General features: G+C 56.6%; 58 protein-coding genes (2 of these 58 running past the window's edge). 23 read left to right on the plus strand and 35 right to left on the minus strand.

Annotation, left to right across the window (positions count from 1 at the left end):
• The 9 genes from ACWWD9_RS09445 to ACWWD9_RS09485 form a co-directional block, all read right to left on the minus strand.
• Positions 1-715: the 5' portion of an ABC transporter permease subunit gene (locus ACWWD9_RS09445; protein ID WP_455866887.1), read on the minus strand. Its footprint begins 248 nt before the window's first position; only the first 715 of its 963 coding nucleotides appear in the window; its start codon is at positions 713-715; its stop codon lies off the left edge, out of view.
• Between the two features lie 31 nt (positions 716-746).
• Entirely contained in the window at positions 747-1,697 is a 951-nt protein-coding gene (locus tag ACWWD9_RS09450; protein WP_049757276.1) for an ABC transporter substrate-binding protein, read from the minus strand.
• A gap of 323 nt (positions 1,698-2,020) precedes the next feature.
• Positions 2,021-2,611 carry an RcnB family protein gene (locus ACWWD9_RS09455; RefSeq protein ID WP_455866888.1) on the minus strand — a complete coding sequence of 197 codons (591 nt, stop codon included), beginning with the start codon at positions 2,609-2,611 and terminating at the stop codon, positions 2,021-2,023.
• A 435-nt stretch (positions 2,612-3,046) separates the two neighbouring features.
• Positions 3,047-3,826: a 3'-5' exonuclease gene (locus tag ACWWD9_RS09460; protein WP_455866889.1), complete on the minus strand. Its 780-nt coding sequence runs from the start codon at positions 3,824-3,826 to the stop codon at positions 3,047-3,049.
• A gap of 96 nt (positions 3,827-3,922) precedes the next feature.
• Entirely contained in the window at positions 3,923-4,342 is a 420-nt protein-coding gene (locus ACWWD9_RS09465; RefSeq protein WP_455866890.1) for a YdbL family protein, read from the minus strand.
• A gap of 10 nt (positions 4,343-4,352) precedes the next feature.
• Positions 4,353-4,547, minus strand: a complete 195-nt coding sequence (locus tag ACWWD9_RS09470; RefSeq protein WP_455866891.1) for a hypothetical protein — start codon at positions 4,545-4,547, stop codon at positions 4,353-4,355.
• A gap of 13 nt (positions 4,548-4,560) precedes the next feature.
• On the minus strand, positions 4,561-6,423 hold the full coding sequence (locus tag ACWWD9_RS09475; protein ID WP_455866892.1) for a hypothetical protein: 1,863 nt from the start codon (positions 6,421-6,423) through the stop codon (positions 4,561-4,563).
• A gap of 12 nt (positions 6,424-6,435) precedes the next feature.
• Entirely contained in the window at positions 6,436-7,323 is an 888-nt protein-coding gene (gene cysM, locus ACWWD9_RS09480) for a cysteine synthase CysM (protein WP_013441768.1), read from the minus strand.
• Positions 7,324-7,334: 11 nt separating this feature from the next.
• Positions 7,335-7,835, minus strand: a complete 501-nt coding sequence (locus ACWWD9_RS09485) for a disulfide bond formation protein B (protein ID WP_015829722.1) — start codon at positions 7,833-7,835, stop codon at positions 7,335-7,337.
• 60 nt (positions 7,836-7,895) lie between these two features.
• Here ACWWD9_RS09485 and xseA point away from each other — a divergent pair, with 60 nt between their 5' ends.
• Positions 7,896-9,098, plus strand: a complete 1,203-nt coding sequence (xseA, locus tag ACWWD9_RS09490; protein ID WP_455866893.1) for an exodeoxyribonuclease VII large subunit — start codon at positions 7,896-7,898, stop codon at positions 9,096-9,098.
• Positions 9,099-9,181: 83 nt separating this feature from the next.
• On the opposite strand, the gene ACWWD9_RS09495 is transcribed toward xseA, so the two are convergent.
• Complete coding sequence (locus ACWWD9_RS09495; RefSeq protein WP_455866894.1) at positions 9,182-9,967, minus strand: PEP-CTERM sorting domain-containing protein; 786 nt, start codon at positions 9,965-9,967, stop codon at positions 9,182-9,184.
• Between the two features lie 317 nt (positions 9,968-10,284).
• On the opposite strand from ACWWD9_RS09495, the gene ACWWD9_RS09500 reads away from it, so the two are divergent.
• The 9 genes from ACWWD9_RS09500 to ACWWD9_RS09540 all read left to right on the plus strand — a co-directional run bounded on the left by ACWWD9_RS09500 (position 10,285) and on the right by ACWWD9_RS09540 (position 21,231).
• The gene (locus tag ACWWD9_RS09500; RefSeq protein WP_013441764.1) at positions 10,285-12,168 is read left to right on the plus strand and encodes a potassium transporter Kup; all 1,884 of its coding nucleotides are present in this window, start codon (positions 10,285-10,287) and stop codon (positions 12,166-12,168) included.
• Between the two features lie 89 nt (positions 12,169-12,257).
• Complete coding sequence (locus ACWWD9_RS09505; RefSeq protein WP_013441763.1) at positions 12,258-13,097, plus strand: M48 family metallopeptidase; 840 nt, start codon at positions 12,258-12,260, stop codon at positions 13,095-13,097.
• 129 nt (positions 13,098-13,226) lie between these two features.
• Positions 13,227-14,054 carry a 2,3,4,5-tetrahydropyridine-2,6-dicarboxylate N-succinyltransferase gene (gene dapD / locus ACWWD9_RS09510; RefSeq protein ID WP_013441762.1) on the plus strand — a complete coding sequence of 276 codons (828 nt, stop codon included), beginning with the start codon at positions 13,227-13,229 and terminating at the stop codon, positions 14,052-14,054.
• A 179-nt stretch (positions 14,055-14,233) separates the two neighbouring features.
• Positions 14,234-14,587: an ArsC family reductase gene (locus tag ACWWD9_RS09515; protein WP_455868150.1), complete on the plus strand. Its 354-nt coding sequence runs from the start codon at positions 14,234-14,236 to the stop codon at positions 14,585-14,587.
• Positions 14,580-15,707, plus strand: coding sequence for a succinyl-diaminopimelate desuccinylase (gene dapE, locus ACWWD9_RS09520; RefSeq protein ID WP_455866895.1), 1,128 nt, complete (start codon positions 14,580-14,582; stop codon positions 15,705-15,707). The genes ACWWD9_RS09515 and dapE overlap by 8 nt, the downstream gene beginning before the upstream one ends.
• Positions 15,704-16,618 (plus strand): 50S ribosomal protein L3 N(5)-glutamine methyltransferase, encoded by a 915-nt coding sequence (gene prmB, locus ACWWD9_RS09525; RefSeq protein ID WP_455866896.1) that lies wholly within the window; start codon positions 15,704-15,706, stop codon positions 16,616-16,618. The genes dapE and prmB overlap by 4 nt, the downstream gene beginning before the upstream one ends.
• Positions 16,619-16,719: 101 nt before the next feature.
• Positions 16,720-18,672, plus strand: a complete 1,953-nt coding sequence (locus ACWWD9_RS09530; protein WP_455866897.1) for a TonB-dependent receptor plug domain-containing protein — start codon at positions 16,720-16,722, stop codon at positions 18,670-18,672.
• The gene (locus ACWWD9_RS09535) at positions 18,672-19,193 is read left to right on the plus strand and encodes a YfiR family protein (RefSeq protein WP_455868151.1); all 522 of its coding nucleotides are present in this window, start codon (positions 18,672-18,674) and stop codon (positions 19,191-19,193) included. Before ACWWD9_RS09530 ends, ACWWD9_RS09535 begins: the two co-directional genes overlap by 1 nt.
• The gene (locus ACWWD9_RS09540; RefSeq protein WP_455866898.1) at positions 19,183-21,231 is read left to right on the plus strand and encodes a bifunctional diguanylate cyclase/phosphodiesterase; all 2,049 of its coding nucleotides are present in this window, start codon (positions 19,183-19,185) and stop codon (positions 21,229-21,231) included. The genes ACWWD9_RS09535 and ACWWD9_RS09540 overlap by 11 nt, the downstream gene beginning before the upstream one ends.
• Before the next feature lie 43 nt (positions 21,232-21,274).
• Here ACWWD9_RS09540 and rluB read toward each other — a convergent pair whose 3' ends face one another.
• From rluB to ACWWD9_RS09580, 8 genes are all read right to left on the minus strand, one after another.
• Positions 21,275-22,363, minus strand: coding sequence for a 23S rRNA pseudouridine(2605) synthase RluB (gene rluB / locus ACWWD9_RS09545; RefSeq protein WP_013441756.1), 1,089 nt, complete (start codon positions 22,361-22,363; stop codon positions 21,275-21,277).
• A gap of 74 nt (positions 22,364-22,437) precedes the next feature.
• A complete protein-coding gene (gene scpB, locus ACWWD9_RS09550; protein WP_013441755.1) occupies positions 22,438-23,001 on the minus strand; it encodes an SMC-Scp complex subunit ScpB in 564 nt (187 codons plus the stop codon).
• 4 nt (positions 23,002-23,005) lie between these two features.
• Positions 23,006-23,788: a segregation and condensation protein A gene (locus ACWWD9_RS09555; RefSeq protein ID WP_455866899.1), complete on the minus strand. Its 783-nt coding sequence runs from the start codon at positions 23,786-23,788 to the stop codon at positions 23,006-23,008.
• On the minus strand, positions 23,788-24,120 hold the full coding sequence (locus ACWWD9_RS09560; protein WP_013441753.1) for a DMT family transporter: 333 nt from the start codon (positions 24,118-24,120) through the stop codon (positions 23,788-23,790). Before ACWWD9_RS09560 ends, ACWWD9_RS09555 begins: the two co-directional genes overlap by 1 nt.
• Positions 24,121-24,127: 7 nt before the next feature.
• Complete coding sequence (locus ACWWD9_RS09565) at positions 24,128-25,330, minus strand: tryptophan--tRNA ligase (protein ID WP_455866900.1); 1,203 nt, start codon at positions 25,328-25,330, stop codon at positions 24,128-24,130.
• A 28-nt stretch (positions 25,331-25,358) separates the two neighbouring features.
• Complete coding sequence (locus tag ACWWD9_RS09570) at positions 25,359-25,997, minus strand: site-2 protease family protein (RefSeq protein ID WP_455866901.1); 639 nt, start codon at positions 25,995-25,997, stop codon at positions 25,359-25,361.
• 33 nt (positions 25,998-26,030) lie between these two features.
• The gene (locus tag ACWWD9_RS09575; RefSeq protein ID WP_015829710.1) at positions 26,031-26,660 is read right to left on the minus strand and encodes an L-threonylcarbamoyladenylate synthase; all 630 of its coding nucleotides are present in this window, start codon (positions 26,658-26,660) and stop codon (positions 26,031-26,033) included.
• Between the two features lie 16 nt (positions 26,661-26,676).
• Positions 26,677-27,573, minus strand: a complete 897-nt coding sequence (locus ACWWD9_RS09580) for a 3',5'-nucleoside bisphosphate phosphatase (protein ID WP_015829709.1) — start codon at positions 27,571-27,573, stop codon at positions 26,677-26,679.
• 134 nt (positions 27,574-27,707) lie between these two features.
• On the opposite strand from ACWWD9_RS09580, the gene ACWWD9_RS09585 reads away from it, so the two are divergent.
• The 7 genes from ACWWD9_RS09585 (at position 27,708) to feoB (ending at position 33,688) form a co-directional block, all read left to right on the plus strand.
• Positions 27,708-28,241 (plus strand): septation protein A, encoded by a 534-nt coding sequence (locus ACWWD9_RS09585; protein WP_013441748.1) that lies wholly within the window; start codon positions 27,708-27,710, stop codon positions 28,239-28,241.
• On the plus strand, positions 28,241-28,543 hold the full coding sequence (locus ACWWD9_RS09590) for a YciI family protein (protein ID WP_455866902.1): 303 nt from the start codon (positions 28,241-28,243) through the stop codon (positions 28,541-28,543). Before ACWWD9_RS09585 ends, ACWWD9_RS09590 begins: the two co-directional genes overlap by 1 nt.
• Positions 28,543-28,809 (plus strand): BolA family protein, encoded by a 267-nt coding sequence (locus ACWWD9_RS09595; RefSeq protein ID WP_013441746.1) that lies wholly within the window; start codon positions 28,543-28,545, stop codon positions 28,807-28,809. The genes ACWWD9_RS09590 and ACWWD9_RS09595 overlap by 1 nt, the downstream gene beginning before the upstream one ends.
• Positions 28,810-28,844: 35 nt before the next feature.
• Positions 28,845-29,648 (plus strand): peptidylprolyl isomerase, encoded by an 804-nt coding sequence (locus ACWWD9_RS09600; RefSeq protein WP_013441745.1) that lies wholly within the window; start codon positions 28,845-28,847, stop codon positions 29,646-29,648.
• 148 nt (positions 29,649-29,796) lie between these two features.
• Complete coding sequence (locus ACWWD9_RS09605) at positions 29,797-31,632, plus strand: M61 family metallopeptidase (protein ID WP_455866903.1); 1,836 nt, start codon at positions 29,797-29,799, stop codon at positions 31,630-31,632.
• A gap of 47 nt (positions 31,633-31,679) precedes the next feature.
• Positions 31,680-31,907, plus strand: coding sequence for a FeoA family protein (locus ACWWD9_RS09610; protein WP_455866904.1), 228 nt, complete (start codon positions 31,680-31,682; stop codon positions 31,905-31,907).
• Complete coding sequence (feoB, locus tag ACWWD9_RS09615; RefSeq protein WP_015829705.1) at positions 31,904-33,688, plus strand: ferrous iron transport protein B; 1,785 nt, start codon at positions 31,904-31,906, stop codon at positions 33,686-33,688. The genes ACWWD9_RS09610 and feoB overlap by 4 nt, the downstream gene beginning before the upstream one ends.
• A gap of 124 nt (positions 33,689-33,812) precedes the next feature.
• Here the strand turns inward: feoB and ACWWD9_RS09620 are convergent, their stop codons facing one another.
• From ACWWD9_RS09620 to sucC, 6 genes are read right to left on the minus strand one after another with little or no spacing between them, the layout of a single operon-like run.
• A complete protein-coding gene (locus ACWWD9_RS09620; RefSeq protein WP_013441741.1) occupies positions 33,813-34,154 on the minus strand; it encodes a DMT family protein in 342 nt (113 codons plus the stop codon).
• A gap of 27 nt (positions 34,155-34,181) precedes the next feature.
• A complete protein-coding gene (locus ACWWD9_RS09625; RefSeq protein WP_013441740.1) occupies positions 34,182-34,520 on the minus strand; it encodes a P-II family nitrogen regulator in 339 nt (112 codons plus the stop codon).
• 32 nt (positions 34,521-34,552) lie between these two features.
• Positions 34,553-36,175: an NAD+ synthase gene (locus ACWWD9_RS09630; RefSeq protein ID WP_455868152.1), complete on the minus strand. Its 1,623-nt coding sequence runs from the start codon at positions 36,173-36,175 to the stop codon at positions 34,553-34,555.
• A 10-nt stretch (positions 36,176-36,185) separates the two neighbouring features.
• Positions 36,186-37,169, minus strand: a complete 984-nt coding sequence (locus ACWWD9_RS09635) for an ankyrin repeat domain-containing protein (protein ID WP_455866905.1) — start codon at positions 37,167-37,169, stop codon at positions 36,186-36,188.
• Positions 37,170-37,184: 15 nt separating this feature from the next.
• Positions 37,185-38,072 (minus strand): succinate--CoA ligase subunit alpha, encoded by an 888-nt coding sequence (sucD, locus tag ACWWD9_RS09640; protein WP_013441737.1) that lies wholly within the window; start codon positions 38,070-38,072, stop codon positions 37,185-37,187.
• Between the two features lie 2 nt (positions 38,073-38,074).
• Positions 38,075-39,253 (minus strand): ADP-forming succinate--CoA ligase subunit beta, encoded by a 1,179-nt coding sequence (gene sucC, locus ACWWD9_RS09645; protein ID WP_455866906.1) that lies wholly within the window; start codon positions 39,251-39,253, stop codon positions 38,075-38,077.
• Positions 39,254-39,394: 141 nt separating this feature from the next.
• Between sucC and serB the strand changes: the two genes are divergently transcribed.
• The 3 genes from serB to ACWWD9_RS09660 all read left to right on the plus strand — a co-directional run bounded on the left by serB (position 39,395) and on the right by ACWWD9_RS09660 (position 41,967).
• Positions 39,395-40,237, plus strand: a complete 843-nt coding sequence (serB, locus tag ACWWD9_RS09650; RefSeq protein ID WP_455866907.1) for a phosphoserine phosphatase SerB — start codon at positions 39,395-39,397, stop codon at positions 40,235-40,237.
• 222 nt (positions 40,238-40,459) lie between these two features.
• Positions 40,460-40,711 (plus strand): helix-turn-helix transcriptional regulator, encoded by a 252-nt coding sequence (locus ACWWD9_RS09655; RefSeq protein WP_455866908.1) that lies wholly within the window; start codon positions 40,460-40,462, stop codon positions 40,709-40,711.
• The gene (locus ACWWD9_RS09660) at positions 40,711-41,967 is read left to right on the plus strand and encodes a HipA domain-containing protein (RefSeq protein ID WP_455866909.1); all 1,257 of its coding nucleotides are present in this window, start codon (positions 40,711-40,713) and stop codon (positions 41,965-41,967) included. Before ACWWD9_RS09655 ends, ACWWD9_RS09660 begins: the two co-directional genes overlap by 1 nt.
• 85 nt (positions 41,968-42,052) lie before the next feature.
• Here the strand turns inward: ACWWD9_RS09660 and ACWWD9_RS09665 are convergent, their stop codons facing one another.
• The 7 genes from ACWWD9_RS09665 to purL form a co-directional block, all read right to left on the minus strand.
• Positions 42,053-42,925 (minus strand): SMP-30/gluconolactonase/LRE family protein, encoded by an 873-nt coding sequence (locus ACWWD9_RS09665; RefSeq protein WP_455866910.1) that lies wholly within the window; start codon positions 42,923-42,925, stop codon positions 42,053-42,055.
• Positions 42,926-42,946: 21 nt separating this feature from the next.
• Positions 42,947-43,534, minus strand: a complete 588-nt coding sequence (locus tag ACWWD9_RS09670; RefSeq protein WP_013441731.1) for a hypothetical protein — start codon at positions 43,532-43,534, stop codon at positions 42,947-42,949.
• A 24-nt stretch (positions 43,535-43,558) separates the two neighbouring features.
• The gene (locus ACWWD9_RS09675) at positions 43,559-44,788 is read right to left on the minus strand and encodes a PQQ-dependent sugar dehydrogenase (RefSeq protein WP_455866911.1); all 1,230 of its coding nucleotides are present in this window, start codon (positions 44,786-44,788) and stop codon (positions 43,559-43,561) included.
• Positions 44,789-44,820: 32 nt separating this feature from the next.
• Entirely contained in the window at positions 44,821-46,083 is a 1,263-nt protein-coding gene (locus ACWWD9_RS09680; protein WP_013441729.1) for an NAD(P)/FAD-dependent oxidoreductase, read from the minus strand.
• The gene (locus tag ACWWD9_RS09685; protein WP_015829697.1) at positions 46,076-46,444 is read right to left on the minus strand and encodes a c-type cytochrome; all 369 of its coding nucleotides are present in this window, start codon (positions 46,442-46,444) and stop codon (positions 46,076-46,078) included. Before ACWWD9_RS09685 ends, ACWWD9_RS09680 begins: the two co-directional genes overlap by 8 nt.
• 138 nt (positions 46,445-46,582) lie before the next feature.
• Entirely contained in the window at positions 46,583-47,065 is a 483-nt protein-coding gene (locus ACWWD9_RS09690) for an ankyrin repeat domain-containing protein (protein WP_013441727.1), read from the minus strand.
• Positions 47,066-47,120: 55 nt separating this feature from the next.
• Complete coding sequence (gene purL, locus ACWWD9_RS09695) at positions 47,121-51,017, minus strand: phosphoribosylformylglycinamidine synthase (RefSeq protein ID WP_455866912.1); 3,897 nt, start codon at positions 51,015-51,017, stop codon at positions 47,121-47,123.
• Between the two features lie 88 nt (positions 51,018-51,105).
• On the opposite strand from purL, the gene ACWWD9_RS09700 reads away from it, so the two are divergent.
• Complete coding sequence (locus tag ACWWD9_RS09700) at positions 51,106-51,528, plus strand: hypothetical protein (RefSeq protein ID WP_455866913.1); 423 nt, start codon at positions 51,106-51,108, stop codon at positions 51,526-51,528.
• A 46-nt stretch (positions 51,529-51,574) separates the two neighbouring features.
• On the opposite strand, the gene ACWWD9_RS09705 is transcribed toward ACWWD9_RS09700, so the two are convergent.
• The 4 genes from ACWWD9_RS09705 to ACWWD9_RS09720 are packed head-to-tail and all read right to left on the minus strand — an operon-like array spanning position 51,575 to position 55,787.
• Positions 51,575-51,949 carry a nucleotide pyrophosphohydrolase gene (locus ACWWD9_RS09705; protein ID WP_015829694.1) on the minus strand — a complete coding sequence of 125 codons (375 nt, stop codon included), beginning with the start codon at positions 51,947-51,949 and terminating at the stop codon, positions 51,575-51,577.
• Positions 51,942-53,105 carry a THUMP domain-containing class I SAM-dependent RNA methyltransferase gene (locus ACWWD9_RS09710; RefSeq protein ID WP_455866914.1) on the minus strand — a complete coding sequence of 388 codons (1,164 nt, stop codon included), beginning with the start codon at positions 53,103-53,105 and terminating at the stop codon, positions 51,942-51,944. Before ACWWD9_RS09710 ends, ACWWD9_RS09705 begins: the two co-directional genes overlap by 8 nt.
• Entirely contained in the window at positions 53,102-53,935 is an 834-nt protein-coding gene (locus ACWWD9_RS09715) for a polyamine aminopropyltransferase (protein ID WP_015829692.1), read from the minus strand. The genes ACWWD9_RS09710 and ACWWD9_RS09715 overlap by 4 nt, the downstream gene beginning before the upstream one ends.
• A complete protein-coding gene (locus ACWWD9_RS09720; protein ID WP_455866915.1) occupies positions 53,928-55,787 on the minus strand; it encodes a ribonuclease catalytic domain-containing protein in 1,860 nt (619 codons plus the stop codon). Before ACWWD9_RS09720 ends, ACWWD9_RS09715 begins: the two co-directional genes overlap by 8 nt.
• A 66-nt stretch (positions 55,788-55,853) precedes the next feature.
• On the opposite strand from ACWWD9_RS09720, the gene ACWWD9_RS09725 reads away from it, so the two are divergent.
• Together ACWWD9_RS09725 and dksA are read left to right on the plus strand one after the other, a co-directional pair.
• On the plus strand, positions 55,854-56,300 hold the full coding sequence (locus ACWWD9_RS09725; protein ID WP_455866916.1) for a Fur family transcriptional regulator: 447 nt from the start codon (positions 55,854-55,856) through the stop codon (positions 56,298-56,300).
• Positions 56,301-56,491: 191 nt separating this feature from the next.
• Positions 56,492-56,590, plus strand: partial view of an RNA polymerase-binding protein DksA gene (gene dksA / locus ACWWD9_RS09730; RefSeq protein ID WP_455866917.1) — the start only. Its footprint extends 315 nt past the window's final position; only the first 99 of its 414 coding nucleotides appear in the window; its start codon is at positions 56,492-56,494; the stop codon falls past the right edge of the window.

Consider the following 56,590-nt stretch of genomic DNA (forward strand, 5'->3'; position numbering starts at 1 on the left):
GCACGCCCGGGATCACGACATGGCGCAGCAGTTTCCAGCGGCTGGTGCCCAGGGTCATGGCGGCCTCCAGCAGCGAATAATCCAGTTTGCGCGTGGTGTTGCTGATGATCAGCACCTGTTGAAAGAAGGTACCAATCACGATGATGGCGATCTTGGGGCCATCGTAAATACCGAGCACTGCCACAGCCAGGGCGCCAAACGCCGGGGCGGGCAAGTAGCGGAAAAACTCAATAAACGGTTCAAACAAACGCGATACCGCGCTATAGGTGCCTGCCAGGATGCCGAGCGGCACCCCGACCAGCGATGAGATGACAAAGCCCCAGAAAATCACCTGTATGCTTTGCCACAGGCTTTGGTGCAACCACAGGCCGTCGCGCTGCACCGGTGGCGTGGTGAAAGCGGTATACAAGGCTTCCACCACTTTGTGCGGAGGCGGCAGGTAAATGGGGTTGGAGGGGATGCCCAGCGGCAGCTGCTTGCCCTCCTCCTGCATGGTGGCCGTTTCTTCCTCGAAGGTCGCTTTGTTGACCAGCATGTCGACCTGGAAATAATCCACGTCGCCCGGCGAAATGACCTTCACCATCGGGTGCCAGATAAACGGCACATAGCTGACCAGCGCCCACACCAGCAGAGGCAGTAGAAACGATGCAATTGCCAGGAATTTGCGACGCTCTGGCGTCAACTCCTGCCGCACTGCAAACCAATTGGAACCCATAACCTTCTCCCTGCGCCTGATAACGGATGACTTACTTGCTGACCAGCGTAGGATCAATCGCCTTGTTCAGGTCTTGCGGCTTCTTGTAGATGGCGTTTTTGACGTTGAAGTCATCCACGATCTTGGAAGAACCGTACAGCGACTTGAAGCCATCGGCCTTCACCATGATGGCCTTGCCTTCGTCCAGGGTGAGCAGACGGGTGCCCTTGAGCAATGGCAGGTAGGCTTCCGGCTTGATACCCACGCGAGCGGCCATGATCTTCACGGCATCAGGCTGGGTTTTGGGGTCATTGATGTAATCCACCACCTTGGCCCAGACCTTCACCACTTTTTCCCAATCCGCACGGCGGCTGGACAGGCTGGCAGGACTGACGGTCAATACGTCGTAGATCAGGCCGGGTTCATCGGCAGAGGTGTAGATAGGCTTGGCACCGGGAACGCGCTTCATGGCTTCGCCAGAGTTGGGCTGCCATGCACCAATCGCCGCCAGATCACCGGAAGCCAGGGCTTGTGGGGTTTCGTTGGTAGGCGTATTCACCAGCGTGACATCGCTTTCCTTCAGGCCCGCTTTTTGCAGGCCATTCAGCAGCAGCAGATGCTCTACCAGACCCAGCTCCAGACCGATTTTCTTGCCTTTCAGGTCTTTCAGGCTTTTGATGCCGGGCTTGCCGACAATCATGTCGTTGCCATTGGAGTAATCAGTGACGATGATCATGACGTTTTTGGCACCACCGGCGGCAGTAACCAGTGCATCGCCATTGGTCACGGTGACGGCGTCGATCTTGCCCGCGCTGAAGGCATTCATGGAAGCGGAGTAATCAAACCAGTCAAACTTCACATCCACGCCAGCTTCCTTGAACCAGCCTTTTTCGATGGCCACTTGCCATGCCACCCAGCCCGGCCAGTCGCTATAGCCGATCTTGAGCGGTGCGGCGGCTTCGGCTGCCATGGTGAAACAGAAACCGGCGGCTAATACCGCCATGCGTGCAATGTTTTTAATGCCTGAAGATGGTAAAAGTGATATCACAATGGCTCTCCTGGTTAGTATTACGAAAATGAATTTCAGTAATACCAAAGCAACCGCTATGCCACCCATCACACAAACGTGAAAAATATTTACATGCTGATGTTTTTATTTGAGTTTTACCAGAATATTGCTTGATGCAATGCCAAATTCAGCATCAGGTGCATGGCACCATGGACGTGCAAAAATAGCGCACATGCACCATGTTTGATGCACGAAAAAAAGAAAAAGCCCCGGAGTAATCCGGGGCTTTTTGCGATGACACGTCTCTATAAAAAAACTTACATACGGCTCAAGTCGTCTATGGCATCCACCACCATGCCGGTGCCAACCGCAATCAGCAGGATATCGGCAGCAACACGCACATATTTATATCCGGCCGGCGGCGCGCCGAGGTCAACAATGATGCGCGGTGGCAAGTCGTAATACACAACATCGCGTGGCAACGGATAGCCTTTGCGCCATTTGCGCGCCTGGCCGGGTGGCATGCAACCGTTGTGTTTCTTCGCGAGTCCCGGTGGGCAATGGCCGCCGCGGAATTGTTCGCCATAGTAATCATGCACGATGGTGCGTTGCTGATCGCCAAAATACATGCCCACACGTACGTCGCCGCCATGGTGATCACGGTCGCCACCGCGGTCACCGCCCTTGTACGCACCACGGTCACCACCTCGGTCGCCGCCGTCGGGACGCCCGCCTGGTCCGTCATTATCACGTCCGCCACGGTCCGGGCCGCCATGTTGCTGACCTTGTCCATTGCCATTGCCGTGGCCTGCTCCATCCGGCTTGGCAGCAAAGGCGGGGGCAGAGAGTGCCAGCCCGCCCATCAGACACAGGCATGCCGCCAGACTCGTTAATTTATTGTTTTGCATTGTGCTCTCCATGGATATCAAACCCCGATCTTTTTATATTAAGCTCTTGATCCGCTTGTTATATTCACCACGCCTTTGCGGTCAGGCGTTGCTTCCTGCATTCCTACATGAGAATCAGCTTATGTCGGATATGGACCAGACACCAGCCGTTTTAATCTTCCATCAACGCTTTTTTACTTTTTTTAACTTGTTGAACCGGGAGAATTCATCATGGAAAAGTTTGTTCATTTACTACTCGCTTTTTTACTTTTCGGCCCAGTGTTGAGCGGAATCGCGTCGGGAGAAATGAATATTCAGAATCTGGAAGTGCCCCGCTACACCGCTAGCCAGCAATAAGCGCCGCTATTTAAGCCCGGTCTGCGGGACAGCCTGCCATCGCAAATTTGCGTGGCTGCACTAGATAACGGGGCAGCGAGACTCGCCCGCAGACAAGGTTTAATCCTGCGCCCACGCCGCCAGAAATTCTTTCCAGTGCGGCCCTTCACTGGCAGCCAGTGTTTGACGCACCAGCGCGATCTCGCTGGCATAAGACTCAGGGTTAAGATGACCGCGCATCAGCTGAAAGCGCAGGTAGACCAGGTAGGTATTTGCCACATCGGTCTCGCAGTAATTGCGTATGGCTTCAATCTCGCCACGGCAATATGCATCCCACACCTTGGAGCCATCCATGCCGAGCTTGCCAGGGAGACCGCATAGCTGTGCGATCTGATCCAGCGGCGCATTGGCGCGCGCCTGATACAGCGCCATCAAATCCATCAAGTCCAGATGCCGAGTATGGTAACGGCTGATGTAGTTGTTCCACTTGAAGTCTCTATCATCTTCGCCCATATCCCAATAGCAGCTCGCCTGCACCCCATGAATCAAGCCGCGATAATGCAACACAGGCAGGTCAAAGCCGCCACCATTCCATGACACCACATTCGGTTTGTACTTCTCAATACCGTCAAAAAATCGCTGAATGATCTCGCGCTCGGGGGCATCCGCAGCGCCCAGCGTCCACACCCGAAAGCTATCCCCTTCGCGCATGGCGCATGAAATCGCCACCACCTTATGCTGTTGCAGCGGCAAAAACTCGCTGCCGTTTTGCTGGCGGCGCTGATGAAAGGCAATGCGGGCTACATCCTCGGCGGAAGTTTCAGGCGGCAGATCGTACAGGCGGCGCAGGCCGTCGACATCGGGGATGGTTTCAATATCGAACACTAGGGTCGGGGTCATGGTGTCACTCGGTGAATATCTGGTGAAAAGGCACGGTGAGGCGCTGGATTATGAAAGAGCTAGCCAGATGGGCGTTGAAGTCAGCTGTCCGCGAGCTTACTTTTTGACCCAGCCACTGCCATCCTGCACCCACCAGCCGCCCTGCGCCTTATCGGCCCAGCGTTTGGCGAAGGTGGCGCGGATTTCCGGCTCCCATTCGGGATGCTGGTTGCCATTGGCAATCTCGGCGTAGAGCGCGTTGCGGTCCTTGTTTTCGGCCGCTACCAGACTATTCAGAGCTTGGCGCTGCGCTAGCGGAACTGACGCGGCATCACGCACAGCCACCAGGCCATCGCGGGAAAATCCGACCGCACCACTGCTGTAAAACGGCGCCAGCTGGGCATGGCGCGCCTGCATGCTGTTTTTGATGGCGCTGATGGCGGGCGTATTGATTTCAAGATCCGCCGCCGCATGGGCGGGACTCAATGACAGCCACATGCTCATCATAAGGCTGAAGACGATAATGATATTTTTCATGGGGAATCCTTTATGGCGCGGGTTGAACGGCAGGTGTTTCGCCAGCCGGGGCAGTCGGGGCCGCTTTTTTGTCCTGCAGTTGCCAGACATCATCGATGATGCGATCGGCGGCTTTTTCAGCGGCAGCCGCAGGGAAATAAATATTGATGGTGACGCAGGCAGGTAGCAGCAATGCGGCGGGCAATGCCCAGTTCAAATGTTTCATGTGTTGATTTCTCCTATTGGATCACCGGTTTGACATTGCTCTCGGTGACGCGCCGGATGCGGCTCACAAGCTCGCTCCAGCCGACCTGGCGATTGTACCCCATGACCGTAATGGCCGGGATGCCACTGCCTTTGACGATGACATAGCCTTGCGGTGCCTGCGCCACGCCGTCCATGGTGCAGACATCGGCGTGCAGGCGGCAACTCAAGCCCAGCTTTTCATAATTGAATTGATCAAAAAACCGCAGCACACTGCGCTGTATGGCAGCCGCCGCCCCCGCACCGCCCAGGGCCGAGATATTTTCCACAGCACGCTGGGAAATCTTGCGCGGATACTTGCCGGGGCTGCTCTTGAGTACGGCATCGAATGCCACGGGTTGCCAGTTCTGCAGCTCCAGATGCTGGATATCGCCATCGAGCTTGCCTTCAATGGCACCAAAGGAAAAAGTGCGGGTGAGATGCCCCAGGTCCAGATTGCGCATTTCGATATCGGCACGCAGCCGCGGACTGCTGCCCAGCGGCGTTTGCATGCCCAGATTATTCACGCTGATGCTGCCATCAAACAGATTGAAGCCCAGCACCCCATCCGTGGTCAGCGTGCCGGCGTTGTAAGTCACCATGGGAATAGAGGCTGCCACCTTGCCCGCCATGCGCGGCCAGCCCAGGGCGGTGCTCAGCTCCGGCATATCCAGAGGCGTGAGGTTGGCGCGCAGATGCCAATACCACTGCCCGCCCAGCGTGGCCGCAGAGACATCCGATAACACCAGCGCGCCATCCAGTATATTCAGCCGCAGCTCAGGGGCGGTCAGCGCATAGCGGTTAACCTCAGCCTGCAAATGGCTCGCCGCCAAGGGCACTTTGAGCAGATGCCCACCGGCAAAGCTCATCTTTAAAGACTGTGGTTGCTCGTAATCCCAGGGGATATCCGCATTCAGCTTGTAAAAGGCAAAGCGATGCTGCTCGTCTTCCATATCCACATCGCGCAGGCGCAGCTGGAATGCTTGCAGTTGCCCCGCCTGCCAGTCTGCCTTTAGCGCAACATTGCCGGCCATCTCGACATGCCCAAGGGCGCTATGCTCCACCATGGGTTTCAGCAGCGCAGGATAAGCCTTGGCCAGATCCATATTCGGAACGTCCACATGCAGGGTCTGCCATTGGCGCTCAGGCGCTGACCACTTGCCGCTCGCCTGCACGGTCGCCACGCCGGGCAACTGCAATGCAGCCCGGTCCAGCTGCAAGGCCTGCGCATCCCATGTGCCAGCGGCATTCAGCGTTTGCCCCTGGCCTTGCAGATAGAGCGGCTGCCAGAACAATTCGCCGCCTGACCAGGTGATGGCCGCATCCCACAGCCAACGCCCGGCTTGTTGTCGCGCCTGCACTTCTGCACGGGCATGGAGCTTTTCAGCCGCATGCAAACCGGCCGCATCGCTGAACTGCGCATCCCGCACCTGTGCATCCAGCCGCAAGGCGGGCAGCCCGGCGGCGGGGGCTGTATTGAGGGTGAGATTAAACGGAAGTCGAATACGATCAGCGGTGACGAGACCTTGCTGGCATGACCATGCACCACGCCCGGCAGGCAATTTGATCTGCGCGCATTCGGCATGCAGGCTGCTCCATACGGGAGCCTTGGCAAACTTGATCTGGCTGCCAAGAGCAAGCGCCGGACGCCGGGCTGGTGCCAGCACCAGTTTCACGGCTTTGGCCTGCCAGCCCTCCGCCTCTACCGTGTCGGCTTCAATGGTCAGGCTGCTGGCGGCCATGACCAGACTCGGCGACCAGGCAATGCCCATGAAAACAATGAGCGAAATCAGGGTTAATGAGGCTCGCCAGCAGCCAACCTTGACACGCAAACCAGGCAGATCGCGTCGCGTGATCACGGCTGGCCTGGCTTAACCGGGAAATACCCCGGTGGAGAGATAGCGGTCACCACGATCGCACACGATGGACACGATCACGGCGTTTTCGACCTTTTTTGACAATTGCAGGGCGGCGTGGAGTGCGCCACCCGATGAGATACCAGCGAATATGCCCTCAACGCTGGCAAGCTTGCGCGTGGTTTTTTCCGCATCAGCCTGGCTCACATACACCAGTTCATCGACGCGGCCTGCCTCGTAAATGCTGGGCAGGTAAGCTTCCGGCCATTTGCGGATGCCAGGAATCTGCGCGCCTTCTTCCGGCTGCACGCCGATAATCTGCACGGCCGGGTTTTGCTCCTTGAGGTAGCGCGAAGTGCCCATAATGGTGCCGGTAGTGCCCATGCTGGAGACAAAGTGTGTGACCTTGCCGCCAGTATCACGCCAGATTTCAGGGCCGGTGCCCTCGTAATGCGCAAGCGGATTATCCATATTGGCAAACTGGTCCAGCACGATGCCCTCGCCTTCCGCTTGCAGCTTCATCGCCACATCGCGCGCCAGCTCCATGCTGCCATCGCGTGGGGTCAATACCAGCTCGGCACCAAAGGCCTTCATGGTCTGGCGCCGTTCCAGGCTCTGGTTTTCCGGCATGACCAGCACCATTTTGTAACCGCGCATCGCCGCCGCCATGGCCAATGCAATACCGGTGTTGCCAGAAGTCGCCTCGATCAGGGTATCGCCCGGCTTGATATCGCCACGGGCTTCGGCCCGCTTGATCATGGACAGCGCTGGCCGGTCTTTTACCGACCCGGCGGGGTTATTGCCTTCCAGCTTCACCAATATGGTATTGCTGGTATTGCCAGGCAAACGCTTGAGTTGAACCAGCGGCGTATTGCCGACAAAATCTTCCAGGGTTTTATACATAAAAATTGAATTCAGTTCTTTTTCAGGAATGCGAGATACACCGCATACAGGCCCAGCGCAGAGAATGCGATCAGCGACAGCTGCGGAATGGTGAGGCCAAACAGCGTCCAGTCTATCGCCGAGCATTCGCCGGTGCCCTTGAACACCAGTTCCATGGCCTTTTTCATGGGGAAGCTCTCAAACAGATAGTCAAAGCCCGCGCCACATTCGGCCATCACCTTGTCTGGATTCGCCTGTATCCACATATGCCGCGCAGCGATAACCACGCCGGTCACCGCCGCTGCCACATGCAGCAATCCATACACTTTACGACCTGCCGCCTTGGGATTATGCAAGGCCGCCAGCAAAAACAGCACGCCCAGCACCATGTAGACAATGCGCTGTGAGATGCAGAGCGGACAAGGCTCAAGATTGTGTTTTTGCTGAATATACAAGGCAAACGCCACCAGACCAAAGCTGGCAATAAAGCCCAGCACATACCCGGTTCTGCCTTGCAGGAATTTTATTGTCATGGAGATTTCCTCAACACTTTATAATCGAGCCATTGTAACGGATTACAGGTAAGCACCGAAATGGCTGAATCAGCGCCCCGCATATTGACCGTGACCGAGCTGAATCGTTTGGCTCGCGACACACTGGAACGCGCATTTCCCTTGTTCTGGGTCTCGGGCGAGATATCCAACCTCACGCGGGCCGCTTCCGGTCATTGGTATTTTTCACTCAAGGATGCAGGCGCCCAGGTGCGCTGCGTCATGTTTCGCGGCCGCAACAGCTATCTGGACTGGCAACCACGCGAAGGCGACAAGGTCGAAGCACGCGCACTGGTCACCCTGTATGAAGCCCGCGGCGATTTTCAGCTCACCATCGAGTTTTTGCAACGCGCAGGCCTCGGCACACTGTTCGAGGCTTTCGAAAAACTCAAGGCCAAGCTGCAAGCCGAAGGGCTGTTTGATGCTGCGCTGAAACGTCCCATCCCTGCGCATCCGCAACGCATCGGCATTGTCACCTCGCCCGATGCCGCGGCCCTGCGTGATGTGCTCAGCACCCTGCGCCGCCGCATGCCCTCGCTGGAAGTCATCATCTACCCCACCCCGGTGCAAGGCAAAGGGGCTGCCGCGCAGATTGCTGCCGCCATCGAAACCGCCAGCGCACGCGCCGAAGTCGATGTGCTGATCGTCTGCCGTGGCGGTGGCAGCATGGAAGACCTGTGGCAATTCAATGAAGAAATCGTCGCCCGCGCCATCCACGGCTGCAGCATGCCGGTGATCAGCGGCGTAGGCCATGAAACCGACTTCACCATCGCTGACTTTGCTGCCGATGTTCGCGCCGCAACCCCCACCGCTGCGGCCGAACTGGTCAGCGCCGACCGCCAGGCCCTGCTGCAAGCACAAGCGCAACTTAGCCGTCGCCTTCGCCGTGCCATGCAACAGCTGCTCAACCAGCGTATGCAACATATGGACTACCTCACCCGCCGCCTGCTCTCCCCCAGCCAGCAGATCGCCCACCGCGGCCATCAACTGCAGCAATGGCAATGGCGCCTGCAACAAGCCATGCGCCAGAAGCTGGATCGCCAAACCCGGCAATTGCAAACCCTGCAGCAAAACCTGGTTCACCTAAATCCTCAAGCCATTCTCAGTAGGGGCTATACGCTGGCCTATGCGGAAGATGGCAGCCTGCTGAAATCCGTCCAGACCTTGCAAAAGGGCAAGGGGATAACACTGCAACTCTCCGATGGCCTGGTCAAGACAACGGTAGATCAGGTCCATCCTCAGTAATTCACGGAAACCATTTGAATTAGCTTAATAGACATAAAAAAAGCCCGGTTTGCACCGGGCTTTTTCAGATCAACGCAAGCAGATTAAGCTTGGGTTTTCTTGGCCTTGCGACGAGCACTGAAGCCAACAGCTGCAATGCCTGCCATCATCATAGCGTAGGTAGAAGGCTCTGGTACGGCCGAGATGCAGTGCAGAACGTAGTCAGACTGGTTGTTGCATGCACCACTTCCACATGTACCCAATACAGCAGTAAAGGACAGTGCGCTCACCTGCTTGTCACCAAACGGATTGGCAATTGCCCACAGTGCGCCTTCGCCGTAGCTGGCTTCACTGATGTTGCTCACGGTACCAGGACCTGTCCAGGTTGCCGTCTTCAGACCCGTCGCTGTCAGGAAGAAGTCAGACTTGGTACCGTCCAGGAAAGTCGCCGTGATCTTGGCCTTTTCATTCACATCGCCGTACTCAGGACCGTCAAACAAGAGACCCAGGGTGATATTGGTGATGATGATGTTCTTGGTGAACGAAACATCAATACGCTCGCCAATATCGATTTCACCAGCGGTCTTGCCGGAAATACCTACACCGGTGTAGCCGTCCTGGGTTTTCTTCTCGAACTTGCCGCCAACTGCCGTGAAGGTGGCATCAGTGTCAGGAATGAAGTTCTTGAAGGTTTGCGTGCTTTTGCCGTCCTTGAAATCCGAACCGAAAATGCTGTTGTCTGGATCACAGACGTAACAGCCATCCTTTGATGTGCTGTATTTGCCATCGCGGTCGTGCTTGTCGCCCTTGCCATAAGTGAAGTTGGTAGCAGATGCGTTCAGGCTGAATACAGCCAGACCGATCAGCAAACCGATTTTGATTTTATTCATGATTGAATTTCCCCGTGTTTTTTATGTAAGCCATTAAAATAATTACAAAAAACCTAAAGCCCCCGAGCTCTGGAATGGCATCAGAGCAAGCTTGTGGAACGAATAGTAGAAAACCGGACTATGTCCAGCAATAGTCCGTTTGATTAAAAAAATGCAAGCGCCTGTTTATAAATGAAAATATGGCAATTTTTGTATCGTTTTTTCGCGTGAAACATTGCAGAGGACTGGCTTGCATAACAAAAATAATCATAAAAAGCTGGACAGGCATTTTTTGAACCCTGTTAAAATTTGCAAACTATTATCAGAAGCCTGTCTGAATGGAATCCGCAAAAACCGGCAAGACCCCGCTCCCTGCCTTGGCATTGGCTGCACTTGGCGTTGTATATGGGGACATCGGTACCAGCCCGCTTTACACGATGAAAGAAGTGTTTGCTGTCAGCCCGCACCCGGTGCCGCTGACGCATGACAATATTTTCGGCATCCTGTCATTGATCCTGTGGTCTTTGATCATGATCGTGTCGGTGAAATACGTGGCCTTCATCATGAAGGCAGACAACCGCGGCGAAGGCGGCATCATGGCGCTGCTGGCATTGGCGAGTCGCAACGTGGCAGGCAATGTGCGCAAAGAGCGCATGATCATGCTGATCGGTATTCTCGGGGCCTGCATGTTTTACGCGGATGGCATGATCACCCCCGCCATTTCGGTACTTTCTGCGGTGGAAGGTCTGGAAGTAGCCGCGCCGCACATGCATGGCGCCATCATCCCCATCACCATGGTCGTCATCTTCATTCTCTTCTGGGTACAAAGCAAAGGCACCGCGCTAGTTGGTGCTTTTTTTGGGCCTATCATGGTGCTGTGGTTCGGTACGCTGGCGGTGCTGGGTGCGGTCAACATCATGCATGAACCGCTAGTGCTGCAGGCATTGAGTCCGATTTATGCGGTGCGCTTTTTTGCTGCTGCCCCCTGGGTGGCTTTTGTGGCGCTGGGCTCGGTCGTACTGGCCGTTACTGGCACTGAAGCACTGTATGCCGACATGGGGCATTTTGGCAAAAAACCCATCCGCCTTGCCTGGTTCGGCTTTGTGCTGCCAGCGCTGGTGCTCAACTACTTTGGCCAGGGCGCGCTGATCCTGCATGACAATGCCGCCGTTAAAAATCCGTTTTACTTGATGGCGCCTGAGTGGTTGCTGTTTCCCTTGATCATTCTGGCTACGGTAGCGACCGTGATTGCCGCCCAGGCCGTTATTTCCGGTGCGTTTTCCGTCTCGCGCCAGGCATTGCAACTGGGCTATCTGCCCCGCATGCCGGTCATGCACACCTCCGATAAGGAACAAGGTCAAATTTACATTCCCCGCGTCAACTGGGGCTTGATGCTGGCCGTCATGGCGCTGGTACTGGGCTTTGGTTCATCAGGTGATCTTGCCGCTGCGTACGGCATTGCCGTTACTGGCGATATGGTGATCACGACCCTGCTGGCGGGCGTTGTGTTCCATGGCATCTGGGGCTGGAGCTGGCTGCGTACTGGCTCGCTGATCGCCGTCTTTCTGACCGTCGACCTCGCCTTCTTCGGTGCAAATGTGCTGAAAATCCCCGATGGCGGCTGGTTCCCACTGCTGATCGGTATTGTCATTTTTACCTTGATGACCACCTGGAAAACCGGGCGTGACCTTCTGTTCCGCCGCCTGAAGAGTGAAGCCATGGAGCTGGCGCCTTTTGTCGATGCGATTGGCAGCTTTCCTCCTACCCGCGTGCAGGGCAATGCCATTTACATGACGCCGAATCCCTACGGTGTGCCGCATTCCTTGCTGCATAACCTCAAGCACAACAAGGTGCTGCATGAAAAGGTCGTGCTGCTGACCGTGAAGATTGAGGATGAACCGTTTATCTCGCGCCGCGAACGCATCATCGTCGAAGCCTTGCCACATGACTTTTACCGCGTCAGCGTGCGTTATGGCTTCAAGGACGAGTCCGATCTGCCACGCGATCTGGAGCTATGCGCCGAACAGGGTCTGGAACTGGAGACCATGGACACCTCCTTCTTTATCGGCAAGGAAACCTTGTTCCCCGCGCGCCACTCTGAGATGGCATTCTGGCGTGAGAAACTGTTCATCACCATGTTCCGTAACGCCGATAGCGTGACCAATCATTTCAAGTTGCCGCCTAACCGCGTCGTTGAGCTGGGAGCGCAGGTGACCTTGTAATGAAGAAATAACCACAATAAACAGTAAAACGATGCCATCCCAATGGCACATATTCACTTAGTACCCATGAAATTCAGCAGGAGATCAACATGAGGAAGACCCTGATTCTGGCGTTTCTCGTTGCCACGACGCTGAGTGGTTGCGCCACCACCAGCACGACCAAGTCTGGCGCCGTCGGTGTGGACCGCAAACAATATGTCGGCCTGGTATCGGAACAGGAAGCCGAGCAGCAATCAGCACTCGCCTACCAGCAGACGCTTAAAGAAGCCGAATCGAAAAAACTGCTGAATACGGACAGCAAGGAAACCCAGCGTGTGCGCGCCATCGCGCAACGCCTGATCGCCCAGGTAGGCGTATTCCGGCCGGATGCCCTGAACTGGAAATGGGAAATCAATGTGCAGGAAAGCAAGGAGATCAACGCCTACTGCATGGCAGGCGGCAAGATCATGGTCTACACCGGCCTGCTGGACCAGATCAAACCGACCGATGACGAACTGGCTGCGGTGATGGGGCATGAAATCTCACACGCGCTGCGTGAGCATGTACGGGAGCAGATGTCGCGTGCCAAGGTGCAGCAATATGGCTTGCTGGGCGCTGCTGCGCTGATTGGCCTTTCCACCAAGAGTGCGGACAATGCCACCAAAACCCTGGCGCTGGGCGGTGCCGTGGCGGCGGTAGCGCTGACGCTGCCCAATAGCCGCACGGCCGAACACGAAGCCGATGAAATGGGTCTGGAGCTGGCCGCTCGTGCGGGCTACAACCCCAATGCTGCCGTCACGCTGTGGGAAAAGATGGGGCAGCAAGGCGGCTCCAAGCCACCGGAAATCCTCAGCACCCACCCTTCTGACGAGAGTCGGATTGCGGACATCAAATCGCTGATCCCCACCGTGATGCCGCTTTACCAGCAAGCCATCAGCGGTAAAAAGTAAGCCTGTCCAGGAGGCTGCCATGTCCGGCAGCCTCACTTCACATTCCGCCTCGCATAACTGCAATTAGGCAGATCAAGCGGGCTCTTTGAGTTAAAATAGCGGTTTTTACGCATTTATCCGGGAACATTCATGAGTCAATTGCAAGCCATCATCGAAGACGCATTTGAGCGTCGCGCCGACATTACCCCTGCCACCGCCACGGCCGAAGTCAAGGATGCTGTATTCAGCGTGCTGGCTGATCTGGACGCGGGCAAGCTGCGTGTTGCCGAACGCGTGGGCGATACCCAGGAATGGACGACGCACCAGTGGATCAAGAAAGCCGTGCTGCTGTCTTTCCGTCTGGAAGACAACGTCCTGCTGGATGACGGCGTGACCAAATACTTCGACAAAGTGCCTCCCAAGTTTGCCAATTACACCGAAGCCGATTTCAAGGCCGGTGGCTTCCGCGTGGTACCTAACGCCATCGTGCGTCGCGGTTCCTATATCGCCAAAAACGCTGTGCTGATGCCGTCTTACGTCAACATCGGCGCCTACGTCGGTGAAGGCACCATGGTCGACACCTGGGCGACTGTCGGTTCATGCGCGCAGATCGGCAAGAATGTGCACTTGTCCGGCGGCGTAGGCATTGGTGGCGTGCTGGAGCCCATCCAGGCTGGCCCTACCATCATCGGTGACAATTGCTTCATCGGCGCCCGCTCCGAAGTGGTGGAAGGCGTGGTGGTAGAAGACAACTGCGTGATCTCCATGGGTGTTTACATCGGCCAGAGCACCAAAATTTATGACCGCGAAACCGGCAGCATCACCTATGGCCGCGTACCTGCGGGCTCCGTCGTGGTATCCGGCAACCTGCCATCCAAGGATGGCAGCTACAGCTTGTACTGCGCCGTGATCGTCAAGAAGGTTGATGCAAAAACGCTGGGCAAGGTAGGCATCAACGAATTGCTGCGCGGCATCTAACGCAGGAATTGCAGGGCTGCTGTGATTGCAAGGCTAACCTGGGTGCCACCTGGGTTAGCCTTTTCCATTCCTGCACCCATGGCAATACGACATGGCAGACCACCCGTTGATAATGCCCGCCTAAAGCCAGGGCCGGGCTGTTAAAATCGATATTTGATTATTTGATGTCAGACAGGCAGATGAAACTCTACGGCATACCCAATTGCAACACCGTGAAAAAAGCACGCACCTGGCTGGATGAACACCAGGTGGCTTATGAATTCCATGACTTCAAAAAGCTGGGGATAGACGCCAGCACCTTGAAGCAATGGCTGACACAAACCTCCTGGGAAAAACTGGTCAACCGTAGCGGCATGACCTGGCGCAATCTGCCTGAAGCAGAAAAATCCGCGGTCACCGATAATACCTCTGCCATACGCCTCATGCAGGATAAAACCTCCGTCATCAAACGCCCGGTTCTGGTTGCTGATGGCAAACTGCTGGCATTGGGTTTCGATGAATCCACCTACGGAAAGCTGCTGAACCATGAGTAAAACCCTAGACCTGGCCCAGGACCTTATTGCCCGGCGCTCGGTCACGCCAGAGGACCTGGGCTGCCAGGAACTGCTGATTTCGCGGCTGGAACCGCTGGGTTTCAAAATTGAGCGCATGCGCTTTGGCGATGTCGACAATTTCTTTGCGAGACGCGGCACCGCAAGCCCGCTACTGGTCTTCGCAGGCCATACCGATGTGGTGCCTACCGGCCCGGTCGACCAATGGCATACCCCGCCCTTTGAGCCCACCATCAAGGATGGCATGTTGTATGGGCGCGGCGCGGCCGACATGAAGACCTCGCTGGCGGCGTTTATTACCTCCATTGAGGAATTTGTCGCCGAGCACCCTGACCATCAAGGCTCGATTGGCCTTCTGATCACGTCGGATGAGGAAGGCATTGCCACTCATGGCACGGTCAAGGTCGTTGAGGCGCTGAAAGCCCGCGGCGAGCTGATTGATTACTGCATCGTCGGCGAACCCACCTCCAGCAAAGTCGTCGGCGACATGATCAAGAATGGCCGCCGCGGTTCGCTCTCCGGCAAACTGGTCGTCAAGGGCGTGCAAGGCCACATCGCCTACCCGCATCTGGTCAAAAACCCGATTCACCTGGTAGCACCGGCAATCAAGGAGCTGGCCGATACCGTGTGGGATAGCGGCAATGAATATTTCCCGCCCACTTCCTGGCAGATCTCCAACATGAACGGCGGCACTGGCGCCACCAATGTGGTGCCTGGCGAAGTCACCATCCTGTTCAACTTCCGCTTTTCAACAGCGAGCACGGCAGAAGGCTTGCGCGAGCGCGTACATGCGATCCTGGACAAGCACGAACTCGAATACGACCTGCAATGGGAGCTTTCCGGCAAACCCTTCCTCACGCCCAAGGGCACGCTGGTCGAAGCCATCAGCGCCGCCATTGAAACCGCCTTTGGTGTCACGCCGGAACTTTCGACCAGTGGCGGCACTTCCGATGGTCGCTTCATTGCCGACATTGCCAGCCAGGTCGTTGAATTCGGCCCCTTGAATGCCACCATCCACAAACTGAATGAATGCGTAGGCGTGGCCGATATCGAGCCCTTGAAAGACGCCTACCGCCTGACTATGGAAACCTTGCTGACATGACCCACTACCCTCGTTTAAGCGAAGAGCTGATCACCATCCGCGATTGGCTGCGCTTCGCCGTCAGCCGTTTTGAAGAGGCCGGCATTTTCTTTGGCCATGGCACCGACAATGCCTATGATGAAGCCGTCTGGCTCATCATGAGCGCGCTGCATCTGCCGCACGACACACTGAATAATTTCCTGGATAGCCGCTTGCTGGAGTCTGAACGCAAGCATCTGGCGCACCTGCTGGAACGCCGTGTCGAACAACGCGTGCCCACCGCCTACCTCGTGCGCGAGGCCTGGCTCAAGGGCTTCAAGTTTTATGTGGATGAGCGCGTGATTGTGCCGCGTTCCTTCATCGCCGAGCTGCTGGAAGATGGCCTGTCACCCTGGATTGATTACCCCGAAATGGTGGAAAGCGCAGCCGATATCTGCACTGGCAGTGGCTGTCTGGGCGTGTTGCTGGCGCACACCTTCCCCAATGCCGAAGTCGATGTGGTGGATATTTCCACCGATGCCCTGGCGGTCGCCAATATCAATATCGCCAACTACGGGCTGCAGGATCAGATAACGGCCATCCAGTCCGATATGTTCAGCTCGCTGCAAGGCAAGACTTACGACCTCATCATCAGCAATCCGCCTTATGTCGATGCCCCCTCCATGGCACAACTGCCGGAAGAGTACCGCAACGAACCGCAGATCGCGCTGGGCAGTGGCACCGATGGCCTGGAACATACCCACACCCTGTTGCGTGAAGCCTGGCATCACCTGAATGACGGTGGCCTGCTGATCGTGGAAATCGGCCATAATCGCGATGCCCTGCATGAAGCCTATCCCGACCTGCCATTTACCTGGCTGGAAGTGGAGTCCGGCAATGAGTTCGTGTTTCTGCTCAGCAAAGAGCAGCTCCCCCTGCCCGCCAACGCTTAATTGATTTCAACCTCAAGGATCAGGCCATACACGACAAAAAGGCTACCGCATACCACACGCTGCGCTAGCCCAAACTGTTTGTACCTCACGATTTATCTGGCATGCATATCCTGATCTCAAGCCGTTCCCTCATGGCCTGCCTGCTTGGCAGCCTTGCCGTACTGCCAGGCCCCGCGCTGGCCGTCGGCGATATCACTGACATCCCGCTGGAACAACTGGTGGAAACGGATGTGCAGACGGCTGCCAGCATTTCGCAGCAGATCAGCCAGTCGTCCTCCGCCGTCAGCATCGTGACGGCTGAAGACATCAAGCTGTTCGGTTACCGCACACTGGCCGATATCCTCGCCAGCATGCGTGGCCTGCAAGTGTCCAATGACCGCCAGTATGACTACATGGGTGGCCGCGGATTCGGCCGCACTGGCGATTATCCCGGGCGCGTCATGCTGCTGATTGATGGTTTTCAGGCCAACGACAACCTGTACAACTCGGCATACCTCGGACAGGATGGCCTGCTGGATACCGAACTGATCGAGCGCGTGGAATATGTATCAGGTCCGGGGTCCGTGACCTATGGCAACGGTGCCTTCTACGGCATCATCAACATCATTACCAAAACCGGCCAGCAATTTGACGGCACCCAGGTCAGCACCGAGTTTTCCAGCTATCAGGGACGCAAGCAGCGCATTACCTATGGCAAGGTGCTGGATAACGGCGCAGATGTGCTGATGTCCGCCTCCACCTTTTACAGCGCCGGGCAAAACCTGTATTTCAAGGAGTTTGCCAGCGGTGGCAGCGATGGCGTGGCCCGTAATCTGGATGGCGAACGCAATCGCCGCTACTTCATCAAGGGCAGTTACGAACAATGGTCGCTGGAAGGCGGCTACGTCTCCCGCTACAAGGATGACCCCACGGCCGCCTACAGTGCAGATTTCAACGCCAAACCCAGCAGTCTGGGCGACGCCAGTGGTTTCCTCAATCTCAAATACGATGACACGCTGAGCCCGGTACTCAAGATGTCGTTGCGTACCTACTACGGCCAATACCGCAACGCTGGCCGCTACATGTATGACGGCGAGCTGTTCAGCGAACGCGGAATCGGCCGCTGGTGGGGCACGGATATCAAGTTCGTGGATACGCGCTTTGCCGGCCATCGCCTGCTCACGGGCGCGGAGTATCGCCAGGATTATCAGCAGGATTTCGAGTTGCCGACGGGCACCCTGCATCGCCAGACGCAGACGGTCAGCAGTTATATTCAGGATGAATACAGTGTCTCGCCCCGGCTGACATTGAATTATGGCGCCCGGCTGGATCTGGGCAATGATCATCTGCACCAGGTTTCGCCACGCGCCGGCCTGGCCTATGAGCTCAGTGGCATGACGACGCTGAAAGCCTCCTACTCCACCGCGTTCAGGCGGCCCAATGTCTACGAAAAGTACTACAGCGACCGCACCATACAGCGTGAAAACCCCGACCTGAAAAACGAGCTGGTCAAAGCCTATGAGCTGGTGCTGGAACATCGCCCGCTGCCCAATATCCGCATCCTGAGCTCGCTGTACCACTATCAGACCCAGCGTCGCATCGGCGAAACCTACGTCAATGGCAACACCCTGCAGTATTTCAACTGGCCAGACAGTCATGCCCGTGGCGCCGACATCGAGCTGGAACAGCACTGGGACAATGATGCCTATATGCGCGCCAGCTATGCCTGGCAGGATAACCGCGACGATAGCGGAAAGCAGATGATCAACTCGCCGCGCCACATGGCGAAAAGCAGTGTTTCCTATCCGCTTCTCGGGCCGCGCCTCAATTCCGGCCTGGAAGTGCTGTACATGGGGCAGCGCCCGGACGATAGCCGGGCCACCCTGCCCTCTTATACGCTGGTTAACCTGACACTGGTATCGCGCCAGGTGATCCCCAACCTGGAAGTCTCAGCCAGCCTGAAAAACCTGCTCGATCGTGATTACGCCGTGGCCGCTTCCAGCTACATGCTTCCCGACCGCATTGCCCAGAACGGCCGCACCTTCTGGCTGCAATGCATCTACGACTTCAAGTGATGCTGACCCGCGCGTTCCTGTTGCTTGCTGCCTCCCTGCTGCCCATCCTGCGCAGCCACGGGGAAGATGTAATCCCGATCAGCGATATGCGCGCCGCCTATCTCTACAACTTCGTGGTATTTACCGAGTGGCCGGACAATGGCCGCGATACGCTCAATATATGCCTGCTGCCCGGCCAGGCCACGCTGGTGAATGTGCGCCTGCTCGCCAGCAAGCAGATCAACGGCCGTACCCTGCGCATTATCGAACCCATGCAGCGTGACACCGACGAATGCCAGCTGCTTTACATAGGCAAGGCCACGGACTCCGGCACCCGTCAGATGCTGACAAGGCTGGCAGGCAGCCCGGTGCTGATCGTAGGTGAAGGCAGCCAGAGCCAGGCCATGATTCAGATGAATGTGGAAAACAAACGCCTCAGCTTTAATGTGGACCTGGTGCAGTCCAGGCGCGCCAACCTCACGATCAGTTCCAAACTGCTGAGGCTGGCCAAGACCGTACGCAAGGAAGACGATGGCACATAAAGGCTTCAACATCAGCTCGATACGCACCAAGCTGCTGATTTTACAATTCATCGTCACGGCAACCGCCTTGGTCGTGGTGTTTGCCGTCATGCTGGTATTTCAGTATCAGAGTGCATTGACCGATATCGAGAATGACCTCAATGCCCAGGCCGAGATTCTGAAAAGCAACCTCAGCGCCGCGGTGGCATTTGAAGACAAAAAAACTGCAGACGAGATACTGTCCAGCCTGCGACTGGTGCCCAGCATCAATCGCGCCGAAGTCTACCTCTACAACGGTAGCCGCTTCAGCCATTACGCCAAGGAAGCAAATCCGCATGCACCGGATATTCGCATTCCCTATACCGGGCTGCATCGCATGAACCGGCGTTATGAGCTGATACTGGAACAAAAGCCGCTGGCCATTCTGTATATCGAGATCAACCTCAACAAGCTGAATGCGCGCCTGGGGCTGTTTGCCCTGGTGGTGTTGATGGCGGGCCTGCTTGCCATGCTGGCTGCGCGCCTGATTGCGGCACGGCTCAACCTGCTGATTACCGAACCATTGAGTTCGCTCACCACCTTTGTCAGCCGCGTTTCCGCCGAGCAGAACTACGGCTTGCGTACCAACATGGCGCGGCGTGACGAATTCGGCACCCTGGCCAAAGGCATAGACGGCATGCTGCTGAGCTTGTACAACCATGGCAAGCGCCTGGAAGATGAACTCTCGCAACGCAAGCTGGCCGAAGAGCAGCTGGATAAACTCGCCTACTACGACACGGTCACGCACCTGCCCAACCGGCATTTCTTCAATGAACAACTGACGTTGATGCTGGATCATGCGGCCCAGCGCCAGCAAAGCTGCTACCTGATGTTTATTGATCTGGATAACTTCAAGAGCGTGAACGATACCCTGGGCCATCTGGCCGGTGACAGCCTGTTGCGGGAGGCTGGCAGTCGCATACTGCAAACCCTGGTGCCGGGCAGCATCCTCTGTCGCATAGGCGGCGATGAGTTTGCCATTATCCTGCGCGATCAGCCGCTATCGGCGATAGACGCCACCGCCAGCGCCATCATCGCCCTGTTCTCGGAAAAGTTTGTCATTAACGCGCACGAGGTATTTGTCGGTGCCAGCATAGGCATCAGCAACTTCCCCGCCGATGCCGACCATGTATCCGGGCTGTTGCGCAATGCGGATACCGCCATGTACTGGGCCAAGGCCGATGGCAAGAATACCTTCCGCTATTACTCGCGTGAGCTGGAAGACTCAGCGCACCAGCAGGAAAAGCTGATGTCCATGCTGCAAAAAGCATTGCCAGGACATGAGCTGGAGCTTTACTACCAACCCATCATTGCGCTGGAAACCCGCAAGATCGTCGGTTTCGAAGCCCTGTTGCGCTGGCATCAGCCCGAGTTGGGCAATATACGCCCCGATGTGTTCATCCCGCTGGCCGAAGCCTCCGGGCTCATCATGCAGATTGGCGAGTGGGTGCTGGAAACCGCCTGCCTGCAGGCGAAAGCCTGGCAGGAACGCTACGCAAGCGGTCTGATCATGAATGTGAATTTTTCAGGTCGCCAGTTCCACCACCCGAATATCGTGCAGAACATCGTCAATATGGTGAACAAGGTCGGGCTTGACGCCAGACTGCTCAATATCGAACTGACGGAAAGCGTGCTGATGGATCAGTCCAGCGTGATGATCGAAAAAATGCACATGCTGCGGCAGGCCGGGCTGGATATCGCCATTGACGACTTTGGCACCGGCTATTCATCCATGAGCTATCTGCGGCAGTTCCCCATCAATACCATCAAGATCGATCGCAGCTTCATCAAAGGCTTACCCGACGATCCGGAAGGCAGCGCAATTGCCCAGGCGATACTGGCGCTGGCAAAAACACTCAAGCTGAGTGCGGTGGCGGAAGGGGTGGAAACGCAAGCCCAGGCCGAATTTTTGCGGGCAAATGGCTGCGAAAAAATCCAGGGCTATCTGTTCAGCCCACCGGTGACAGCAGACGATGCCGAGCGGCTGATTTGCCAGCAGCTCGGCCGGGATATGACTTAGTTAAGGTCTTGGTTAAGGTCTTGGTTAAGGTCTTGCCAGGCGCTTAACGCTTGGTGGCAGGGCGACGTGAACGCGGCGCGGGGATATCGGCATCCTGACGAATACGGCGTGATTGCGCAGGTTTGCGCGCCGGGCTGGTGCTGGTTTTTCTGCCATCGGCACGGCCTGCTGCATCCGGGCGAGCGCCATAGGCTGGACGGCCTGTTGTGCCCTCGGCGCGTGGCTCGCGTTCAGGCGCGGCACGGCGGGCTTTAGGAGTAAATACCTGCCCGGCCTTCTCTTTTTCACGCGCGGTACGCTGACGCAACGGCGCTTTTGGCAAAGGCAAGCCAGCCCACTCCAGCAAGCCCAGCACTTCCTTGGGGTCCAGATTCAGCATCTGGCCGCGCTTCAGGCGTGGTGGCAGATTGACCGGGCCAAAGCGCACACGCATCAAACGGCTGACCGGCTTCTGGAAAGCATCAAACAAACGGCGCACTTCACGGTTACGGCCTTCACGCAGAATAACCTGATACCAGTGATTGGCACCTTCACCGCCCTGGGGGCGAATACTGTCAAAACTGGCCGGCCCGTCTTCCAGCTCAATGCCTTGCGTCAGCTGCAGCATTTCACCTTCGGTCAGCTCGCCAAAAATGCGCACGGCATATTCGCGCTCCACTTCATAGCGCGGATGCATGAAGCGGTTGGCCAATTCGCCTGAGGTAGTGAAAATCAGCAAGCCCGAGGTATTGATATCGAGACGGCCAATGGCAATCCATTTGGCACCGCGCACACGGGGCAGCTTGTCGAACACAGTAGCGCGTTTTTCCGGGTCATCCTGACTGACGATTTCACCTTCAGGCTTGTGGTAGATCAGCACCTGGGCCAGCTCGGCCTCAAATGGCAGATGCACCGGGCGGCTATCAAAGCGCACCACATCGCCAGGCACCACGGCAGCACCTACCTCGGCCACCTTGCCGTTGATGGTGATGCGGCCGCTCAGGATCAGTTCTTCCATCTCGCGACGTGAGCCCAGGCCTGCCAGCGCCAGCAGTTTGTGCAGGCGCTGTGGCACTGCATCCGGATCGGTACTGACGGAAGCAGTGGGTTTGATATTGCCGGGGTTGCGTTGCTGTTTGAAGGGACGTGCCATCTGAATCTTGCCTGAATAATTAAGTGCTTATTATACGGGCAACCAGAGCGCTAAAAAATTAAAACTTGCAGGAGCTACTCGGGTTGCGGCGGCTCAAACAGAATATCCTGCTGGCTGAAGTTCTCCATCGCGGGCAATTCAGACAGCGAGCGCAGGTTGAGGTCATCCAGAAAGGTCTTGGTGGTGGCATATAACGATGGCCGCCCCGGCACATCGCGCTGGCCCACCACATCAATCCAGTTGCGCTCGATCAGCTGGCGCATGATGTTGGGGTTGACCGCCACGCCGCGAATTTCCTCGATATCACCGCGCGTCACTGGCTGGCGATAGGCGATGATGGCCAGGGTCTCCATCGCCGCCCGTGAGTAGCGCTGCTGGCGCTCCGGACTGATGCGTGAAAGATACAGCGAAAACTCCGGACGCGCCTGAAAGCGCCAGCCGCTGGCTACTTGCACCAGCTCCATGCTGCGCTGCTGCCAGTCAGCCTTCAGCTCATCCAGCAGCATGCGCAAGGTGGCGCGCTCCATGCGGCCATCAAAGGGGCGCAGCAACTCATCCAGCGAAAGCGGCTGCCCGGCGGTGAGCAAGGCGGCTTCCAGTATTTGTTTCATTTGCGCGGTATTCAGCGGTTCCTGCAACACGCTATCGCTCCTGTGCTTGCAAATAAATGGGCGAAAATGAGGCCTGCTGGGTGATCTTGACCAGCCCTTCGCGCGCGAGCTCGAGTATCGCCAGGAAATACACGACCAGCTTGGGCAGACCGTCATTCACCACATCAAACAGCTCCATGAATTCCACCATGCCATCGCGCTGCAATCGGCGCAACACCAGGCTCATATGCTCGCGCACCGAGAGTTCGGCGCGGCCGACACGGTGGTGTTGAAAATGGCTGGCTCGCTGCAATACCGATTGCCAGGCCGCCACCAGGTCTTCAAAACTGATGCCGGGCGGGCCTGCCACGGCAATCTGCTCAAAATAGGCATGTGCCACCACGATCTCCTGCCCGACCTGTGGCATCTCATCCAGGCGCTGGGCGGCGAGCTTGATGGCTTCGTATTCCATCAGGCGGCGGACCAGCTCAGCACGTGGATCATCTTCCTGCTCAATATCCGCGGGCTTGGGCAACAGCATGCGTGACTTGATCTCGATCAGCATGGCGGACATCAGCAGATAGTCAGCCGCAAGCTCCAGTTTGGTAGCACGCATCTTTTCCACATAGTCCATGTACTGGCGCGTGAGCTCCGCCATGGGAATATCCAGGATATCCAGATTGTGTTTGCGGATCAGGTAAAGCAGCAGGTCCAGCGGCCCCTCAAAGGCTTCCAGATAAACTTCCAGCGCATCGGGCGGGATATAGAGATCCTGCGGGATGGTATCGAGTTGCTCGCCATAGATACGAACGTCAATTGCGAGCTGGGTCTGCATCAGTGAGCCACTGCGCGCGAAAACACGTGAATGACGATGACACCGCTGATGATGAGCGCAATGCCGAGTATGGCCGGCCAATCCAGCGATTGCTTGTAGAACACCCAGCCTAGGATGGCCACCAGCACGATGCCGACGCCAGCCCAGATGGCATACATGATGCCGACCGGAAACACGCGCAGGCTGACTGTCATGAAATAAAACGCCGTGCCATAGCCTGCCACCACCATGAGCGAGGGCACCAGGCGGGTGAAGCCCTCCGTGGATTTGAGGGCCGTGGTGGCAATCACCTCAGCGATGATTGCAATACCAAGCGCAAGCCAGTGGTTCATATCTGCTTCAAGAGTAATTCAGGCCCATGACCTCGCGCACATCCCGCATGGTCTCCCGTGCCAGCTTGCGGGCGCGCTCACAGCCTTCGGCCACCACGTTCTTGACCAGCATCGGGTCTTCGGCATACTGCGCCGCACGTTCCTGTATGGGTTTCAGTTCTTCCAGCACGCTCTCGATCACCGGCGTCTTGCATTCAATGCAACCAATGCCAGCACTGCGGCAGCCCTGCTGCACCCACTCGCGTGTTTTGTCGTCGGAATACACTTCATGCAGCTGCCATACCGGGCATTTCTCCGGATCACCCGGATCGGTACGGCGAATACGTGCGGGATCCGTCGGCATGGTCTTGATCTTCTTGGCCACCACGTCTGGCAATTCGCGCAATGAAATCGTGTTGTTATAGGATTTGGACATTTTCTGCCCATCCAGCCCTGGCATCTTGGAGGCCGGAGTCAGCTTGTATTCCGGCTCCAGCAGGATGATCTTGCCGCCGCCTTCGAGGTAACCCAGCAAACGCTCCTTGTCGCCCAGGCTCATGCCCTGTTGCTCATCAATCATGGCACGGGCGGATTCCAGCGCTTCATCATCGCCGCTTTCCTGGTAGCGGGTGCGCAGCTCTTCGTACAAGGCGCCGCGCTTGTTGCCCAGCTTCTTGATCGCGGCCTGGGCCTTTTCTTCGAAGCCTTTTTCACGGCCATAAATATGATTGAAACGACGGGCGATCTCGCGCGTGAATTCAATATGGGGAATCTGGTCTTCGCCCACCGGCACCTGGCTGGCCTTGTAAATCAGGATGTCAGCACTTTGCAGCAGCGGATAGCCCAGGAAACCGTAGGTCGAGAGATCCTTGCTGGCGAGCTTTTCCTGCTGGTCTTTATAGGTAGGCACGCGCTCCAGCCAGCTCAGCGGAGTAATCATGGACAGCAAGGTGTGCAGCTCGGCATGCTCGGGCACGCGCGACTGGATGAAAATGGTGGCACTGGCAGGGTCCACACCGGCGGCCAGCCAGTCAATCACCATCTCCCAGACACTTTCCTCAATGACTTCAGGGGTGTCGTAATGGGTGGTCAGCGCATGCCAGTCAGCCACAAAAAACAGGCACTCATGCTCGTGTTGCAGGCGCGTCCAGTTTTTCAGTACGCCATGATAATGCCCAAGATGTAGATTGCCTGTGGGACGCATCCCCGATAAAACACGCTCAACCGCCATGATGTCTAGAAGTCCAAAAAGTGAATTGTTATTTGAATAGCCAAGATATTAAGCTGATCGAGGCGTTTATGAAAGGATGCATGATCTTCGCAAGCAGCCCGGTAAACAGCAGCACCAGCAAAATGACAAAGCCATAACGCTCAACGCCTGCGTATTTTTCCGCTAGGTGGTTGGGGAGCAGGCTGACGGCAATCCGTCCGCCATCCAGTGGTGGTAGCGGCAGCAGATTGAGCACCATCAGCACCACATTGATCATGATGCCAGCCTGCGCCATCAGGCTTAATGGCACGGCCATACTCGGCGATAGCGCGGGGGCAAATTTCCAGATCAGCGCCCAGATGAGCGCCATGATGAGATTGGACGCAGGACCAGCTGCGGCTACCCACAACATGTCTTTTTTAGGATGCCGCAAACGCGAGAAATCCACAGGCACGGGTTTGGCCCAGCCAAACAGGATGCCACCAAAAAACAGGGTGAGCGCCGGAATCAGGATGGTGCCGATCGGATCAATGTGGCGCAGCGGATTCAGCGTAATGCGGCCAGCCTGATGGGCTGTCATGTCGCCAAAATAGCGGGCGGCATAGCCATGCGCCGCTTCATGCACGGTGATGGCAAAAATAACGGGCAGCGCATAAATCGCAATTTTCTGGATGAAAGTGAGTTCCATGGCGAACGAGGATTTCCTTAATAAAGTGGAACGTTATTCAGTAAGGCCAAAAGGTGCCAGGCTCCCGGCACCGGCTCTGACCAATATGGGGCTGTCACCGGTGAGATCAATCACGGTGGTCGGCGTGGCGGAACAGGCACCGGCATCAATCACCAGGTCCAGCTGGTGTTCCAGCCGGTCGCGGATTTCCCAGGCTTCATTCAGGACATCTTCCTCCCCCGGCAATTGCAGCGACATGCTGAGCAAGGGCTCATCCAACGCTTCCAGCAGCGCTTGCGTTACGGCGTGATCCGGCACGCGCAGCCCCAGGGTGCTGCGCTTGGGGTGCTGCAGGCGACGTGGCACTTCACGCGTCGCTTTCAGGATAAAGGTGTATTGCCCCGGCGTATTGGCCTTGAGCAGACGAAACTGACTGTTATCCACCTGGGCATAGACGGCAAGTTCGCTCAAGTTGCGGCAAACCAAGGTAAACAAATGGTCATCATCCACGCCGCGGATGGCACGTATTCTGTCCTGCGCGTCCTTGTTGCCGACCACGCAGCCAAGCGCGTAGCTGGAGTCGGTGGGATAGGCCACCACCCCACCATTGCGCAGAATCTCCACGGCTTGCGCGATCAGGCGCGGCTGGGGGTTCTGCGGATGTAAAACAAAATATTGGGCCATTCAGACGTGCCTGTCGTTAAAGTGGAGATGCTGCAGAAGGTAAGGGAGCAAGTTTTTCCAGCTCTGGCCAATCCTGCCAGACCGGAGTGCATCCATGCGGGAGATCGGGCAAGCGCCCCATCTCGATATAGGTGTGGCCAGGGCCATGATAATCCGACCCCAATGATGCCCGCAGGCTGAATTGCCGCGCCAGTTTGCCAAACTCCTGAAACTGGTCGGGCGTATGGCTACCAGTGACGACTTCAATCGCGCTGCCGCCCAGGGACCGAAACTCCTCCAGCAATAACAGCATGTTGGTGCGGCCAAGATCGTAGCGGCCGGGATGCGCCAGCACGGCAACGCCACCACTCTCGATAATCCAGCCGAGTGCTTCATCCAGGTCGGCCCAGTGGTGTTCGTAATACCCCGGCTTGCCTTTAACCAGATAGCGCTTGAACACCTTGCGTGTATCGGCGGCATAGCCAGCCTCGACCAGATAGCGGGCAAAATGGGTACGGCTGATAATGCCTTTGGCGTGCTTATAAGCGCCTTCCAGGCTGCCTTCTACACCGGCCGCCTGCAAGCTCGCTGCCATGCCCTGGGCACGGATATGACGACCGGCCCGAATTCGGGCCAGGCCATCGACCAGCGGTTGGTAGGTAGGATCTATGCGCAAACCCACAATATGCAGGGTGCGGCGTTTCCAGGTCACCGAGATTTCAACGCCGGAGACAAACTGCATGCCATGCTCATCCGCCACCTGGCGTGCCTCTTCCAGGCCTGCGACATCGTCGTGATCGGTCAGCGCGAGCAGTCTCACCCCCTGGGCTGCCGCGTGGCGCACCAGTTCTGCCGGGGTCAACGTACCGTCGGAAACCGTGGAGTGGCTATGCAGATCAATCAAGAAAAGCGTCTCGAAAACATCTTGCAGCACGCCATGTCGGGCTGGCAATGAAGAACATGAAGTGTAAAGTCTTGTGGCACAAGACGAATCATAGCAAAATACCGATAGGGCTAATACCTCACGCATGCAAATGCGGCAACTCATCCTCACGCGTAAGGCTTGTTATGAAGTTTCTTTTTGACCTCTTCCCGGTCATTCTGTTTTTCATTGTCTTCAAGATTTCCGGCATATATGCCGCGACAGCGGTGGCGATGATCGCCACAGTGCTGCAAATCGCTTGGGTGAAGTTCAAGCATGGCAAGGTCGATAACATGCTGATCGCCAGCGGCGTCATCATTATTGTCTTTGGCGGCGCCACCCTGTTTTTGCATGACGAAAATTTCATCAAGTGGAAGCCGACCATACTTTATTGGGTATTCGCCATTGCCATGGTGGTATCGCAGTTTTTCTTTGGCAAGAATGCCATGCGCGCCCTCATGGAAAAACAGGTCACCATGGCAGATAGCGTCTGGAGCAAGCTGAATCTGGCATGGGCCTTGTTCTTTACCTTTCTGGGCTTCCTCAATCTGTACGTTGCCTTTCACTACTCCACCGACATATGGGTCGATTTCAAGCTGTTCGGCACCATGGGCCTGATGTTTCTGTTCATCATCGGCCAGACCCTGGTCCTCAACAAATACATGGAAAGCAACGAGTGATGTGGTATGCCATCGTGGCGCAAGATACGCCAGACAGTCTGCAAAAACGCCTGCAGGCCCGCCCGGAACACCTGGCAAGATTGCAGGCCATGCAGGATGCTGGCCGTCTGCTGCTGGCCGGCCCCTTCCCGGCGACTGATAGCATAGACCCCGGCCCGGCAGGCTACAGCGGCAGCCTTATCGTGGCTGAATTTGCCACGCTGCAGGAAGCCACAGACTGGGCCAATGCCGATCCTTTTGTGGCGGCTGGCGTGTATGCCGAGGTCAGCGTCAAACCTTTTCGCAAGACCCTGCCCGCCTGATGTCACTTCTAGACGAAATCCGCACACGGCTGGCGGTGCTGGAGCCTGTTGATCTGACCATTCAGGATGACAGCGCCCTGCATGCGGGGCATGCCGGTAACGGCGGTGGTGGACACTTCAATGTGTGCGTTGTCAGCTCGCAATTTAGCGGCAAATCACCCATAATCCGGCATCGGATCGTTTACCAGGCACTCGCAGACTTGATACCCAGCAGAATTCACGCGCTCAGCATTCGTGCTCTCGCTCCCGATGAAAACAATCCCTAATCAACCCCTCATTGAAATGACAAGGAAGTATGAACATGAAAATCACACTTAGAGCCTTGCTGGCCATCGTTGCCATCGGCATTTCCAGCCTGGCGATGGCGGCTGACCCGGCTGTGGCCACCGTCAACGGCAAGCCGATCAAGCAGTCGCTCTTCGATTACATCACCAAGGATGCGGCTGCCCGCGGCCAGAATGTGGATGACAATGTACGTACCGTCATCGTCAACCGCCTGATCAGCAGCGAGCTGATCTATCAGGAAGCGCAACGCAGCGGCTTTGACAAACGCCCTGAGTATGTGGCCAAACAAGAGCTGGCCGCCCGTGAATTGCTAGTGAACAGCTATCTGGAAGACTACCTGAAGAAAAATCCCGTGAGCGATGCTGCGGTCAAGGCTGAATACGAGAAGTACAAGCAGGAAGTCGGCGACAAGGAATACAACGCACGCCACATTCTGGTTGCCACCGAAGCTGAAGCCAAGGACATCATTGCTCAACTCGGCAAGGGTGCTGATTTCGCCAAGCTGGCCAAGGAAAAATCCAAGGATCCAGGTGGCAAGGAAAATGGTGGTGATCTGGGCTGGTTTGCGCCAGGCAGCATGGTCAAGCCATTCAGCGAAGCCGTCACCAAGATGAAAAAGGGCAGCTACACTGCAGATCCCGTACAAACCCAGTTTGGCTGGCATGTCATCAAGCTGGAAGATGTACGTGACGCGCAACCTATGCCTTTTGAAAAAGTACAGGATGCCCTGAAAAAACAACTGCAACAACGCCAGCTGGAAAAGCTGCTGTCCGATTTGCGCAGCAAGGCGAAGATTGTAGAAAATCCTGCCAAGAAGTAAGTCTGGCTAAGCCCGGAGTTATTCGGGCCTAGCACTTGGCGCGATTAAAAAAGACCTGGCTAGCCAGGTCTTTTTTTATGCGTCGCCCACGTGAACCCAGGCATGTTTATGCATCACTTGCACATGCCGCCGAGTGCTTTACACTGGCATGCATTCGCATTTTTATTCGCTTGCCCATATCCTGATGATGTCCACCATTTCGTATCAAGTTCGCTTAGGTCAGCCCGCCACTCATCTCTTTGAAGTGCAATGCACTATCGCCAAGCCCGATCCTCAGGGACAAGAGGTTTCACTACCAGCCTGGATACCGGGCAGCTATCTGGTAAGAGATTTTGCGCGCCATATTGTGAGCATGGAGGCGATGTCCAGCGGCAAGGCCGTCGAGATCGCAAAAGTCAGCAAACACCGCTGGCAGTGTGCCCCCTGCAAAGGTCCGCTGACCTTGCGCTATCAGGTATATGCCTACGACCTCTCGGTGCGGACGGCCTACCTTGACGACGAACGCGGCTACTTCAATGGCTCCAGCCTGTTTCTCTGTGTGGCAGGACAAGAGCACGCCCCATGTCAGGTGACGCTGCATGCTCCCGACATCAAAAACTGGCAAGTTGGTACCGCACTTCCCGCCATCAAGGTAAATCGCGCCGGATTCGGCTTGTACCAGGCGCCTGACTATCGCGCACTCATCGATTACCCGGTGGAGATAGGCAAGCTCGCTATCGTGACATTCAAGGCCGCTGGCATTCCGCATCGCCTGATTGTTTCAGGCACGCATCAGGCAGACCTTAAAAGAATAGCCCGCGACCTCAAGACCTTGTGCGAAACGCATATCGGCTTTTTTGGCAGCGCGCCATTCGAGCGCTACGACTTCATGCTGTATGCCGCGGGCGACGACCAGTATGGCGGCCTGGAACATCGCGACTCCACCAGCCTGATCTGCCCGCGCAGCTGGCTGCCCTCCACAGGTGCGGAGGCTGATACCAGCCGTTATCAGGATTTCCTGGGGCTGTGCAGCCATGAATATTTCCATGCCTGGCATGTGAAGCGCATGCGCCCCCAGGCATTTGTGGAACCCGACCTCGGGCAGGAAGCCTATACCCGCTTGCTGTGGGTGTTTGAAGGATTTACCGCGTATTACGATACCCTGATGCTGGTACGCAGTGGCCTGATGTCGCCCGAGGAATATCTTAAGGACCAGGCCAAATCCATCACCCGCTACCTGCGCACGCCTGGCCGCCATGTGCAGCGTGTGGATGAATCCAGCTTTGATGCATGGATCAAGCTCTACAAGCCGGATGAGAACACGCCGAATGCGCAGATCAGCTATTACCTGAAAGGCTCGCTGGTGGCACTGGCGCTTGACCTTACCCTGCGCAAGAAAGGCAGCTCGCTGGATATCCTGATGCAAGGCATGTGGCGAGATTACCAGTTAACGGGGGCAGCCATGGCCGAAGAACAGATGGATGCTCTTATCCTGAAACACACCGGGCACGACCTGCGCAAACTTCTGGACAAGCTTGTACGTGGTACCGAGGACCCCGCCTTCCGCAAGCTGTTTGCCAACGTTGGCATTGATTATCAGGATGAAGCCAAGCCTGCTGCCAGCAACAGCCTGCGCAGCGCCTGGGGTTTGCAGCTGGCCAACGAGCAGGACACGCGCGTCGCGCATGTCTATCGCAACAGCTCGGCCGAAGAGGCCGGCCTGGCCGCACAGGATGTGATTATTGCCGCCGATGGCATCAAAGCCAGCGCCAAACAGTTACAGGAACAGGTAGCACGACTGACCGAAGGTGCCAGCCTCACACTGCATTTCTTCCGCAGAGACCAGCTCAGGAAATGCCGTATCACCAAACGCAGCCAGACCGTGGCGGAATGCAGCTTGCACATGCTGGCGGAGGAACACCCACTGCGAGCATCGTGGCTGGCGACAGTGAAGAATTCAGCCAAGCGGCGAGATGGCAAACACAAATCCGGCATGCCAGCTTGAGCAAATTGTGAAATAATAAGAATAATTATCATTTGTTGAACAAACCAATGTCCGACCTTTCACAACTGCAGCCTGGCACCCATGCGGTGATCTGCGGTATAGATGCTGATGAATCCCTGTTCCAACGGCTTGCCGCGCTGGGTTTCCGCATCGGCAAGAAAATCGAAGTCATCCGCCGTGCCAGTTTTAACGGCCCTTTGCATGTTCGCATCGGCACCACCGATATCATCCTGCGCGTCACAGAAGCGCGCCGCATACAGATTAGCCAACAATGAAACGTATCGCCCTGCTCGGCATGCCCAACACGGGCAAATCCACTTTTTTCAATCGTGTCAGCGGCGCTTCGGCGCGTGTCGGCAACTGGCCGGGCATCACGGTAGACCTGATGGCCGCCAAGCTGCTGCTGGGTGGTCACATCGTCGAGATCATCGATCTGCCAGGCATTTACGACCTGCATGGGTTTTCAGATGATGAATCCGTGGTCAGGCATTTTCTTGAAAACAACGATGTCGACCTTGCCGTCATCGTGCTCAATGGCTCGCAGATAGACCGTCAGCTTTCCCTCGCCTTGCAGGTAAAAGCGCTGGGCCTGCCCTGTATTCTGCTGCTGAACATGAGCGACGAGGCAAAAAAATCCGGGATCACCTTCAACCTGCCCGGCATGCAGCAGCAATTGCAGATGCCTGTCATGCAGATCAGCGCCAAGCATGGCAATGGCTGCCCGGAAGCTCTGAAGGAAGCCGCCCGGCACTTGGCCGAGCAGCACCCCAGCCCGGCGGAGATTCGCGAACAACTGAAAAACGACGACACCATCGAAAACCAGATGGAAGCCATCGTCAAAAGCACCGTGCATTACCCGGCGCAGCTGGATGATGTGGTGACCTCACGCATAGACCGTGTGTTGCTGCACCCATGGCTAGGCCTGCCCCTGTTTTTTGCTGCCATGTATCTGCTGTTCCAGTTTATTTTTACCTTGGGCACGCCCTTGCAGGAAGGCATTGCCTGGGCGCTGGATCTGTTCCGCGCCGATGTACTGGAGCCATTGCTGAAGAGTGCGCCTGCCTGGTTCAGCGGCCTGATGCTGGATGGCATCTACAATGGCATCGGTACGGTCGCGGCATTCATTCCGATCATCGTGCTGTTTTTCCTGGTGATGACCATGGTGGAAGACAGCGGCTATCTGTCGCGCGCCGCTTTTCTGGTGGATGCGCTGATGGCCAAGATGGGCCTGGATGGCCGTGGTTTTGTCATGATGCTGATGGGCTTTGGCTGTAATGTGCCAGCCCTGATGGGAACCCGGGTCATGCGTTCGCGCAATATGCGCCTGCTCACCATGCTGGTCATCCCCCTCTCGCTTTGCTCGGCCCGCCTGCAGGTGTTCCTGTTCATGACGGCCACGCTATTCACACCGAAGCAGGCACCGCTGGTGCTGTTTTCGCTCTACATGGTGAGCTTCGCCACCATTTTCCTGACGGCGGTGATTTATAAAGGCCGCTATAGCAGCACCGAGCCGTTTATTCTGGAGCTGCCGCCTTATCGTTTCCCCACGCCACGCCAGATCTGGCTGCGCGGCTGGCAAGAGGTGCGCCACTTCCTCACGCGCGCCAGCAAGTTCATCATCATCGGGGTGCTGCTGGTCTGGGCGCTGACCAACTTCCCCAGCGACGTTCCTGCAGCCAGCGCAGGCACCATTGCCGGCATGATAGGCACCTGGTTGGCGCCCGTGCTCAACCCGGTTGGCATCGACGGCCAGCTGGCGATAGCGCTGATTTTTGGCTTTGTGGCAAAGGAGATCGTCGTGGGCGCGCTCGCCGTTATCTATGGCCTGCAGGGCGATGCCCTGATGCAAGTCATGGCGACCAAGCTGGACTGGGTGCAAGGCATGAGCTTCATGCTGTTCACGCTGATCTACACCCCCTGCCTCTCCACCATTGCCACGCTCAAAAACGAGTCCAAAAGCATAGGCTTCATGATGCTCTCGCTGTTATGGTCGCTGGGCCTGGCGTGGGTAGTGAGCTTTGTGTTTTACCAGACGGCGCGCGCGCTAGGGTATTAGTCAGCGGACAACACACGCCTGGCAGCAGAATGACAAAAGGCCCGAGCCGCCATGGCGTCGGGCCTTTTGTTTTATTGAATGTCCGTTCATGACGAACGCCGGGCACTTAACAGACTTACCTGACTTAACTCCGAAACATGAAATATACCGCGCCCAGCAGGCACAAGCCTGCCCATAGATAATCCAGCTTGAGTGGCTGATGCATGTAAAACACGGCAAACGGCACAAAAACCATCAGCGTGATGACTTCCTGCAACACCTTGAGCTGGCCCAGGGAGAGGACGGTAAAGCCTGCGCGGTTGGCAGGCACCTGAAACATGTATTCGACAAACGCGACCAGCCAGCTGAGAAATGCAGCGACATACCAGGGTTTGTCATTGAGGCTTTTAAGGTGGGCATACCATGCAAACGTCATGAAGACGTTTGACATGGTCAGCAACAGCACTGTCTTGGCAATGACCGGCATAAAGAGGATCTAGCCCACCTGGGCAGCCTAGATGGCGGCCTCGTCCGTTTCGCCAGTACGAATACGCACCACTTGTTCGACATTCGACACGAAAATCTTGCCGTCACCAATCTTGCCAGTGCGAGCTGCCTTGATGATGGCTTCCATCGCGGCATCCAGCAGGCTGTCGGCAATAATCAGCTCAACCTTGATCTTGGGCAGGAAGTCCACCACGTATTCAGCACCGCGATAAAGTTCGGTATGGCCTTTCTGACGGCCAAAGCCTTTTACTTCTGTCACGGTCAGGCCATTCACACCGATTTCAGACAGCGCTTCACGCACTTCGTCGAGTTTGAATGGTTTGATGATTGCTTCAATTTTCTTCATTTGCTTATGTCCCCTAGCCTCTTTTAGTTGATTCAGTCTTTGCTCACGAATCTGGACACCACAGGATACCGTCGGTCCAGACCAAATCCGCGCTCTGTCACTCGCACGCCAATCGGCGATTGTCGCCGTTTGTATTCATTGCGGTCTATCAGGTTGAGCACGCGCGCGACATCCTGCTCGCGATATCCCATGGCAATGATTTCCTGCCGGCTGCTATCCCGCTCGACATACGCCTCCATGATGGCATCGAGCACATCATAGGGCGGCAGGCTATCCTGATCGGTTTGCCCGTGCCGCAGTTCCGCCGACGGTGGCCGAATAATGATGCGTTCGGGAATCACCTGCGACAGGCTGTTGCGGTAGCGGGCCAATCGATACACCAATGTCTTGGAGATATCCTTCAGTACAGCGAAACCGCCAGCCATATCACCATACAGGGTGGAATACCCCACGGCCATTTCACTCTTGTTGCCCGTGGTAAGCACTATGCTACCAAACTTGTTCGATAATGCCATTAAAAGCATGCCACGAATGCGGGCTTGCAGATTCTCTTCGGTGATATCAAAGCTGGTTCCGGCAAAAGGTTCGGCCAGCGTCGCACAAAACTGGTCAAACAGCGGCTTGATCGGCAGCTCCGTGTATTTAACCCCCAGCAATTGCGCCATCTGGCAAGCATCATCCACGCTCATGTCGGCAGTGAATTCCGAAGGCATCATCACGGCATGCACCTTGTCAGCGCCCAGGGCATCGACGGCAATCGCCAGGGTCAACGCCGAGTCTATCCCGCCAGACAAGCCCAGCACGGCGCCGGGGAAACCATTTTTTTGCACATAATCGCGCAGGCAAAGAGTTAATGCCTGGTAGGCAGATTCCTCACGTGTCAGACCTGGCGCGATCTCGGCAGGCAGCGGGTTGGCGCGGTTCTGCGGACTGAGGTCTATGCTGACCAGCGCCAGCTGCTCAGTGAAGGCAGGCAATTGCTGCACAGGCGCGCCACAACGATCAATCACCACCGAGTTGCCATCAAACACCAGTTCATCCTGGCCGCCCACGAGATTGGCATATACCAGCGGCAACCCAGTCTCTTCCACCCGTTTGCCCAATACCTTGTAGCGTTGCTGCTGTTTTTCCAGATGGAAAGGCGAGGCATTCAACACCAGCAGCAATTCGGCACCAGCCTGCTTGCTGACTTTTGCCGGACCTGGCTCCCAGACATCGGCGCAAATCAGGATACCGCAGCGCACGCCTTGATGTTCAAACACGCCAGCCTTGTTACCGGGAGAAAAGTAGCGCACCTCATCAAACACGCTATGGTTAGGCAGGGCATGCTTGTGATACGTAAGCACGATGCGTCCGCCCTGCAATACCGAGGCAGCGTTATAACACCGCCCATGCTCACGGTGGGGATGGCCGACGACCACGGTAATATCCGCAGGCAATGCCTTGGCTAGCGCTTGCAGTTCACGCTGGCAATGGTGGGTAAAGTCTTCACGCAACAACAGGTCTTGCGGCGAGTAACCGCTCAGGGCAAGCTCCGGTGTCAGCATCAAGCTGGCGCCGGCGGCCTTGGCTTCATGCGCATAGCTCAATATCCTGGCAGCATTCCCGGCGAGATCGCCCACTACGCAATTGATCTGGGCAATGGCAACCTGCATCTGCGATTTACTAATAGCTTCCACCTGCATCTTTGATGAGTTGTACGATTTCTGCGTTGCCACCCTTGAGGGCATATACCAGGGCTGTCAGTCCGTATTGATCCTTGGTTTTGACATTGGCGCCGCGCTCCAGCATCAGTTTGACCATGGAAACCGAGCCATTGTCCACTGCCAGCTGTAGTAGCGGCGTACCTTCGGAATCGCGATGATTGACGTCAGCGCCGTTGTCCAGCAGCACAGTAGCAGCATCGACATTCGACTTTTTGACCGCCCAGGTGAGCGCAGTCCATTTGGAGCTATCCTGCTCATTGACCTTGGCACCCCGCTCCAGCAGCAGCTTCACCGCAGCGGCATTGCCTTCGCGGGCTGCCCACATCAGCGCAGTGGCGCCGAAACGATCCCGGGCACGCATGTCCGCCCCGTTATCAATCAGGGTATTGATCGTGGGCAAGTCGCCATTCTTGGCGGCATACATCAGCACGCTCTTGCCATCGTCACTCTTGGCGCTGGCGTCTACGCCATTCTTCACCAGCAGATCCACCATCTCGCTGTAGCCAGAGGTGGCGGCCATGCCCAATGCACTCCAGCCGGATTCATCGCGAATCTTGGGGTCGGCGCCGTTTTCCAGCAGCACTTTTGCCGTAGCCACAAAGTTCTTTTTGGCCGCCATCATCAGCGCTGTCCAGCCGCCGTTATCCTTGGCATTGACGTTGGCGCCCTTCTGCAGCAGCAGCTTGACCACATCAGCCTTGTCCTTGCGCGCCGCATACATCAGCGCCGTCACGCCATCGGCATCCTTGGTGTTGGGGCTGGCGCCGCTGTCCAGAATGGCTTTGACCGTGGCGATATCACCTTTGGAAGATACCGTCAGCAAATAGGGAATCTGCTCGGCGGCCTGCGCGACGGGCAAGGCCAATGGCAATGGCAATGCCAGCATGGGAGCTGCCAGGGCCAGCAGGAGTTTTATTGCAACCTTGTCAGGATAGCGCCGCATGTGATTCCTTTGTGATCAATTCGCTGGGGTCGCGGCCTTGATGGCCGCTTGTACTGCTTCGCCGAGTCCGGCTGGTGAGCTGGCGACAATAACACCCGCCTGCTCCAGTGCCCGTATCTTGTCTTCTGCCTTGCCACTGCCACCGGAGATAATCGCACCGGCATGGCCCATGCGCTTGCCCTTGGGCGCCGTCTGGCCGGCAATATAGCCTGCCACTGGCTTGGTCACATGCTGCTTGATGTACTCGGCAGCCGCCTCTTCGTCGGCCCCACCAATTTCGCCCACCATGATGATGGCTTCGGTTTCGGGGTCTTGTTCAAACAATGCCAGGCAATCAATAAAATTCATGCCGCGGATAGGATCGCCACCTATGCCGACACAGGTGGACTGGCCCAGGCCCAAGGCAGTGGTCTGGTGCACCGCTTCATACGTGAGGGTGCCGGAGCGGGAAACAATCCCCACCTTGCCACGCAGGTGGATGCTGCCCGGCATGATGCCGATTTTGCAGGCATCGGGCGTGATGACACCTGGGCAGTTGGGGCCGATCAGACGGGCTCCATTGGCCTTCAGGGCGGCCTTGACATTCAGCATGTCCAGCACGGGGATGCCCTCGGTAATACAGACGATCAGCGGAACGCCTGCATCGCAGGCTTCGAGGATGGAATCTGCAGCAAAAGGTGGCGGCACATAGATCACCGATGCATTGGCGCCGGTTTCACGCACGGCATCGCGCATGGTATTGAATACGGGTAAATCCAGATGCTGCTGACCGCCCTTGCCAGGCGTCACGCCGCCTACCATGCGGGTGCCATAGGCCAGCGCCTGCTCGGAATGAAAAGTACCCTGCTTGCCGGTAAACCCCTGGCACAGGACCTTGGTATGTTGATCAACCAGAATTGCCATGATTACGCTTTCACTGCTGCATTATTGACGGCACGCACCGCCTGTTGGGCGGCATCGGTCAAGCCGGCTGCCGAGATAATCGAAAGACCGCTTTCGCTCAGCATCTTTCTGCCAAGCTCAACGTTTGTACCTTCGAGACGGACGACAACCGGAATCTGGATGCCGACTTCTTTCACCGCGGTGATGATGCCCTCGGCAATGATGTCGCAACGCATGATGCCGCCGAAGATATTCACCAGGATGGCCTTGACGTTGCTATCAGCCAGAATGATCTTGAAGGCGCGCGCCACAGTGGCGGCCGTTGCGCCACCGCCCACATCCAGAAAGTTGGCAGGCGCGCCACCATGCAGCTTGATCAGGTCCATGGTGGCCATGGCAAGCCCGGCGCCGTTGACCATACAGCCGATGTTGCCATTGAGTGCAATGTAATTGAGCCCGGCGTTGTGCGCTTCGGCTTCCTTGGCATCGTCCTGGCTCCAGTCGCGCTGCTCGGCCAGGGCTTTTTGACGGTAAAGCGCGTTATCGTCGACGCTCATCTTGCAATCCAGTGCCGCCAGCGCACCTTCGGCAGTCACCACCAGCGGATTGATCTCCAGCAAGGCGAGGTCGTTTTCCTTGAAAAGCTTGTACAAGCCCTTGGCGAGGCGCACAAAGGCGGCAATCTGCTCACCGGCCAACCCTAAACCAAACGCCAGGTTGCGCGCCTGAAAATCCACCAGACCATTCAGGGGGTCGCATACTTCCTGCAGAATTTTTTCCGGCTGGGTGGCAGCGATTTCTTCAATATCCATGCCGCCCGCCGCCGAGGCTACCATCACCACGCGCTCCAGACTGCGATCCACCAGCAGGGAGAGATACAGCTCACGCGCAATCGGCAAGGTCTGCTCCACCAGCACCTGCAATACAGGCTGACCATCCGGCGCGTTCTGATACGTGACCAGCGGCTTGCCGAGCAAACTGGCGGCCACCGCTTCCACATCCTCGTACGACTTCACCACCTTGACGCCACCGGCCTTGCCGCGGCCACCCGCGTGAATCTGCGCCTTCACCACCCAGGCATCGCCACCAATGCTCTTGGCGGCCTCAACGGCGGATTGGGGATTCTCTGCGACCTGACTTTGGGGAATGGGCAAACCGTAGCGCTGCAATAGGCTTTTGGCCTGATACTCGTGCAAATTCATAGAAGGGGCTTAGTGTGGATGCAATACCGCATTTTCGCGCAATTCGGCCTATTGCGCCAGTGCAGATAGCGGCCCGGAAGCCGCATGCAGAGCCCGCGCAATGTATAATGCCAGCCTTACTCACAGACTTCGATCCCTGCCATGCGTCTCGTTGTTCAAGGCTCTGCCATTAGCTTCTCGCACCTCGCCCACTTGCACCAGCTCAGCGGTGCCCAGCAAGGGCTGCAATTCACGCAACTGGCCGAGCACGCCTACAGCCTGCCACGACAAACGGAAGCGCAGCAAAACGTCATCGACTTCTGTCGCGAGCAGCAAATTGACTGCGCCTATGTTGATGACAAGCACACCCTCAAGCGCTTCGGCCTGGCAGTGATGGACATGGACTCCACCCTCATCAGCATTGAATGTATAGACGAGATCGCCGACATGTACGGACTCAAACCGCAAGTCGCCGCCATTACCGAAAGCGCCATGCGCGGTGAAATCGAATTCGCCGAAAGCCTGCGCCGCCGCGTGGCCCTGCTGGAAGGCCTGGAAGACTCCGCCCTGCAACGCGTCATCGACGAGCGCCTGCAACTCAACCCCGGCGCCCAGACCTGGATAGACGCCTGCCGCGAAAACGGAATACGCACCATGCTGGTGTCTGGTGGTTTTGATTTCTTCGCCGACAAGGTAAAAGCCATGCTGGGGCTGGACTATGCCCAGGCCAACTCACTGGAAATCGTAAACGGCAAACTCACGGGCAAGGTGCTCGGCCATATCGTCGACGCCCAGGCCAAGGCCGATTTTCTGATCGCCACCCGCGACAAACTAGGACTGAGCGCGGATCAGGTAGTCGCCATTGGTGACGGTGCCAACGACCTCAAGATGATGTCCGTCGCCACTGCGGGTGTCGCGTATCATGCCAAACCTATCGTGCAGCAGCAGGCCTCTTATGCGCTGAATCATGTGGGTCTGGAAGGGTTGGTGGGGTTGTTTGCCTGAGTACGAGTTTCAGACGATTTGATCTTGAAAACCAGCCATTGGCATAAAACTCAAGCTATTTAGGCCCTGTTTTCAAACCTCACGCCACAATATAGTTACCGAAAGGTAATTATCCAAATAAAATCCGCTGAAACGCTCAATTAAATTACCTAACGGTAATTTTTTATTGCCTAATGAGTTCACTCATGTAATATATTACCGTTAGGTAATATATCGGACGTCATGATGAACAACGCCAGCAAACTGAATGAGCCGGTCGCCATAACCTCCGTCCAGGAGTTAGGCAATCTGGTGCGTGAATGCAGAGTCGCGCAAAAAATGACACAGGCAGATATTCTGGGCCTGGCCAATACCGGCAATCGCTTTATTGTGGAACTGGAAAATGGCAAACCAACCGTACAGTTTCAAAAGGTTCTCGATGTATTGGATACGCTTGGGCTGGAAATGGTGATTCAGAAAAAAGGTAGCCTCTGATGGCCATCGTGAAAAAACTGGATGTTTACCGAGATAAACAACTGGTCGGTGTCCTACTCAATGAAACACCCCTGAAATTTATTTACGATGCTGGATGGCAAAAAAACCATCCCCTTGGCATATCGCCTCAACTGCCTGTATCGCAAGCAGAACACTCCGGGCAAGCGGTTGAATCCTACTTTGAAAATCTGTTGCCTGAAGCGGGTTTGCGAGAGTTATTAACCCTTAAATACCAGGTCACCTCCACTTTTGGATTGCTGAGTGTGATCGGCGGTGACACCGCAAGCGATCTCACCATACTGCCTGAGGGTAAAGGGCCACAGCCCCCCAGCTACCAAGCCATCACATGGCAGGATATTGCCGATGAGTTTACTCAGCAGCAAGGGGTTATACGCACTATTCAGGAAGAGGAAGGGCTGAGAATTTCGTTGGCAGGGGCACAAAGAAAACTCAGCATTTGCATAGACTCGAATGGAAATCCATTACTGCCTCTGGGCAGCTCGCCATCCACTCACATCCTTAAGCCGGACATCAAGGGGATTGAAGGCGTCTGGGCATCTGCCATCAATGAGACGTTTACGATGACACTCGCAGCCCGGCTGGGGCTTGGTGTAGCGGAAGTTTGTTATCAAGCGATTGCAAAAGCATGCGTGATTAAACGATATGACAGGACGCTGGATCCACAAGGGCATATCAAAAAGCTGCATCAGCTGGATTTGTGCCAGATCGATGGCAAGCCCTCCACCATAAAATACGAATCGGATGGCGGGCCGACATTACTGAGATGTCGTGAGTTGCTCACGCAAAGTGGTGTGGCAGCCGCTGATAAAAAACGCTTTATTCAATGGCTGTTTTTTAACCTTTATGCTGGCAATAACGACAGTCATGCAAAAAACCTGTCTGTGTACTACACACCTACGGGTGCAAGATTAAGCCCATTTTACGATTTGATTTCTACCTCACTTTACCCAGGCTTGTCTCGCAAATTTGCCTTCAGGATTGGCGGTGAAAATGACCCGTCAAAGATTCATAAAGACCACGTGAAAATGATGGCTGAGTCTCTGGGCTTCAAGTCCAAGTATGTACTGAAGATTGCCGAGGAAATTTCACACAACTTGCTGACTGGACTAAGCAAAGTATCGGAAGACCTTGATGCGGCAGCATCGGTCGGCACTGAGAAAACAATGCTGGAGCGTTTAAATCAACACATGGTCAGCCGCACCAGAAGCTTCCAGAAACGCTTGTTTACAAGCTAGCTACTTCAGAACGGCTGCCTGCGTTGCAGTGAGCCGCCCAGCAAATTCAGGGCGGCTTTCATCGCTATCGTCGTTAAATGACGAATCAATGCTTTTTCGGATGCAAAGGCAACCACACTACTTCGCCTGCTTTCATGTCAGGCACGATGAGGTATTTTTCATCTTTGCTGAGGGCAATGTCGGCAGAAGCCTTGAATCCATCCTTCAGCAGTTTCACTTCATCGTCGTGACCCAGTTCAAATACCTTGCCGTTTTTCCAGTCGCTGACGTAAATAACGCCGGAGCTGGCGTGCACCAGGCCATCACCACCGCCAAAACCTTCCGCGAGCTTGGTGAGCTTTTTGGATTTCATGTTGTAGCTGTAGAGGATGCCGGAGGCAAAGTCGACTTCGAGCAGAACATCGCCGGTATCATCCACCACCAGGCCATTGGGGCTGAGTATCTTGGGATCCTGCTTGCCGTCGATCACCAGGGTGACCTTGCCGGCCTTGTCCAGGCGGTAAATGGCGCCACCGCTGCCAGTGTTGATATCGCCACTGTCGCTGACGTAGAGATTGCCTTTGGGATCGGGCTCAATGTCATTCAGGAACTGCGGCGTCACCGGGAATGCCTTGGCATCGGCAAACACTTCCCACTTGCCGTCGGGTTTGACTTTGAGCACGCGCGCCTTGTCGGTGACATAAATATCCTGCCCGATAATCGTCAGGCCTTTGGGGTCATCCATGCCGGTCGCGAATACGCTGACCTTGCCATCGGGTGAGATGACGCTGATCTGACCATCACCATCCTTGCCGAATTCGCCGATTTCAGAGACAAACACGCGGCCATCCTTGGTTTGCAGCACGGATTCTGGCGTTTTGAAGCCGCCTATGGTTTTGCCTTCATGGGCATGCACCAGCGGCGCGAACAGCACGGACAACGCGAGCACAAGCGGGGTGAGACGGGGAATTCGGGTCATGGCGTATATCTCCTGGGTTGGTTATTTAGGACTTTTTATAGAGGGCAGCACGCTCACCATGGAACATGGCGTAGCGGTTTCGTTGGAGGGAATGCCATTCTTCACGGCATCGCTGAATGCGGGGTCGGCTTTCATCTTGGTTACCACTTGTTGCATGGCGAGCTTGTAAGATTGTTCCACCTGATAGGCAGGCACGACATCCAGATAGCCGGTTTTTTGCGACTCGCCGACATAGGTGCCTATCGGCTTGCCGCTACCACTATAAGCGCTGGCGATAATGGTGCCGTAGAAAATCTTCATGTGCGGGTTGTAGAACATCTTGGGTTGCAGCTTGACCAGCGTATTGCCCACCAGATTGCTCTCGCACATGCCAACCTTGCCAAACTCGGCCCCCATCACCTCTTTGGCAACCGGCTCTACTGCCGGGCCCTGGGCAAACCAGTAGTCGTTGTAAAACTGCCAGAGCTTGATCGGGTGCTGGTATTCCTGTGGATTGATGTAAATCAGCATATCGGCTGGCTTGGCGGCCGCTTCGTCTGCCAGCGCCATGGCTTGCACCGGCAAGAGCCCGGCAACCAGCCACGAGAGTAAATGCAGTTTGTGTTTCATGGTACTTTCCTTCATTAAAAACGATTACTTGCCCTGATAGCGTATGCGATACACCAGGCCGGAGCGGTCATCTGACACATACAAGGCACCATCCGGGCCAATCAGCGTATCCACCGGGCGTCCCCAGGCCGCGTTTCCTTGCAGCCAGCCAGTGGCAAAATCCGTGACTTCAACGGGTTGATTCTGCTTGAATTTAACACGTACCAGTTTGTATCCCGAGGGAGTTACCCGGTTCCACGAGCCATGCAGCGCCACGATGGCATCCTGCTGGTAATCCCTGGGGAACCCGCTTTGATTCAGGAACGTAATGCCCAGTGGCGTGGAGTGCGCGTCAAAGGTGATGGCCGGCGGCTGCATGGCATCGCAGAATCCGCTGGGGCCTTCAAAGTTGGGATCCGGCACGCGCTGGCCCCAACAATGCGGCCAGCCATAGTTCTTCCCAGATTCAATCTGGTTCAGATGTTCAGGCGGAATATCATCATTCACGCGCCCGCCACGGGTTTCCGAGCGCATATCGGCGCCATTGTTGGTGGCAAACATGGCCTGCGTTTGCGGATGCCAGGCAAAGCCCTGTGAATTGCGCAGCCCGCTCGCCCACACGGCTGACTGGGCATGGCGCCCCAGCGTCACCAATGCCCCGGCAGGCTTGCCATCCACGGTATAGCGCAGAATAGCCGCACGGCTAGGGTCTTGCTCCACGCAAACATTGCAGCTGGAGCCAACATTGAGATAGAGATAACCATCCGGCCCCTGCCTGATGGTCTTGAGGGTATGCCCACCCGTCGCCAGTCCACTGATGATGGGCTGCGCTTTGCTAGCGGGCCATTTGCCGCCCTGCTGCTCCAGCCGGACTACGCCATCCTGATTTGCCACCAGCAGCTGTTTATCCACAAAAACAATGCCGTTGGGCGCATTCAGCTTGTCAGCCACCACTACGGTTTCATCGGCTTTGCCGTCCTTGTCGCGATCAGGCAGCATCAGCACCTGGCCACCCATCCCGGTAGTGAGATAGAGATTGCCATCCGGGCCGAATGCCATCATGCGCGGGCCGCTGAAATACCCTTCTCCCGGATTCACACGGGCAAACACATTCAGGCTGAAGCCAGCAGGCAAGCGCACGGCACTTGCCACATCTGCCGGGATGGGCGCTTCAACGGCCTGATCGGCATGGCTGCTGGCAGATGCGACGGTCATGATCCCCGCCAGCATCATGCAGAATCCGCCGAACGGCCGTCGAATACTCGGGTTGGGCATTCACTTGCTCCTGTAAAGGGTCATTGATGTCTTTATGTCAGCACATCCGACCAGATATTCTGCGCCCAGTAGCGGGCATAGTCTGCCTCAAGTTCGGAAGGAGCGTCTGAGACGCCGCCGCCTTCAGCTGACAGCATGATTTTTTTCGCCTGGTTGTAGCGATACACATTGGCAACATGCATCGCCATGTGGTCACTCACATAGCTGTAGCAGGTGTTGGCAAACACCGGCGATGTATCGATCGGCTGCTCGGTCAGTGCGGCCAGCACGGCATTGGCACATACCCGGGCTTGCGATGTCGCCATGTGCGCCGACTTGGGCAGGGCCGCTGATACCGCATCGCCTATGATATGGACATGCGGAACCACCATAGATTCATATGTCAGAAAATCGACCTCGCACCAGCGCTTGTCGATATTGTTGGCCTGCGCCAGTTGCGCTGGGATACCGGCGCGTTGTGGCGGAATCACATTCAGCACATCGCCCTTGATGCTATCGAACTCCGTCATCAGGGTATGGCCCGCCACATCCACCTCAACCACCACGCTATTGGGACGGTATTCAATCATGCCGGGATAGAGATCAGCCCAGGCTTTGGTAAACAAGCCTTTCTTGGAGACGATTTCCGGATTGGCATCCAGCACGATAATGCGCGCCTTAGGCTTGTGCTGCTTGAAGTAAAATGCCACCTGGCAGACGCGCTCGTAAGGCCCGGGCGGACACCGGTACGGCGCTTTGGGGATGCTCATCACAAACACGCCATCGTCCGGCATGCTCTCCAGCTGGCGGCGCAGATTGACCGTCTGCTCCCCGGCTTTCCAGGCATGCGGCACCTGCTTGCGGGCAGCGTCGCTTTCCAGCCCCGGCAGCGCATCGTAAATAAAGTCGACGCCGGGAGCGAGGATCAGCTTGTCATAGCCAAAATCACTGCGGCCCAGGATCAGCTTTTTATGTTCAGGATCAATCGCCACCACCGAGTCGCGCACCCATTGCAGATCATGGTTTTTCTTCAGCGCGGCATAGCTGAAGGTGAGGTCGTCGATGGTTTTGCTACCGCCCAGCACCAGATTGCTCAGGGGGCAGGAGACAAACTGCGAGCTGGGCTCCACCACCACGACATCGACGGCATTACCGCCCCACAGCTTGAGATATTTCGCTGCAGCCGCACCTGCATAGCCACCGCCGACCACCACGACTCTGGGCTTGGGTCTCCCGGCCGCACGCAATAAAGGCGAGCACCCGGTCAGCAGTGCCGCCGCCGAGCCGAGCTTGAGGAAATTGCGTCTATCAATCATGGGAGGGCTCCAGCTTCATGGACGGAGGAAGCTTGCCAGTCACCCGCGGCTGCGTGGAAAAAAACGCGGCGAGACCTACGATCTCGTCTTCCGTCAGCCCTTTGGCGTGGCGTTGCATCACGGTCGCCGGACGCTCACCAGAACGAAATGCTTTCATCTGGCGAATGAAATGCAGGCTATCGAGACCGGCCAGCACGGGCGTTCCACCGACACTATTGCCATCGGTGCCATGGCAGGCCGCGCAGGAGGCAGCCAGCACCTGAATATGGGGGGAATATTGCGGAGGTTGCGCATAAGCGCTACCGGAAATACATGTGAGGATTCCCAAGGCGGGAATCCAGTATGAGGCTATCAGTTTCATGGGCTACCAATCGTTGCAGGATTGGGCCAAGCGGCCGGGAAATGCAAAAGAGCGAAGCCTGTGTTCGATGACAGGCTTCGCTCTTCGGATTATAGCGGGTTAAACACCAGCTTTAACTGCATGGGCTTGATAACAAGCCTAGTTACATTGGCCTTCGCAACCATCGTCCTTGGCGCCTGCAGCTTCCAGCACTTCTACCATCTTGGTGTTGCCTGTGTCCCTGACGGCACGCACGATGGAAACACCACCACGCATCTTGATATTGACGTCAGCGCCCTTGGAAATCAGGTACTTGACGACATCGGTATAGCCATCATAGGCCGCCAGATGCAGCGGCGTCATTTTGGTCATGGGGTGCTGGTAATTCACATCAGCGCCTTGTTCAACCAGATACTTCACCACGGCCAACTGGCCTTTGTTGGCGGCAATCTGCAAAGCCGACCAGGCGAAGTATTTGTCGTTAACGTCCACTTTGTGTTCGCTGAAGTATTTCTTGACCACCTTGAGCTTGCCGGTACCCAGTGCATCGGTGTACTCGACCTGCTCATCGCCTGTCAGCGCAAAGGCCGAAAACGGAATACAGAGTGCTGCTGCCAACAGGATTGCCTTGATTGTTTTCATGCTGTTCTCTCTCTAATCTTATTATCGTATTTTAATTAACATCCACGTTCACACATCAACCGATGAATTTGCGTGCATTACGGAACATACGCATCCACGGTCCATCTTCACCCCAGCCATCAGGATGCCACGAGTGCTGCACGGTACGGAATACACGCTCCGGATGCGGCATCATAATGCTAAAACGCCCATCGCGCGTAGTGAGTCCGGTAATGCCCTGTGGCGAACCATTGGGATTGAATGGATAGGTTTCCGTCGCACTCCCCGTATTGTCAACGAACCGTATACTGACCAGTTTGTCGGCAAGTACGCTGTTGACCGCACTTTCATCAGAAAATTCCGCAAAACCTTCACCATGCGCGACAGCAATCGGCATGCGGCTACCCGCCATGCCACTGAAAAACAGCGAAGGCGAATCCAGGACTTCCACCATGGCCACCCGCGCCTCGAACTGCTCGGAGCGGTTACGCACGAAATGCGGCCAGTGGCTGGCACCGGGAATCAGGTCGCGCAGGTTGCTCATCATCTGGCAACCATTGCAAATACCCAGCGCGAAAGAATCCTCGCGCTGGAAGAAAGCTGAAAACTCATCGTTGGCGCGGCTATTGAACAGGATGGACTTGGCCCAGCCTTCGCCCGCCCCCAGCACATCGCCATACGAGAAGCCACCGCAGGCCACCACACCGGCAAAGTCCTTAAGACTGACGCGACCGCTGATGATGTCGCTCATGTGCACATCCACCGACTGGAAGCCAGCACGATCAAACGCCGCTGCCATTTCCACCTGGCCATTCACACCCTGCTCGCGCAGCACGGCCATGCGGGGACGCACACCGGTTGCCACATAAGGCGCTTCGATCTTGTTGGCGATATCAAAGGTCAGGTATTGATGTAGACCTGGGTCTTGCACATCCAGAATACGGTCGTATTCCTGCTGCGCACAGACCGGGTTGTCGCGCAGCTTTTGCATCTGATAAGTGGTCTCGGACCACATGCGATGCAGATCGGTACGCAGCTCGGCAAATACCACTTCGCCATGCTGGCGAATGATGATGCCGTGATTGTTGGTCACCGGTGCGCCCAACACATGCGCACAGCCTTGCAAAGCCTGGTTGAGCTGCTCGGCAATGGTGGATGCTTCGGCAGCGGGCACCTGAATCACGGCACCCAGCTCTTCGTTGTAAAGTACGCTGACGGCATCGCCAGACAACGCCGAAAGATCAATATCAATGCCACAACGACCAGCAAACGCCATTTCCACCAGGGTGACAAACAGGCCGCCATCCGAACGGTCGTGGTATGCCAGCAGCTTGCCAGCGGCATTCAGCGCCTGAATCTGCTCGAAGAAGGCTTTGAGCTGCTCCGGTTTATCCAGATCAGGCGCTACGTTATCGGTGGCACCATATACCTGAGCCAGCGCAGAACCGCCCATGCGATTGCGGCCATTGCCCAGATCAATCAGTATCAGCTTGCTGTCGCCCAGATCCGTGCGCAGTTGCGGCGTCAGGGTCTGGCGTGCATCGGGCGTGGGGGCAAAGGCAGTGACCACCAGCGAAATCGGGGCGGTCACGGCTTTCTTGTCGCCGCCCTCTTCCCACACGGTTTTCATGCTCATGGAATCCTTGCCGACCGGGATGCTGATGCCGAGTTGCGGACACAGCTCCATGCCCACGGCACGCACGGTATCAAACAGTGCAGCATCCTCACCGGGGTGACCGGCAGGCGCCATCCAGTTGGCAGAAAGCTTGAGGTCAGACAACTGCTCAATGCGGCTGGCGGCTATATTGGTAATGGATTCGGCAATCGCCATGCGGCCGGAAGCCGGGGCATCAATCAGCGCCAGTGGCGCTTTTTCGCCAATGGCAAAGGCTTCGCCACGATAGGTTTCGTAACCCGCCAGCGTCACCGCCACATCGGCCACTGGCACCTGCCATGGGCCCACCATCTGGTCGCGGGCGATCAGGCCGGTCACCGTGCGGTCACCAATCGTGATCAGGAAAGTCTTGTCGGCCACACCTGGCAGGCGCAATACGCGCTCGGCGGCTTCTTTCAGCGACACCTTGGCATCAAAAGGCTTGAGGTCGCGCTCCAGATGCGTCACGGTGCGCGTCATCTTGGGTGGCTTGCCCAGCAGAACGGACAAATCCATGTCCACCGGCTTGTTGTCAAAATGGCTGTCGGCCACGGTCAGGTGGCGTTGCTCGGTAGCATGGCCAATCACGGCAAACGGGCAGCGCTCACGTTCGCAAATCTCGGCAAAGCGTGCCAGATCTTCCACCGCCACCGCCATCACATAGCGCTCCTGCGCCTCGTTGCTCCACAGCTCACGCGGCGACATGCCGGGCTCTTCGTTATGCACATTGCGCAGCTCAAACAGCGCGCCCACACCGGCATCATTCACCAGTTCGGGGAAGGCATTGGAAATACCACCAGCGCCGACGTCGTGAATACTCAGAATAGGATTGTCATCCCCCAGCTGCCAGCAGCGGTCGATAACTTCCTGCGCACGACGCTCCAGCTCAGGGTTGCCACGCTGCACCGAGTCAAAGTCCAGGTTTTCGGTATTGGCACCGGTATCCATGCTGGATGCCGCGCCACCGCCCAGGCCAATCAGCATGGCGGGACCGCCCAGCTGAATCAGGCAGGCGCCCGGTGGAATCGGATTCTTTTTCGAATGCTTGGCGGAGATATTGCCCACACCACCCGCCAGCATGATGGGCTTGTGATAGCCGCGCAGCTCACCGGCGGCTTCAAGCTCCAGCGTACGGAAATAACCGGCGATATTGGGGCGGCCAAATTCGTTGTTATAGGCGGCACCACCCAGTGGGCCGTCGATCATGATCTGCAAGGCCGAAGCAATGCGCGACGGCTTGCCGTTATCGGTTTCCCACGGCTGCTTGAAGCCGGGAATATTGAGGTTGGACACGGAAAACCCGGTCAAACCAGCCTTGGGCTTGGAGCCGGAACCGGTCGCACCTTCGTCGCGGATTTCACCGCCAGCACCCGTCGCCGCACCGGCAAACGGTGAAATGGCCGTCGGGTGGTTATGCGTTTCCACTTTCATCAGGAAGTGCATGTCTTCCTCGATGTAGCCATACTCGCCATCGGACTGCGGGTAAAAGCGGCGGGTGGTTTCGCCCTGCACAATCGATGCATTGTCGGAATACGCCACCACGGTATTGCCTGGGTTCAGCTGATGCGTATTGCGGATCATGGCAAACAGCGATTTGTCCTGCTTTACGCCATCAATCACCCAGTCGGCATTGAAAATCTTGTGACGACAATGCTCGGAGTTGGCCTGTGCAAACATCATCAGCTCAACATCGGTCGGGTTGCGGCCGATGCGGGTGAAGTTTTCCAGCAGGTAATCCACTTCGTCCGGCGACAGCGCCAGGCCCATCTCGCTATTGGCCGCTTCCAGTGCGGGCTTGCCACCGGCGAGAATATCCACCGTGGACAGCGGAGCTGGTTCGGCAATGTGATAAAGACGCGCAGCATCTTCCAGCGTCGGGAAGACGGCTTCGGTCATGCGGTCATGAATCAGCGCTTTCAGCGCCTGCTTTTCAGCCTCGGTCAGGGGCGTGCCATCGGCCGTGGCCGCATAGTAAGCCACACCGCGCTCCAGGCGCTGCATGGCTTCGAGCCCACAGTGGCGGGCAATATCGGTCGCGCGGGATGCCCAGGGCGAAATCGTGCCGGGGCGTGGCACCACCAGCAGCAATTCACCTTGCGGCTGCTCTTCGTGCAGCTTGGGGCCATAGGTCAGAATCTTCTTCAGGGTGTCCTGCTGGGCGGTGGTCAGCGTGGTTTCGGACCAGGCAAAATGCCAGAACTCGGCATAGAGATGGCTGATACGCGGGGCGGTTGCCTTGAGCGCAGTGAGAATTTTATCGAGACGAAAATCGGAGAGTGCTGCGCTGCCGCGAAGGCTGATCATTTGGAGGCTGGACATGAATAAATTCAGGACGTTGGCAAAAATGTAATTTTACCAGAAACCGCCGCCTATTCCTCGCCTGTTGCCTGCTAAAATCCGGCGCATCATGACCACCCTGCGAGGAATCGCCATGCATCAAGGCCGCAACCCCGGCATGCTGACATTTGCCAGTATGATGATCGCATTGTTACTAAGCAGCTGTGCCAGCAACGCTCCGCAATCGAGCGCCATGCTGCTGAAGGCGCGCTACCAGTTTGCCGATAGCAGTGAAAACGCGAGTTATTGCCTGCTGCAAAGGCTGGCCGAATCCTACCCCAACCGCACCAGCACGGTGGATCAGACCGCGCATGGCTGGGATATACGCCTGCGTGCCGATCAGCGCGTGCTGTTTGTGCTGAGCATGTCGGACGTCAAAGGCCAGAAAACGCTAGGGGAATTGTTTTTGCCGGAGGGCGATGCCGGACGGGAAGCCTGGATCAATCGAATCACGGCAGCCGCGTTACCCTGCAAGGGCAAACCGGTCTATTGATTCAAGCAGGCTCGCCAGGGAGCGAGCATGGCAAGGCGTTTGAGCGCTAGTCTTTCGTCTCAGGCGGCACTTGATAGGCGGTGTATTTGGCATTGCTGCCACGCGCCAGCTCAGCCGGATATTTCTTCGCGTTAAGGTCTATCTTGGCATTGGCCGCGGCGATCAGGTCTATGCCGCAGACTTCAGCAATCCGCAGCAGGTAGACGAAAGTATCGGCCAGCTCATGACCAATCTCCGTCTTGCGGGCTGCATCCATGGTGGCGCTTTCTGCCGGGGTGTCCCACTGAAAATGCTCCACCACTTCCGCCGCTTCCACGATCATCGCCATCGCCAGGTTTTTGGGCGTATGAAACTGTGCCCAGTCGCGCTCGGCAACGAAGGCATTTACCCGGGCACGCAGTTCATCCAGGCTGTCACTCATCGGCAGGCTTCTCCTTGCGGTTGCTGCCCGCCACCATGCGGATTTCAAACAAACGACATTCCAGCGGGCCGTTGAACAAAGGCGTGCGCTTGGAAGGCGCCAGTCGCATCAGCTTGGGCATGCGCAGGTCGTTGGTCAGAAAGTAGGCGTTCCAGCCGGCAAACTTGCGCTTGAGCGCTTCGCCCATCTTGGGGTAAAGCGCGGCCAGCTCTTCATCTTCGCCAATACGCACGCCATAAGGCGGGTTGGCGACCAGCACACCAGCTTCGGCGGGCGGCGGCACTTCCACCATATCGGCATGGCTCAACTGCACGGCTTCCAGTAACCCAGCCTCCTGCAGGTTTTGCTTGCTGACGCGCACGGCGCGCAAATCCTGATCGCTGCCGTAGATTTTCTGGAAAGTCGCAGGCTTGGCCTGGCTCTGTGCTTGCTGACGCAGGCTTTTCCATTTGTCCGCATCAAAATTCTTCAGCTTCTCAAAGCCGAAATGACGGCGGCTACCGGGCGCAATGTGCAAGGCCATCATAGCGGCTTCGAGCAAAAAGGTGCCGCTGCCGCACATCGGGTCCAGCAGCGAGGTGCCCGGCTGCCAGCCGGACAGCTTGAGAATGCCCGCGGCGAGGTTTTCACGCAGCGGCGCTTCTATGCTGGCTCGGCGCAAACCGCGCTGGTACAGCGCATCACCAGAAGTATCCAGGTAAAACTGGAAATGCTCGGTAGCCAGATAGGCGTGTATGCGGACATCGGGCTCTTTGGTATCGATATAGGGGCGGCTGCCCACGGCCTGGCGGAAACGGTCACACACGGCATCCTTGATGCGCAGGGTGGCGAATTCCAGACTCTTCAACGGACATTTGACGCCGGTGACCTTGACCATGAAGTTGCGGCCCACATCAAACCACTCGGGCCAGTTGAACTTGAGCGCAGCCTGATAAAGATCATCTTCGCTGGCATAGTTGCCACGTACCACTTCCAGCAGAACGCGCGTCGCCAGGCGACTGTGCAGATTGACGCGGTAGCATACCGCCATGTCGCCGCCAAACGAGGCGCCGCCATCGGTCACCTGCACGGCGCGCGCGCCCTGTTGCTGCAGCTCTTCGGCCAGCAGCGCTTCCAGCCCGCGTGGGCAGGTGGCAAAAAATTGATGGGATTTCATTCCGCGGACTCTCTTTCCAGCAGCAAGCGATTGGGGGTATTCGGATTATGGTCGCGCAAGCGCTCAATGAAATCCATGAATTCGATCTTGTATTCGGCTTCCAGCGCACGCGCACGTTCGCGCAGCGAGCTCCAGCGCAGATCCTGCGGCGCACGCTTGAAGGCAAATACGATGATATTGCCAGGGCGGCCGGTCGGCATGACCAGCACGCGCTGATGAAAACTTTGCTCGATGCGTTGCAGGTAGACATCAAAATTGCGGTCCGAGCCCCACAGATTGACCACCAGCATGCCATCCAGCGTCAGCGCTTCAAAGCAGTCATCAAAAAAAGACTGGGTGCAGAGGTCCTGCGGAATGCCGCGACTGTCAAAGGCGTCGATCACCAGCACCTGCATGCTGTCGGCGTTTTCGGCGACATACACGGCTCCATCGGCCTGCACGACTTCAAAACGCGCCTCGCCCGAAGGCAGGTATTCATCATGCGGCACAAAAAAGTGACTGCGTGCCACCTGGATAATGCGGGGGTTGATCTCGATCACCTTGCAGGCAATCTGCGGCAGGTACTGGTAAATGTACTTGGGCACCGAGCCGCCACCAAGGCCGATCATGACCAGATTGCGCACCTGCTTGTTGAACAGCAGAAACACCATCATGCCGCGCGTGTATTTCAGCTCGAGATCATAGGGCGCCTTGACCCGCATGGAGCTTTGCACGGTATCCGAGCCCAGATGCAGCGAGCGCACGCCGTCGATCTCGCTCACATCCACGCTGTCTTCATGCGTAATGGCCCGGTGTATGCTGCGTGCGATGTTGCGTCCCATCCTAAACATGGTCCACCTCGGCTACGGGTGTCTCCACGCCTTTGAATCGGGTGTCCAGTTCCATCATGAGCGTATCCACCTGACGAATTTCCAGCTTGACGCGAGTACCGGGTGCCAGCTCCGGCAGGCTATGCACCTTGGTGATATAGGGCAGATTATCCAGCCGCACCAGATTTTCGCGCCAGACAGTGGCGCCGATTTCCTGGATGTTTTCCTGCACCAGATATTGCAGGCACCAGTAGCGCTCCATGCGCGTCTGGAATTCATTGTAGGCATTGTAAGTCTGATCAAAGTTGCGCATGGCCGAGGCCAGCAGATCGCTGTTCGGCGGATACACCGGCGGCTCCGCGCGCAATACCGAGATCACCTGACGCTGGTTGATCAGGTCCACCGCGCGGCGCAGAGGCGAGGTGCTCCAGGCGTACTGCCCGACGCCCAGGCCCTGATGCGGCTCCGCCTGCGTGGTCATGTAAACCTTGCCGCCATTCTGGGCGCGGTAAATGCCGGGAATGGCATGCTCTTTCAAGAGCAGACCCCACTGACTGTTGGCTTCTATCATCAGCTCGGCCACCAGCTTGTCCATGGGCGAACCGCGACGGCGCGCCACGATCTGCACCTTGCCATCGGTGACATAAAAGTTGTAATCGAGCTGTGGCGGCCGCGTCGGGTCGTATTTGCCACGGGCTTTTTCCAGCGCCTCAGCCAGGTTGAACAGGAACAGCAGGCGCGCCCAATAGGGATGCCCGCTATCTTCTGCCAGCGTGGCCTCGTTGAAGTAAGGCTCCAGCGCATCATGGCGCAGGTTTTCCACGATACGCACGCGCTCCACACGACTCTCGCGATGCACAATGCTGAAATCCGCCGCCACATCCAGATACAGCGACAGCGCAGGCCGCTCATGGCCTGCATTCAGGCTGAAAGGCTCAATAGCCTCTTCCGGCAGCATGGTGATCTTGTTGCCCGGCATGTATACCGTAGACAAACGGTGCAGCGCGACCGCATCCAGCGGTGAGTCCGGCAGAATACCCAGCGCCGGGGCGGCAATATGAATGCCGACGCGGGTGAGGCCATTGCCAAGCGGCGTTACCGATAGCGCATCGTCGATTTCGGTGGTGGTGCTGTCATCAATACTGAAAGCTTCGACCTCGGCCAGCGGCAGGTCGTCGACCGGTGGCAAGGCGGCCACTGCATCAAAGCCGGTGCCTTTGGGGAAATATTCGCGCAGAAAAGCGCCCAGATGGTAATCGTGTATGGAAGCGATGGCACCCGCAGCCGCCAGCACTTGCACATGCCCGGTATGGGTTTCAGCTGCCGCTTGCTCCAGCGCTTTCCATTCCATGGAGTTTTTGTCGGGATCGTAAAACAGCATGTCCAGCTTGCTGCGGAACTCTTCGGGCAACTCACCGGCCTTCAGTTGCTCGGCAAAGGTGGCAATTTTTTCGGCTTGCAGGCGCTTCTTTTCAATCGCGGCCAGCGCGGCATTCAGGGTATCGGCGGGCGCGGCCTTGTAATGCCCTTTGCCCTTGCGATAAAAATACACCGGCGCGCTGTGCAAGCGAATGACCACCGCGGCTGATTGCACCGGCGTGGGTTTTTGTCCGTAGTAATCCTGCGCCAGCGCATCAAAGGCAAATTCGTCCTCGCCGCAGCATTCCCACAAAAACGGGATATCCAGCTGCTCAGCCTCGGCATTGGCGGCTTCCATGAAACCGGACAGGGATTGCTCAAACTTCATGAGCACATTGGCAGACTTGATCTTGGAGCGTTTGCCGGTCAGGGCCTCGACCTGCAAGGAACCCGGATTCTCGGTCATGATGGCGGCAACCTTGAAGCCACCATCCTCTTCGTAAAATACATTCATGCGTGTTTGATTCTTTTTCCGCCCTTGTGGGCATGTGGTTGACGTTTCCGGCGTTATCTCTGACACTTGAAAGCTGACAACCTTTTCAAGCCTATGGAAAACGCAGAACAATTGATTCGGGACGCCGGACAACGTCCCACGCCTTCACGTATTGCCGTACTCAATGTACTGGCGGGCGCTCAGCACGCCCTCACCCATCCTGAAATCCTGCAGGCCCTGGGCAGCGAAGCATCGTTTGACCGGGTCACTCTTTACCGCGTTCTGGACTGGCTGCTGGAGCATGGTCTGGCGCACGCTATTATGGGGCATGACCGGGCTCGCCGCTTCCAGCACACGCAAAAAAATACGCTGCATCAGCATGCTCACTTCAAATGCACCTCGTGCGGCAAGGTGTTTTGCCTGCAAGGCGTGCATGCCAGATTGCCTGCGCAGATACCCGAGCATTTTACCGTCGATTCCATCGAACTCAACATTAAAGGCTGTTGCGCCGACTGCCAGCGCGCGCAGGCCTAAGCCTCAAACCCCTGCCACTCATCCGTGGCAGCCAGTCTCACCTTCCAGCCCCTCTATTTAACACGGCATCATTTTCATTACCTGCAACACCACCCTCATAAATGCAACTAGGTTGCATTTTTTAACATCAGGCATTAGCATGCACGGAATCGCAACATTGTTGCAAACATATTCAGTCCCTGCTGACCCACATGCCACAAGACCTGACCCCACAACAGCTACTCGCCATGCCCGCCACCGACTACATGAACGGTGAGCAACTGGCGTACTTTGCCCATCTGCTGCAAAGC

It is taken from the genome of Methylovorus sp. SPW-M1, from assembly GCF_053848825.1.

Excerpts from the sequence above, each read along its gene's own strand:
- ACWWD9_RS09450 (WP_049757276.1), bottom strand. The coding sequence starts at position 1,697 with ATGGCGGTATTAGCCGCCGGTTTCTGTTTCACCATGGCAGCCGAAGCC.
- ACWWD9_RS09455 (WP_455866888.1), bottom strand. The coding sequence starts at position 2,611 with ATGCAAAACAATAAATTAACGAGTCTGGCGGCATGCCTGTGTCTGATG.
- ACWWD9_RS09460 (WP_455866889.1), bottom strand. The coding sequence starts at position 3,826 with ATGACCCCGACCCTAGTGTTCGATATTGAAACCATCCCCGATGTCGAC.
- ACWWD9_RS09465 (WP_455866890.1), bottom strand. The coding sequence starts at position 4,342 with ATGAAAAATATCATTATCGTCTTCAGCCTTATGATGAGCATGTGGCTG.
- ACWWD9_RS09470 (WP_455866891.1), bottom strand. The coding sequence starts at position 4,547 with ATGAAACATTTGAACTGGGCATTGCCCGCCGCATTGCTGCTACCTGCC.
- cysM (WP_013441768.1), bottom strand. The coding sequence starts at position 7,323 with ATGTATAAAACCCTGGAAGATTTTGTCGGCAATACGCCGCTGGTTCAA.
- ACWWD9_RS09485 (WP_015829722.1), bottom strand. The coding sequence starts at position 7,835 with ATGACAATAAAATTCCTGCAAGGCAGAACCGGGTATGTGCTGGGCTTT.
- xseA (WP_455866893.1), top strand. The coding sequence starts at position 7,896 with ATGGCTGAATCAGCGCCCCGCATATTGACCGTGACCGAGCTGAATCGT.
- ACWWD9_RS09495 (WP_455866894.1), bottom strand. The coding sequence starts at position 9,967 with ATGAATAAAATCAAAATCGGTTTGCTGATCGGTCTGGCTGTATTCAGC.
- ACWWD9_RS09500 (WP_013441764.1), top strand. The coding sequence starts at position 10,285 with ATGGAATCCGCAAAAACCGGCAAGACCCCGCTCCCTGCCTTGGCATTG.
- ACWWD9_RS09505 (WP_013441763.1), top strand. The coding sequence starts at position 12,258 with ATGAGGAAGACCCTGATTCTGGCGTTTCTCGTTGCCACGACGCTGAGT.
- dapD (WP_013441762.1), top strand. The coding sequence starts at position 13,227 with ATGAGTCAATTGCAAGCCATCATCGAAGACGCATTTGAGCGTCGCGCC.
- ACWWD9_RS09515 (WP_455868150.1), top strand. The coding sequence starts at position 14,234 with ATGAAACTCTACGGCATACCCAATTGCAACACCGTGAAAAAAGCACGC.
- dapE (WP_455866895.1), top strand. The coding sequence starts at position 14,580 with ATGAGTAAAACCCTAGACCTGGCCCAGGACCTTATTGCCCGGCGCTCG.
- prmB (WP_455866896.1), top strand. The coding sequence starts at position 15,704 with ATGACCCACTACCCTCGTTTAAGCGAAGAGCTGATCACCATCCGCGAT.
- ACWWD9_RS09530 (WP_455866897.1), top strand. The coding sequence starts at position 16,720 with ATGCATATCCTGATCTCAAGCCGTTCCCTCATGGCCTGCCTGCTTGGC.
- ACWWD9_RS09535 (WP_455868151.1), top strand. The coding sequence starts at position 18,672 with ATGCTGACCCGCGCGTTCCTGTTGCTTGCTGCCTCCCTGCTGCCCATC.
- ACWWD9_RS09540 (WP_455866898.1), top strand. The coding sequence starts at position 19,183 with ATGGCACATAAAGGCTTCAACATCAGCTCGATACGCACCAAGCTGCTG.
- rluB (WP_013441756.1), bottom strand. The coding sequence starts at position 22,363 with ATGGCACGTCCCTTCAAACAGCAACGCAACCCCGGCAATATCAAACCC.
- ACWWD9_RS09555 (WP_455866899.1), bottom strand. The coding sequence starts at position 23,788 with ATGCAGACCCAGCTCGCAATTGACGTTCGTATCTATGGCGAGCAACTC.
- ACWWD9_RS09560 (WP_013441753.1), bottom strand. The coding sequence starts at position 24,120 with ATGAACCACTGGCTTGCGCTTGGTATTGCAATCATCGCTGAGGTGATT.
- ACWWD9_RS09565 (WP_455866900.1), bottom strand. The coding sequence starts at position 25,330 with ATGGCGGTTGAGCGTGTTTTATCGGGGATGCGTCCCACAGGCAATCTA.
- ACWWD9_RS09570 (WP_455866901.1), bottom strand. The coding sequence starts at position 25,997 with ATGGAACTCACTTTCATCCAGAAAATTGCGATTTATGCGCTGCCCGTT.
- ACWWD9_RS09575 (WP_015829710.1), bottom strand. The coding sequence starts at position 26,660 with ATGGCCCAATATTTTGTTTTACATCCGCAGAACCCCCAGCCGCGCCTG.
- ACWWD9_RS09585 (WP_013441748.1), top strand. The coding sequence starts at position 27,708 with ATGAAGTTTCTTTTTGACCTCTTCCCGGTCATTCTGTTTTTCATTGTC.
- ACWWD9_RS09590 (WP_455866902.1), top strand. The coding sequence starts at position 28,241 with ATGTGGTATGCCATCGTGGCGCAAGATACGCCAGACAGTCTGCAAAAA.
- ACWWD9_RS09595 (WP_013441746.1), top strand. The coding sequence starts at position 28,543 with ATGTCACTTCTAGACGAAATCCGCACACGGCTGGCGGTGCTGGAGCCT.
- ACWWD9_RS09600 (WP_013441745.1), top strand. The coding sequence starts at position 28,845 with ATGAAAATCACACTTAGAGCCTTGCTGGCCATCGTTGCCATCGGCATT.
- ACWWD9_RS09605 (WP_455866903.1), top strand. The coding sequence starts at position 29,797 with ATGCATTCGCATTTTTATTCGCTTGCCCATATCCTGATGATGTCCACC.
- ACWWD9_RS09610 (WP_455866904.1), top strand. The coding sequence starts at position 31,680 with ATGTCCGACCTTTCACAACTGCAGCCTGGCACCCATGCGGTGATCTGC.
- feoB (WP_015829705.1), top strand. The coding sequence starts at position 31,904 with ATGAAACGTATCGCCCTGCTCGGCATGCCCAACACGGGCAAATCCACT.
- ACWWD9_RS09620 (WP_013441741.1), bottom strand. The coding sequence starts at position 34,154 with ATGCCGGTCATTGCCAAGACAGTGCTGTTGCTGACCATGTCAAACGTC.
- ACWWD9_RS09625 (WP_013441740.1), bottom strand. The coding sequence starts at position 34,520 with ATGAAGAAAATTGAAGCAATCATCAAACCATTCAAACTCGACGAAGTG.
- ACWWD9_RS09630 (WP_455868152.1), bottom strand. The coding sequence starts at position 36,175 with ATGCAGGTTGCCATTGCCCAGATCAATTGCGTAGTGGGCGATCTCGCC.
- ACWWD9_RS09635 (WP_455866905.1), bottom strand. The coding sequence starts at position 37,169 with ATGCGGCGCTATCCTGACAAGGTTGCAATAAAACTCCTGCTGGCCCTG.
- sucD (WP_013441737.1), bottom strand. The coding sequence starts at position 38,072 with ATGGCAATTCTGGTTGATCAACATACCAAGGTCCTGTGCCAGGGGTTT.
- sucC (WP_455866906.1), bottom strand. The coding sequence starts at position 39,253 with ATGAATTTGCACGAGTATCAGGCCAAAAGCCTATTGCAGCGCTACGGT.
- serB (WP_455866907.1), top strand. The coding sequence starts at position 39,395 with ATGCGTCTCGTTGTTCAAGGCTCTGCCATTAGCTTCTCGCACCTCGCC.
- ACWWD9_RS09655 (WP_455866908.1), top strand. The coding sequence starts at position 40,460 with ATGATGAACAACGCCAGCAAACTGAATGAGCCGGTCGCCATAACCTCC.
- ACWWD9_RS09660 (WP_455866909.1), top strand. The coding sequence starts at position 40,711 with ATGGCCATCGTGAAAAAACTGGATGTTTACCGAGATAAACAACTGGTC.
- ACWWD9_RS09665 (WP_455866910.1), bottom strand. The coding sequence starts at position 42,925 with ATGACCCGAATTCCCCGTCTCACCCCGCTTGTGCTCGCGTTGTCCGTG.
- ACWWD9_RS09670 (WP_013441731.1), bottom strand. The coding sequence starts at position 43,534 with ATGAAACACAAACTGCATTTACTCTCGTGGCTGGTTGCCGGGCTCTTG.
- ACWWD9_RS09675 (WP_455866911.1), bottom strand. The coding sequence starts at position 44,788 with ATGCCCAACCCGAGTATTCGACGGCCGTTCGGCGGATTCTGCATGATG.
- ACWWD9_RS09680 (WP_013441729.1), bottom strand. The coding sequence starts at position 46,083 with ATGATTGATAGACGCAATTTCCTCAAGCTCGGCTCGGCGGCGGCACTG.
- ACWWD9_RS09685 (WP_015829697.1), bottom strand. The coding sequence starts at position 46,444 with ATGAAACTGATAGCCTCATACTGGATTCCCGCCTTGGGAATCCTCACA.
- ACWWD9_RS09690 (WP_013441727.1), bottom strand. The coding sequence starts at position 47,065 with ATGAAAACAATCAAGGCAATCCTGTTGGCAGCAGCACTCTGTATTCCG.
- purL (WP_455866912.1), bottom strand. The coding sequence starts at position 51,017 with ATGTCCAGCCTCCAAATGATCAGCCTTCGCGGCAGCGCAGCACTCTCC.
- ACWWD9_RS09700 (WP_455866913.1), top strand. The coding sequence starts at position 51,106 with ATGACCACCCTGCGAGGAATCGCCATGCATCAAGGCCGCAACCCCGGC.
- ACWWD9_RS09705 (WP_015829694.1), bottom strand. The coding sequence starts at position 51,949 with ATGAGTGACAGCCTGGATGAACTGCGTGCCCGGGTAAATGCCTTCGTT.
- ACWWD9_RS09710 (WP_455866914.1), bottom strand. The coding sequence starts at position 53,105 with ATGAAATCCCATCAATTTTTTGCCACCTGCCCACGCGGGCTGGAAGCG.
- ACWWD9_RS09715 (WP_015829692.1), bottom strand. The coding sequence starts at position 53,935 with ATGTTTAGGATGGGACGCAACATCGCACGCAGCATACACCGGGCCATT.
- ACWWD9_RS09720 (WP_455866915.1), bottom strand. The coding sequence starts at position 55,787 with ATGAATGTATTTTACGAAGAGGATGGTGGCTTCAAGGTTGCCGCCATC.